Raw genomic sequence first — 56,432 nt, forward strand, 5'->3', positions numbered from 1 at the left:
CTTCGAGAAGCTCCGCGAACCCTTCGAGAAGCTCCGCGAACCCTTCGAGAAGCTCCGCGAACCCTTCGAGAAGCTCCGCGAACCCTTCGAGAAGCTCCGCGAACCTTTCGAGAAGCTCCGCGAACCTTTCGAGAAGCTCCGCGAACCCTTCGAGAAGCTCCGCGAACCCTTTCGATGAGGTCTACGAGGCCATCGCTGGCGTCAACGAAGTCGTCGCAGGTTCGACAGGACGCCCGACGGGCCGATCGGTTACGTCCGGATTGCGGCTATCGCCGCCAGTGACAAGGGGCGGATCTTGATCCGCCATGTCCCGGTGATTGCGGGCCAAGTCCTGCCCTACCGGTTAACTCCGCCCGGCATCCGGAGCGGCTCAACCCGCCCGGAACACCTTGCCGCGGTATTCCGCGCCGCCTGCCGACAGCAGGGTCACGCAGGCCTGGGCGTAGTCCGCCGGATCGGTGGCGGCGTGGTCGCCGTCTTCGACGTAGGCCTTGGCGCGCAACGGCGTGCGCATCGGGCCGGGCTGCAGGCCGGACACGCGGATCTTCGAGTTGGCCAGCTCCGCCTGGAGCATCCCTACCATCGCCGCCAGTCCGTGCTGGGCCAGGCCGTAGCCACCCCAGTACGGGCCGCCGACGCGGTCCAGGTCGTCCAGCGCGAACACCAGCGCCGCATCCTCCGCCTTCGACAGCAGCGGCAGGCAGGCCTGCGACAGCCACCAGCGCGCGGTGAGGTTGACGTGGATGGCGCGGGCAAAGGCCGCCGGGTCGGTCTGGGGCAGCGGGGTCAGGCCGGGGAAATCGGCGGCGCAATGCAACACGCCGTCCAGTCGTCCCAGTTGTTCCTCGATCCGCTGCGCCATCTCGGCGTAGTCGTCGGCGGAAGCGCCTTCCAGGTCCAACGGATACAGCAGCGGTTCGGCGCCCGCAGCGGCCACGGCGTCGTAAACGCGATTGAGCCGAGGCAGCTTGCGCCCCAGCAGCACCACGGTCGCGCCGGCGCGTGCACAGGCAACGCTGGCGGCAGCGCCCAGCCCACCGGCCGCGCCTGATACCAATACCACCCGGCTTTTCAGCGCCAGGACCGGCAGCGCTGCAAAGGTCAGGCTCACTGCTGCTGGGCTTCGCTGATCATGCGGGCGAGTTCGCCCGATTCGAACAGTTCCAGCGTGATGTCGCAGCCACCGATCAGTTCGCCGTTGATGAACAACTGCGGGAAGGTCGGCCAGTTGGAAAAGCGCGGCAGGTTGGCGCGCACTTCCGGATCTTCAAGCACGTTGATGGTGTACAGCTGGCTGGCACCGGCGGACTTCAACGCCTGCACGGTGCGGCTGGAGAACCCGCACATCGGGAACTGCGCGGTGCCCTTCATGAAGAGGACGATCGGATGGCCTTCGACTTCGGCCTGGATCCGTTCCATGACGCTCATTCGACTACGACTCCTGCAATGACGTGTTGCAAAGATGCGTTGCCGGCCGGGAGGGCCGCGCAACGGGACGTGGGGATACAATGGCCATTGTACCGCCGCGGCGTTCGCGACCGGCATCTGCCCGGGTCCGCCCCCGCGATCCCCTGACACCAAGCCAAGGAGCCAGCCACATGGCCATCGAACTGCCCGCCCTGCCCTACGACCGCACCGGCCTGGAGCCGCATATCTCCGCCGAAACGATCGACTTCCACTACGGCAAGCACCACCAGGCGTACGTGACCAACCTCAACAACATGATCGCGGGCACCGAGTTCGCCGACATGTCGTTGGAGGACATCATCCGCAAGTCGCAGGGCGGCATGTTCAACAACGCCGCGCAGATCTGGAACCACACGTTCTACTGGAACTGCCTGAAGCCGGCTGGCGGCGGCGAACCCACCGGCAAGTTAGCCGATGCGATCAACAAGGCCTTCGGCGACTTCGCCAAGTTCAAGGAAGAGTTCACCAAGGTCACCGTCGGCACCTTCGGTTCGGGCTGGGGCTGGCTGGTGCAGCGCCCGGATGGTTCGCTGGCCCTGGCCAGCACGTCGAATGCCGCCACTCCGCTCACCGGCGATGACAAGCCGCTGCTGACTTGCGACGTGTGGGAACACGCCTACTACATCGACTACCGCAACGCCCGCCCGAAGTACGTCGAGTCGTTCTGGAACCTGGTGAACTGGGACTTCGTCGCATCGAACATGCGCTGAGCCTGGACCTGTAAAACTGAAAACGGCCGGGGCGACCCGGCCGTTTTTATTTGCAGGCATTTGCAGGTTCTGCACGACAGCGCAATCAGAACTCGTAGCGGCAGCTCACGTTGGGGTTCCAGTCGGCAAACAGCCCCGACGGGTTGTGGCGCCATGCCCATACATGCAGGGCCCATACATCGAACCGCTTGTTGTAGTGGAACGACTGCCCGAACAACGAAGGTGGCGGCGGACTGTCCGGCTGATCCGCATGGGCGCCACCGTCCGGAACGATGAACTCCACCGCTACCAGCCGCATCGACCCGTCCTTTTCGGGCTCATAGATCAAGGCTTGCGGCCGGGTGGGATCGAGTACGCCGAAATTGTTGGGATTGACGAAGTGGTAGCCCATCCCGCCGGTGGGATCGTCGAGGCATTCAAGGACACCCGGCACCGGCACATCCCATAGGCCGGCCTGCGTGGCGGCATCGAAGTCGTGGTACGCCGCGGTCGCCGCCCGGAGTGCGGCCAACTGGTGGCGGTGTGGTCAGGTCGTTTTCCTGGTACGGCTCGCCGGAGTCATGGGCGAAGGCCAGGAACGGCATCCACGTCAGGCACAACGACGTCAAGACAACAATTCGACGAACTGCCGCAAGTCGATGAATACGCATGGCAATCTCCTGATTCGAGGGTCAGCGAGGTGAACCAGCCGGGGACCTGACCCGCATGCCCGGTGGGCCGTATGCAGCGGCCGCTACCCTCGGGCAACGCGTGGGAGACAGGAAAGGGATTCCCCGGGGTTCACCGTGAACTCTTGGATGTCACTCCGGTGCGACTGGGGGCCGGCGCTATAGTCGCCGCGACTTCAACCAGGACCCAGTCCAACAGGAGGCGACATGCCGCAGTTCGTCATCGAGCGAGAGATCCCGGGCGCAGGACGCATGACCCAGGACGAACTTCGCGACGTTTCCGAGAAGTCGCTGGCGGTGCTCGGCGAGCTCGGGCCGGACATCCAGTGGATGCACAGCTATGTCACCGACGACAAGATCTACTGCATCTACTTCGCGCCCGACGAGAGCCTGATCCGCGACCACGCGCGCATGCTGGGCGTGCCGGCGGATCGTGTTTCGGCGGTGCGTGGAATGCTTGACCCTGCCAATGATTCGTACGGTTGATTCAAGTACCACTCACGCTGCGTCATTCCCGCGAAGGCGGGAATGACGGCTGAACTTTTTTTTGCGGCACCTTCAAGTGCAAGATTCAACACAGCCGAATCAGACGCGCGGATTCGACTACCGATGATTCAGCCGTTCGATCCGACCGCCGACAGCGCGTAGCCGATCGCCGCCGCCAGCGGCATCGCTGCGCCCTGCGCCCAATGGGCCGCGGCGGTTTCCGCGTTTGTATCGCGCCAGATCGGCGCAAGCGCCTGCTCCAGGCGCGCCTGCTGCAGGGAACGCCCTGGAACCGAGATGGTGTCGCGCAACTGTTTCGCTGCGCCGGCCATCACCAGCGCCTGTTCCGCGCGCCCCTGCAATGCCATGAGCTGCGCGCAGCCTTCCAGCAGGATGGCGATGCCGCGCCGGTGCCGCAGTTGACGGAACAGGCCCAGCGCCTCGACGAAGCGCGACCCGGCGTCTTCCAGGTCGCCCCGCACGATGGCCAGGTGCCCGCGGTCGGTGCATGAACGCGCAACGCCCCAGCCATCGCCTGCGTTGCGGAACATGGCTTCGGCTTCGCAATAGAGACGTTCGGCCTCTTCGCCATCGGTGGCCGCGGCCACGTCGCCCAAGTGGTTCAGGCACCACGCAACCAGTACCGGATCGCCCTCGGCCTTGAACAACTGCAGGGCCTCCTGCAGCCGGATGCGCGCGGCGACGTGGTCGCCCTGCAACAGGTCGTTGTTGGCAAGGTTGCTGAGCGCCCCGGCGATTTCCCTGCCCTCGCCGATCTGCCGGCAGGTTTCCAGCGACTGCTCGAAATAGTCGCGCGCCCCGGCCAGGTCCCCCGCGAACTGCCGGTGCACGCCGAGCGAATTCAGGCTGGCGGCGGCACCGCGCGCATCGTTCGCTTCACGACTGAGCGCCAGCGCCTGCTCGGTCAGCCGCCAGGACTCCCCGGCCTGTTCGCGTATGCCTGCGATGGCACCGGCGCAGTTGGTCAGGTTCACGCGCAGCGAGTGGTCCATGCCCGCATCGCACTTGGCGAGGATCGCGCGCAGTTGCCGTTCGGCTTCAACCACGTGTTCGCGACGTTCCCAGTACGGGAACAAGGCGACGCCCAGGCGCGCGGCCCACTCCATTCCCCCGCGTGCCCTTTCCCCGCACCGCACCAGCCAGCTGATCGCAGCGAGGAAGTTGCCATGCTCCAGGTCGCAACGCGCGAGCCACTGTTCCCGCTGCGACTGCGACAGGGCTGCGTTGCCCTCCTCCGCCAGGACCAGGCAATACGCGGCATGCGCCCTGCGTACACGCACTTCCTCGCTGCTGGCCGCCAGTCGCTCCCGCCCGTATTCACGAATCGCCTCGAGCATTGCGTAACGCGGCTCTTCATCGCCACGCAGCGGGAAGACCAGGCTTTTCGCCACCAGCTCCTGCAGTACCGGATCGGCACCGCCTTCGATGTCGCCTGAGGTATTTCCAACGGCTTCCGCGGCCTCCGCGGTGAAGCTGCCAACGAATGCCGACAGTCTGCGGAATAGCACGCGCTCGGATTCGTCGAGCAGCTCGTGGCTCCAGTCCATCGTGCGGCGCAGGGTGCGCTGGCGTTCCGGGATGTCGCGCGCCACGTGCACAGGCAGGTCCAGGTGCCCACTGAAGCGCGCAAGCATGGCGGCCGGCGTGAGGTTTCCGGCCTGCGCCGACACCAGTTCGATGGACAACGGCAATCCGTCGAGCCGACGGCACAGCTCCGCGATGGCCCGGGCGTTGTCGGGTGTCAGCTGGCTGTTGCGCGATGCTGCCGCGGCGCGCTGCAGGAACAACGCAACCGCCGGGTTCTCTGCGAGTTCCTCCAGTGGCGGCAAGGGATCGCATTCCGGTACCGGCAACGGTGCGAGCGGGTATTCGTGCTCGCCGTAGATGCGCAGCGCGGCCCGGCTGGTCGCCAGGACCCTGAGCATCGCGCTGGCATCGAGCCAGTCACCGATGAGTGAAACGGCGGCGGAAACCCGCTCGCAGTTGTCCAGGACCAGCAGCGTCGGCTTCGTCGTTTCACGGCGCAGGTGCTCGCTGATGGCAACGTCCAGTGCGCGCCCGCCGCCCTGGCTCACTTCGAGCGCAGAGGCAATCGTGGTGGTCATGGTTGCCACGTCGGACGCTGCAGCCAACGACACGAATACGACGCCGCCTTCGAACTCGTCCGCGCTGTCCCACGCCGCCTGCAACGCCAGTCGCGTCTTGCCGCTGCCACCTGCACCAGTGACGGTGAGCAGGCGGATGTCATCGCGCAGCAGGAGCCCGCACAGCTCGTCCAGTTCGGCGACGCGCCCGACCAGCGAGGCGCGCGGCGCAGGCAGGCGCAGGCCGGGTTGGCGTCGGTTCAGACGTTCCGTGCGTTCCGCGTGCGAAGGTCCACTGTCCGCTTCCTGCACCAGCCGCATCGCGGGAACGTAATGTCCCTTGGGCACTTCTATGAAGACCGGGTCGCTGCTGCCGGCGCCGCGGTAGTACTCCTCGAGCTTCGCGCGCAGGCGGCGCGCATGCGTGCGCACGATGGTGTCGATGCGTGGGTCAAAATCCGTGCCGCGCCCGAATACCTCGATACCCAGCGTGTACTCCTTGAGCGCCCGGTCATCGCCCGCGAGCGAGTGCTCCACGACATAGCGCAGGAAGCGACTGAGGATGGGCGAATTGGCGAACTCGGCGCTGCCGAGCACGCGTTGCAGCTGTGCGGTCACATCCGGCGCGGATGGCACCTGGCCTTCGCAAACTGGACCGTTCATGCGCCTCCCGGAGGAACGCCGTCCGTGACATGGCAACCAACGTCGTATCGATGCTCCTCGCGCGGTGCACAGCTGTCCAGCGCCGCGCAATCGCAGGTCTCGCCAGCGTTAACGGCAAGCCCCTACCCAGCCGGCCACGCGCGGCTGTCCGGTTTCCGCGAGGGCGGAAACCGATGGCAATTAAGGCGTGTGTCTTCAGCGTGTGCGCAGTACAGCGATTACCGGCGCGACCTGCGCCTCGCGGCCCAACGCCGTACCGACGCGTTGCAGCGTCGCCGCAAGATCCTCGCCGGATTCCGCGCGCAGCGTCGCGTGGCCAACCTTGCGGCCCGCACGCGACTCCTTGCCGTAGTCATGCCAATGCCCGCCGGCTTCGCGCAGCACGACACTCGCGTCGGGCATCTCGCCGATCCAGTTGAGCATGCACGCCGTACCGACCATTCGCGTGTCACCGAGCGGTAATCCCAATACCGCCCGCAGGTGGTTCTGGAACTGGCTGGTTTCGCTGCCTTCGATGGTCCAGTGCCCGGAGTTGTGAACGCGTGGGGCAAGTTCGTTCGCCAGCAGTTCGCCATTGCGGCAGAACAGTTCCAGCGCGAACACGCCGACGTAGTCGAGCGCCTCCGCGAGTTTCTTCGCGTGGGTGAATGCGGTCTGCGCCATCGCGGCATCGACCTTCGCCGGCGCCAGGCTGGCGGAGAGCACGCCGTCGACGTGCCAGTTTTCGGTGAGTGGCCACGTGCGGAATTCGCCATCGCGGCCACGCACGGCCACCACGCTGAGCTCGCGTTCGAAGGCGACGAAGCCTTCCAGGATCAGGCCGACCGTCTGCGCCTGTGCGCCGAGTGCGTCCCACGCGGCATCGGCATCGGCCGGAGCCTTGATGCGGAACTGGCCCTTGCCGTCGTAACCCAGACGTCGGGTCTTGAGGATGCACGGCGTGCCCAGCTGCGCGACGGCCGCATCCAGTGTTTCGCGCGAAGTGATGTCGACGAAGTCCGGCACCGGGATGCCGAGCTCACGGAACAGCGTTTTTTCGGCAAGTCGATCCTGCGCGACGCCCAGCGCGCGCGGGTTCGGGAACACGGTGACGTGTTCGGTGAGCCAGTGCGCGGATTCGGCTGGGACGTTCTCGAAGTCGAACGTGGCGACATCCACCTTCGAGGCGAATTCGCCCAGCGCTTTTTCATCGCGCCAGTCGCCCACGATCAGCGGCGCGAACTGGCCGGCGCAGGCGTCGGCGACGGTGTCCATCACCAGGAAACGCAGGCCCAGCGGTGCACCGGAAAGCGCCATCATGCGGGCCAGCTGCCCGCCACCGAGGATTCCGACGGTCGTCATTGCGTGCGGCTCACTTGCGCGGATCGTCGTTGGCCATGACGTCGTCGGTCTGCTTGGCGCGGAACGCGTGCAGGGCCTGCGCAATCGCGGGGAAGTCATTGGCAAGCAACGCGGCTGCGAACAGGCCCGCGTTCGCCGCACCGGCGTTGCCAATGGCGAACGTGGCAACCGGAATCCCGGCCGGCATCTGCACGATCGACAGCAGCGAATCCATGCCGTTGAGCGCCTTGCTCTGCACCGGCACGCCCAGCACTGGCACGGCGGTCTTGGCCGCGATCATGCCCGGCAGGTGCGCGGCGCCACCGGCGCCGGCGATGATCGCGCGCAGGCCGCGACCGGCCGCCTGTTCGGCATACGAGAACAGGACATCGGGTGTGCGGTGTGCGGAAACGACGCGTACTTCGTGCGGCACGCCCAGCGCTTCGAGGCGGGCGGCGGCGTGCTGCATCGTTTCCCAGTCCGAGCGCGAGCCCATGACGATGCCGACCAGCGGATTTTCGGCGGCGGGCGTGGTGTCCCCGGAAGCTGCCATGACGGATTCCAGCGTCAAAACGGTATTCTACCGGTGGAAGTCGCCTGCCGCGACGTGGGCTGGCCGCCGGGAGCGGGCGCCATCATGGCGCGGTGTTGTTCCAGTTCCGGCCCGAGGCGGCGAACCGACGACTCCCTTCACCGCGCTCCGGCGCGACTGTCCCACTACCGCCCGCGTCACGGGCGAACCGGCCAATCCATGGATCGCAAGCTGCTCGACCTGCTCGTCTGCCCCATCACCCGCCAGCCACTCGTGCTGCTCGACAGCCGCGGCCTGCAGGCGCTGAACGCTGCCATTGCTGCGGGCGGCGTCGTCCGTGGCGACAGCGCCACGCAATCCGACGCGGTGCGCGAAGCCCTCGTCACCCGCGACCGCAAGACGCTTTACCGCGTCGACGACGGCATCCCGGTGCTGCTGGCGGAAGAAGCGATCGCCACGGCCCAGGTCGACGGCTTCCCCAGCGCATGAGTGCGCCTGCCGGGACCGCCGCCGCAAGCGAGTTCGCACCGCCGCCGGCGGACGTGATCGAAGCCGATGTCGCCCGCGCCCTGTCGGAAGACCTCGGCAGCGGCGATGTCACCGCGGCGCTGCTGCCCGACATCGCCGACAGCGCCTACGTGCTGTGCAAGGAAGACGCCGTGGTGTGCGGACGTCCGTGGTTCGACGCCTGTCACCGCGCGCTGGATCCGGATGTGCGCATCGACTGGCGCGTCGCGGAAGGCGAGCGCGTGAAAAAGGGCACGGTGCTGGCCACGCTGCAGGGCCGCGCGCGTTCACTGGTCAGTGCCGAGCGCGCTTCGCTGAACTTCCTGCAGACCTTGTCGGGCACCGCGACAACCACCGCCAGTTATGTCGACGCCGTCGCCGGCACCGACGCGAAGATCCTCGATACACGCAAGACGATTCCCGGATTGCGCCTGGCGCAGAAGTACGCCGTGCGCGTGGGCGGCGGCGTGAACCATCGCATCGGGCTGTTCGATGCGGTGATGTTGAAGGAAAACCACGTGCGTGCCGCCGGCTCGATCACCGCGGCGATCCGCGCGGCGCGCGCGATGCACCCGGAGTTGCCGCTGATCGTTGAAGTCGAATCGATCGAGCAGTTGCTGGAGGCCCTGCACGAAGGATGCGACCGTATCCTGATCGACGATTTCGACCCGGCCATGCGCCGCGAGGCCGTCCGCATCGCGTCCGGCCCGGAATTCAACCGGCGCATCCCGCTGGAGGTCTCCGGCAGCGTCGACATGACCACGCTGCGTGCGATCGCCCAGGATGGCGTGGACTGCATTTCGATCGGCGGGCTCACCAAGCACGTGCGCGCGATCGACCTGTCGCTCAAGCTCGGACCGCCACCGATGGGCTGAGGCGCGGCCTCGATGCAGGCAAAAAAAGGGCACCGGTCGGTGCCCTTTTTCATTGCGTAACTGTCGCCGCGAATTGCCACACTTATTCAGTGCGCCACACCCCACTAAACGACCGTCACTGCAGCGAGATGGTCGCCACTGCAGCCACCACGGACACCACGACCAGGCCGATCAGCCACAAATGACTGTTGCTGCGCACCTGGGTGGTCGCCGGGCGGATGGCCTCGACCTGTTGCGGCTCCGGGCTGCCCGCGCCGACGAGACGGAAGCGCAGCTTGTCGAAGCCGATTTCGTCGCCCAGGCGGCACTTCTCGCGCACTACCCGGCGATCGTTGATGAAGGTGCCGTTGGCGGAACCCAGGTCTTCGATGATCACGCCGTCCTCGCCCGGGACCAGGCGCGCGTGCACGCGCGAGAGGCTCGGATCGTTGATGTGGATGGCGCATTCGGGCGAACGGCCGAGGGTACTTGCCCCCTCCAGCGGATAGCTGCGACCGAAGGCTCCGCCCGTGACGCCGCGAAGCACATACCTCGGCAGTACAGCACGCACGGCGGTGACGCCGGGGTCATCGTTGGCCGCGTTCGGCAGGCCCGAGGCTCCCCCCTCGGACTTGCGCGATCCCATCGCGGCGTCCATCGACGCCAGTCGCGCCAGCACATGGTCGAACTTCACGTTGTCCCCTGGACGCAACGCGATCAGGCCGTCGACCCGGCGCCCATTGACGCTGACCGTGGTGCCGTTGGGCACTTCCAGCATCACCCCCGTGGCACTCACGTGCAGCTGGCAGTGCTGCGGCAATACGCCGGGCCTGTCCAGGACGATGTTCGACTGCGGATCGGAACCGACGCGATTGACGCCCGGCCCCAGCAGGACTTGCGGGTGCTCCCCACCCGGAAAGACCAATTTCATAGTACGTAGCCCCCTCCCGGCGAACGTAGACTTGTGATGCCTATTGTGGGCCACCACTCAAGATCGATGCCAACTCTAATCCTCCTGATGATTGCGTCTGCGATGGCGTTCGCGTTCTGGAACTCCAGCCGCGCCGCCGCCGAACGCGCCGAAACCCTGGGCCGTGATGCCTGTCACATCGCCGGCGTGCAGTGGCTGGACCACAGCGTGCATGCCATCGGCCTGCGCATCTGCCGGCATGAGAACGGCCGCCTGGGTTTCGAACGCACCTTCCGCTTCGACTACTCACACGACGGCGAAGACCGCCATATCGGCCGCATGGTGTTGCGGGGCGAGAAGCTGGTGTCCTTCAGCGGACCGGTGATGCCGTCGGTGGCGCAGCTGCACTGACGGCTGCGGATCCCCAGGAAGCTCGCGACTGCGAAGTCGCCAGCCGGGGATACTAAATTGCGACTTGTCAGCGCTGCGCGCGACGCGCGCAGGCCCGGCGTCACTTCACGATGCGCAGGTGACCGCTGCGGCGCGGGGAAGGCGTCGGCGGCTCGCCACCGTCATCCGGTGCGGGATCGTCCGGGACGGCACTCAGCGGTCCGGCGACCTGTTGTTCCTCGACGGCGTCGTCGGATTGGTCGGCGCCGGCAGGCAGGGAGTCCTCCGGCAGCGCCATGCCCTGTCCGGTTTCCCGCGCGTAGATCGCCAGCACCGCTGAAACCGGCACGGATACCGAGTGGCTCACGCCGCCGAAGCGCGCGCTGAAGCGGATCACGTCGTTGGTCATCTGCAGTCCGGCGACGGCGCGTTCGGCGACGTTGAGCACGATGCGGCCGTCCTTCACCGCATGGGTCGGCACCTGGACCATGGGGCGGGTGGCATCGACCAGCAGGTGGGGCGTCATGCCGTTGTCGGCTATCCACTCGTACAGCGCCCGTAGCAGGTACGGACGGTGGCTGGTCATCGTGTTGCTGTCTTCACTCATGCCGGAAGTGTAGCGCCCTGCTGCAGCCATGAAACGCGAAAAGGCCCGGAATTCCGGGCCTCTTCGGTTGTGGGACGACGGCGGGCCATCTCAGCTACAGGGGGCGTCCCTGTCCGCCTCAGGCTGGCACGTCGCGCAGCTTGCGCTCGGCGTCGGTCAGGCTGCGGGTGAAGCCCGGGTTGCGGAAGATGCGATTGCCGTAGTCCTCGATCACCTTGCCATCCTTCGGCAGCGGCACACCCAGCGCCGGCAGGCGCCAGATGATCGGGGCCATGGCGCAATCGGCCAGGCTCATTTCCGGGTTGAGGAAGAACTTGCTCGCCTTGAACAGCGGCACCGAGGCGGTGAGCAGTTCCTTGAGTCGCTTGCGGCCGGCCTCGGCCTGGACCTTGTTGCCCAGCTGGATGGCCTGCACCTGCGGGACCCAGTCGTGCTCAAGGCGCAGCATCGCCAGGCGCAGGCGCGCGCGCGACAGCGGATCGACCGGCATCAGCGGCGGATGCGGATAACGCTCGTCCAGGTATTCGCTGACGACGCTGGCGGCGTAGAGCACCAGATCGCGTTCGACCAGCGTCGGCACCGAGTGGTAGGGGTTGAGATCGACCAGGTCTTCCGGCGGATTCTGCGGATCAACCGGAATCAGGTCGTAAGTGACACCCTTCGCCGCCAGGACCAACCGCACGCGATGACACAGCACGCAGTCGGTGGAGGAAAACAGGGTCAGGGCATTACGCATACGTGGACTAGCCGCCATCATCGATCGCTCCCGCTACACCGATCACAACTGGCGATCCTGTCCCGTTCAGGGCGGTCGCCACCATCCTTGAGACTAGCGTCACCGCCCGAAAAAGTCGCTACCCCAATGATTCGGCGGCCGGACGTCGGATACGGAACGCCCGGCACGGGGCCGGGCGTTTCGGGCAAGTCTCAGTGCACGTCCTTCCAGTATTCGGTCTTCAGCATCCAGGCAAGGAAGGTGAAGAACACGAGGAACAGGACGACCCATACCCCCATCCCTTCGCGCTTGAGGGCGGCCGGCTCACCGGCGTACTCAAGGAAGGTGGTGATGTCGCGCACGGTCTGGTCGTACTTCTCCGGCGAAACCGAACCGGGCTGGGTGATCTTCAGGCCATGGACCGGACGGTCGCCCGTCTTGGGATCCGCTTCGCCGTATTCGGCGTGCTGCAGGCCCTGCATCTGCCACAACGGGTTCGGCATCGAGGCGTTCGGGAACAGCTTGTTGTTCCAGCCCAGCGGCCGCGACTCGTCCAGGTAGAAGGACTTGAGGTACGTGTAGATCCAGTTGCTGCCGCGAACCCGCGCGATCAGGCTGAGATCCGGCGGCATCTTGCCGAACCACTTGGCCGCGTCGGCTTCCTTGAGGCTGACACCGATCTGCTCGCCGTACTTGGCGCCGGTGAAGTTGAGGTTCTGCATCACCTCTTCTTCGGTCAGGCCCAAGTCTTCGGCCATGCGCGAATAGCGCAGGTACTTGAGCGAGTGGCAGCCCGAGCAGTAGTTCATGTACAGCGCGGCGCCGCGCTGCAGCGACTGGCGGTCGCCCAGGTCGGTGCCCGACTGCATCAGGTTGCCGCCTTCGTTGGCCAGCGCCGCGGCGCTGACCAGCAGCCCCGCCACCAGGCCGGTCAGGGCACGGACGAAATTCTTCTTAGTCATGCGTCGTCACCCGTTCCGGCACCGGCTTGGTCTTGTCGATGGCCGACCACAGCGGCATCGTGATGAAGAAGGTGAAATACAGGAAGGTCAGCACGCGGCCGATGATCGTCTCGACCGGATCGGTACCCGGACCGGCGCCGATCTTGCCCAGCCACACGAAGCAGACCGCCAGCAGCGCGAGCATGCCCTTGGTCCACAGGCCGCGGTAACGCACCGACTTCACCTTGGAGCGGTCCAGCCACGGCACCAGGAACAGCACCGCGATCGCCGCGAACATCACGACAACGCCCGAGAGCTTGTGCGGGATGACGCGGAGCATCGCGTAGTACGGGGTGTAGTACCACACCGGCTTGATGTGCTCCGGGGTCACCAGGCGGTTGGCCTCGGTGAAGTTGTCGTGCTCGAGGAACCAGCCACCGAACGCAGGCGCGAAGAAGATGATGAACGCCGCGATCACCAGGAAGCCGCCCACGTAGAAGGTGTCCTTCACCGTGTAGTACGGGTGGAACGGAATGCCGTCGGCGGGCTTGTTGGCGTCCCAGCGGTTGCCCTTCGGGCCCTTCTTGATCTCGACGCCGTCGGGGTTGTTCGACCCGACTTCATGCAGCGCGCCGATATGCAGGACGACCAGCAGCAGCAGTACCAGCGGCAGCGCGATCACGTGCAGGGCGAAGAAGCGGTTCAGCGTCGCGTCGCCGGGCAGGTAGTCGCCCATGATCCATTCGGTCAGGCCGTTGCCGATGACCGGGATCGCGCCGAACAGCGAGATGATCACCTTGGCGCCCCAGAACGACATCTGGCCCCACGGCAGCACGTAGCCCATGAAGGCTTCGGCCATCAGCACGAGGTAGATGAGCATGCCCAGGATCCACACCAGTTCGCGCGGCTTCTTGTACGAGCCGTACATCAGGCCGCGGAACATGTGGATGTACACGACGATGAAGAACATCGACGCGCCAGTGGAGTGCATGTAGCGGATCAGCCAGCCCCATTCGACGTCGCGCATGATGTATTCGACCGAAGCGAAGGCTTCGGTTGCGCTGGGCTTGAAGTGCATCGTCAGGAAGATGCCGGTCAGGATCTGGTTGGCCAGGACCACGATCGACAGCACACCGAAGATGTACCAGAAGTTGAAATTCTTCGGCGCGTAGTACTCGGTCATGTGCTTGCGATAGACCGGCATCATTGCCGGCGCACGCTCGTTGACCCAGTCCATCACGCCACAGGCGGCACGAGTGATGATGTTCGCCATGGCTTACGCAGCTCCCTTCGGGTCGACACCGATGACGATCGTGGTGTCGTTTTCGTAGTAGTGCGGCGGGACCTTGAGATTGGTCGGCGCAGGCACGCCCTGGAACACGCGACCGGCCATGTCGAAGCGCGACTTGTGGCAGGGGCAGAAGTAGCCACCCTTCCATTCCGGATCGAACGGCTCGGGGCGGATCTCAGCCTTCAGTTCCGGCGAGCAGCCCAGATGGGTGCACAGGCCGACCAGCACGGAGATTTCCGGCTTGATCGAGCGCAGTTCCGGGCTGGCCTTCTTGATGTAGGCCGGCTGCTGGTCCGCGTTGTCCGACTTGGGATCGCGCAGGCGATTGTCCAGCGTCGGCAGCGCATCGAGGATCGCCTTGGAGCGCTTCACGATCCAGATCGGCTGACCGCGCCATTCCTGGATCATGCGCTGGCCTTCCACCAGGCCAGTGATGTCGACCGTGATCGGAGCACCGGCCAGCTTGGCCCGGGCACTCGGATTCCACGATTTGATGAACGGTACCGCCGCAAAACCCGCCCCGACTGCACCGACCACAGCTGTGGTCGCGGTCAGGAAACGGCGGCGGCCCTGATTGGCAGGGCTGTCCCCTTGGTTGGCCATCCGGCACTCCGTGAAGCTTGAAAAACGAAGTTCACCGCATAGCCATGCGCCCTGGGGCGACGACTAGCGGCTCAAAAAGACGGCGAAGTGTAACGGAACGGTGAATGACCCGACAATCCGGCCAGGTCGGGGAATCGGGACATCGGCCATGGTTTGGCACGGATCTGACGCCGGATCAGGCGTTCGTGTCGGGATTGAACAGGTCAGGACGGGTTCCGCGGCCTTCGACAGACCGGAAAATCGCAGCGGAGTCAGCGCGAACCCGAAGCCCCACCCGCGCTGGCCACCGAAGTGGCGCCGCGATAACGCTCGGCCAGCACGGCCACACGCTGTACGTAGCGCTGGGTCTCGGAGTACGGGGGAACGCCCTTGTACTTGTCGACCGCGCCTTCACCGGCGTTGTAGCCGGCGGCAGCCAGTTTCAGGTCGCCGTTGAAGCGCTTGAGCAACCAGCTCAGGTACTGCACGCCGCCGCGGATGTTCTGGGCGGGGTCAAAGGCATTGGCGACGCCGAATCGCCGCGCCGTGGCCGGCATCAGCTGCATGAGGCCCTGGGCACCCACGCGCGACAGCGCGCCGGGGTTGTAGGACGACTCGGCATGGATGATGGCGCGCACGATCGCTTCCTCGACCCCGAACTGGGCCGCGGCAGCAGCGATTTCGGAACTGTAGGCGGCCGTATTCAGCTTGAGCTTGCCGAAGTTGACTCCCGGCAACGCACCGCATGCGTAACAGTTCTCGATCTGGAAGATCGGGAAATCGACCCGCGTCACCTTGACGTTGGCCACGCCCTTGGGCCGGATGTTGCTGTAATTCCGCACACCCCTGGCATCGATGTACGAATAGGTCAGCGTCGACCCCATGCGGACGAACTTTGCCTTCATGGGGGCGTTGCCAGCCGGCGCCACCTGGGCCGGGGAACCAGCAACCGTCATGGCAGGCGTCGCGTTACCGACAGCCGGACGTGCCGGTGCCGGCGCGGCCTTCGCGGCCTGATAATTGATGACCGAGCACTTGGCGTGCGGAACCGGCTTGCTCGAATACGCCCGACTCCCGTCGGCGCTCTCGCAGCGGTAAAGAGAACCCGCCCACGCTGGCGTCGATGCCAGCGCGCAAAGCGTGATCAGAATTCCCCTGGTCCCCTTCATGGGCGCGACTATCCCCCCATTCGAAATGCTTTACAAGCCATTGATTTGTATGAACGCGACCGGCGTCAACTTTGTGCCGGGGCCAAAAAATCCGGCCATCCACACCTGGCGGGAACGGGCTCGACGGACCACAACGGCCAGCGGCCGCCCTTACAATTGCGCCCCCGGCGCGGAGTAACCGCCGCCCTCCCGGAACACGACCGATGACCGACACCCTCGCCGCCCCTGCGGCCCTCCCCGTTGCCCAGCCCGCCGAGGGCAAGCCCGCCGACGCCCTGGCTTCGGCGAAGAAACCTGCTTCCGGCAAGCTCTTCATCGAGACCCACGGTTGCCAGATGAACGAGTACGACTCGGCCAAGATGGCCGACGTGCTCGCCGCCAGCGACGGGCTCGAACTGACCACGAACGTCGAGGAAGCCGACGTCATCCTGATCAACACCTGCTCGATCCGCGAGAAGGCGCAGGAGAAGGTGTTCAGCCGGCTCGGCCGCTGGAGATTGCTCAAGGAGAGCGGGCTCAAGCAGGGTGGCAAACCAGTCGTTATCGGCGTCGGCGGCTGCGTGGCCTCGCAGGAAGGCGAGGCGATCATCAAGCGCGCGCCGTACGTCGACCTGGTCTTCGGTCCGCAGACCCTGCACAGGCTCCCCGAGCTGATCCAGGCCAAGCGCGACACCGGCAAGCCGCAGGTCGACATCAGCTTCCCCGAGATCGAGAAGTTCGACCGCCTGCCCGAGCCGCGCGCCGAAGGCCCCAGCGCCTTCGTTTCCATCATGGAAGGCTGCAGCAAGTACTGCTCGTTCTGCGTGGTGCCCTACACCCGCGGCGAGGAGATCAGCCGTCCGTTCGAGGACGTGCTGGTCGAAGTCGCCGATCTTGCCGCGCAGGGCGTGCGCGAGATCAACCTGCTCGGCCAGAACGTCAATGCCTACCGCGGCCGTATTGCGCCTGCTGGGAACACCGCTCCTGCGGAAAACGGTGGCAACGGCGAAGTCGCGGACCTCGGCCTGCTGATCCGCGCCATCGCCGAAATCGAAGGCATCGGCCGCATCCGCTTCACCACCTCGCATCCGCTCGAGTTTTCCGACTCGCTGGTCGAGGCCTATCGCGACGTACCCAAGCTCGCCAACTTCCTGCACCTGCCCGTGCAGGCCGGCAGCGACCGCGTGCTCGCCGCGATGAAGCGCGGCTACACCGCGCTGGAGTTCAAGCAGAAGATCCGCAAGCTGCGCGCGGTGCGTCCGGACATTTCGATTTCCTCGGACTTCATCGTCGGCTTCCCGGGCGAAAGCGATGCCGATTTCGAGAAGACGATGAAGCTGATCGAGGACGTGGGCTTCGACCAGTCGTTCTCCTTTATCTACTCGCGCCGGCCCGGCACGCCGGCCGCGGACCTCGAGGACACCGTCAGCAGCGAGGAAAAGCACGCGCGACTTTCTCGCCTGCAGGCCGCGATCAACACCAAGGCGCGCGCAATCAGCGACGCCATGGTCGGCAGCGTGCAGCGCGTACTGGTCGAGGGCCCGTCGAAGAAGGACCCGAACGAGCTCACCGGCAAGACCGAGAACATGCGTTCGGTGAATTTCACCGGCCATCCGCGCCTGGTGGGCCAGTTCGTTGATATCGTCATCACGCAGGCCATGAGCAATTCGCTGCGTGGCCGCGTGGCGACGACCAACGAGGAGATGCCTGCATGAGCAATCCGTTTATCGCGCGAGGCCACCCGAGGCGCTTCCTCGCCGCGGCAATCTGGGACTTCGTGATCGCCGCCGCCACCGGCGCGATGTGGCTCAAGCTGATTCCGTTCGACCACCCGTGGCTGCACCAGATTCCGGAATGGGTGTGGCCCGCCGCGACGGCATTCTTCGTCGCCTATGGGCTGTGGGCGTTGTGGTTGCACATGCGCGAGAAGAACAAGCGCTAGCGCCGGCAAAGCGCCCCGACACACCTGTCATGCGCGACCTTGATATCCGCCAGATAGGCGCCGACGAGTTCCCGCGCGCGTGGCCAATCTTCCGGGACGTCATCGCCGGCGCAGACACCTACAGCTACCCGCCCGACCTGGACATGGAAGCGGCGTGCGCGATGTGGACCACGCCACCCAGCCGCTGCTTTGTCGCCGAATGCGACGGCGAGGCCGTCGGGCTGTACATGCTGCGCCCTAACCAGCCCGGCCTGGGCAACCACGTGGCCAACGCCGGTTACATGGTGTCGCCGCGCGCCCGCGGCCTGGGCGTGGCATCGGCGATGTGTGCGCACTCACTGGATGAGGCGCGGCGTTGTGGCTTCACCGCGATGCAGTTCAACTTCGTCGTCAGCAGCAACCAGGGCGCCATTCGCCTGTGGCAGAAGCATGGCTTCGCCATCGTGGGGACGATTCCGGATGCATTCCGGCACGCAACGCTGGGACCGACGGACGTGCATGTGATGCACCGCACATTGTGACTGCCCTGCGCCCGCGACCTTGCCGGCTCGTCAATCCAGCCGCTTGCGGAACCGGCTGATCGCCAGCGTCATCATCACTGTCGTGAAAACCAGCAGCGCCAGAACGTCCGGCCACAGCTCGGGCAGGCTGGCGCCGCGCAGCATGATCCCGCGGATCAGGCGCAGGAAATGCGTGAGCGGCAACAGCTCGGCGATCCACTGGATGACGCGCGGCATCCCCGCGAACGGGAACATGAAGCCCGACAGCAGGATCGACGGCAGGAACACGAAGAAGGTCATCTGCATCGCCTGGAACTGCGACTTCGCCTTGGTCGAGATCAGCAGGCCGAGCGTGAGGTTGGCCAGGATCAGCAGCACCGCGGCGAGGTAGACATCCAGCGCGCTGCCGCGGATCGGTACTTTGAACAGGGTAAGCCCCAGCGCCAGCACGACCGTGGTCTGGACCAGGCCGATCGCCGCGTACGGCAGCACCTTGCCGATCATCAACTCGCTGCGACTCAACGGCGTGGCAATGAGCAGTTCCATGTTGCCGCGTTCGCGCTCGCGGACGATGGCAACGCCAGTGAACAGCACCATCGTCATCGTCAGGATCACGCCGATCAGGCCGGGGACGATGTTCACCGCCGAGCGTCGTTCGGGGTTGTAGAAGCTGACGACACTGATCGGTTGACGTGTGGTGTCGCGCGCACCGGTTTGTTGCGCGACATAGCCCGCACTGTCCAGCGGCATCTGCGCCAGCTGGATCGCCGCGCTCTGCACGACGGTGTCGCTGCCGTCGACCAGCACCTGCACGGCTTCCCGGCCTTCGGCGCGGCGACGCTCGAAGTCCGGCGGTACCACCACCCCGACACTGATCTCGCCGCGCCGCAGGAGCTCCATCAGTTCCTGCGGCGTGTTCGCGTCGACTGTCGGGCGGATCACGCCGGTGGCAAGCATGTCCATCACCAGCGCACGCGAGGCCGTGGTGCCCGCCTGGTCGGCGATTCCGGCAGACAGCCCGCGCAGGTTGAGGTTGATCGCGTAGCCGAACAGCACCAGCTGCATCACCGGAATGCCGACGATCATCGCCAGCGTGATGCGGTCGCGGCGCATCTGCCGAAGCTCCTTGACGATGATGGCGCCGAGGCGACGGAAGTTCATGCAGCGCGCTCCCGATCGAGCGCCGGGTCGCGGCCGCGCGTGGCGGCGACGAAGACGTCCTCGAGGTTCGGCGCAACGGTTTCGACATCGGCCTGCAGGCTCGCGGCCGCCAGCGCCGAACGCAGCCGCGATGCGGCTTCACCGTTGGCCTGCGTCAGGACGCGCAGTGTGTTGCCGATCTGCGCGACGCTCAGCACGCCGGGTTGCGCCATCAGCACTGCGTGGGCGCGACGCGGTTGCGCGGCATGCACGGCCAGCGTGCGGCCGGCCAGCGCAGCCGCCAGCTCACCCGGCGCGCCGTCGGCCACCAGGACGCCGCGGTCGAGGATCGCCAGGCGATGGCAGCGTTCGGCTTCGTCCATGTAGTGGGTGGACACCAGGATGGTCGTGCCGGCGTCGGCGAGTTCGAAGAGTTTTTCCCAGAAGTCGCGTCGCGATTCCGGATCGACCGCGCTGGTGGGCTCGTCCAGGAACAGCAGTTCCGGCTGGTGGATCACCGCACCGGCCAATGCAAGTCGCTGCTTCTGGCCGCCGCTCATGGTGCCGGCGAGCTGCTTCTGGCGATCCTCGAAGTGATAGTGCGCCACCAGCTCGTCGATGCGACGCGCAGCCTGCGCTTTCGGGATGTCCTGCACGGCCGCAAGGAACTCGAGGTTCTCGCGCACGGACAGGTCCTCGAACAGCGAGAACCGTTGCGTCATGTAACCGATGCGGCGACGCAGTTCCTCGGACTGCTCGGGAATGCGCAGGCCCAGCACTTCGATGTCGCCCGCGGTCGGCGCCAGCAGGCCGCAGAGCATGCGGATGGTGGTGGTCTTGCCCGAACCGTTGGGGCCAAGGAACCCGTAGACGTGCGCGCGGCTGACGCTGAGATCGACATGGTCGACCGCGGCCAGGTCGCCGAAGCGCTTGGTCAGCCCGCGCGCCCGGATGGCGAGCGGCGTTGACGATGCCGGTGCGGCATCCGGTGCAGTTTCATGCGCACTCACCGCTCGAACTCCACGCGCACCGGCAATCCCGCGGGGAGATCACGCGCGCCTTCGCCGTAAAGTGCTACTTCCGCCAGGTAGCTCAGCCGCGCCGCGTCCTTGCCGATCAATGCGTAGTACGGCGTGAACGAGGGCTCGCTGCGGATCATCCGCACCTTGCCGGCGATGCTGCCTTCGTGGCCGTCGATGAAGATCCGCGCACCCTGCCCCACTTTCACGTTGGTGCGGAGGGTTTCGGGCACGTAGATGCGCGCGTACGGCGCGTCGCCAACAAGCAGCACCGCGAGTGGCGCGCCAAGCGGTGCCTGGTCGCCGAGACGATAGGGCAACGCGTCCACGCGTCCGGCGCGCGGTGCGACGACGTCGAGCTTTTCCAGATTCACTTGCTGCGCGGCAGCCTGCGCCTGCGCGGCGCGCGCGGCGGCTTCGCCCTGCGCGATGCGTTCGCTGCGGGTGCCGTGTTCGAGTTCGAGCAATGCCGCCTGCGCGGCACGCGCCTGCGCGTCCGCACTGCCGGCTGCGGCGCGAGCGCGATCGACATCGGCTGCAGCCACCAGCTTGCGTGCGCCCAATGGCTGCAGGCGTGCGTAGTAGGCGCGAGCGTCGCGTGCCTGCGCCTGCGCGGCGGCGAGTTGCGCACGCGCCTGCGCGATGGCTTCGCGACGTGGGCCGGCTTCGAGTTCGCTGAGGGCGTCGCGCTGGCGTTGCGCCTCGGCCTGCGCAGCCTGAGTAACCGCCTGCGTGCGCGTGGCTTCGAGCCTGAGCAGTCGCTGCCCAGCGGCGACCGACTCGCCTTCATGCACGCTGATTTCCACGATGCGTTCGGCGGCGGGCGCAGGCAGCGTGATGCGGTCGTATTCCAGCGTGCCCAGCGCCTGCGGCGTGTCCTTGCCGCACGCAGCGAGCGCCAGGGTCGCCATGAGGGTCGCTGCCAATACCGGGAATGCGGGGCGCGTGCGCTTCATGCGGGGTCCTTCGTCGGGTTGGGCGACAACGCCAGTCCGCGATCCAGCAACGCGATGGTGTGGTCGCACAGCGTGGTGGCGTCGATATCGCGGGCATCGAAGATCCGTCGCCACACCGGCGCGCCAGCGGCGGGGAACAGCGTCAGTCCGATCAGCGAGATGACCAGCAGGCGCGGGTCGAGGTCCGGGTTGAGCTGCCCGCCCGCCTGCGCCTTCGCGAAGCGTTCGGCCAGCACCAGCGGCATCTGCGGAGCGAGACGGCTAAGCACCAGTTCGCGCAGCGCACCGCCTTCGCACAGCACTTCGCGCACCCACAGCGCAGGCAGCCACGGGTGCGACGCGATGGTTTCGCCCATGCCGCGAACGAAGCCGCCCACCAGCCCGGCGACATCCTCGCCACTGCCGAGGACCGAATCGCGCACCAGCGCGAAGGCCGGCATCAGCCGCTCCTCCACCAGCGCGGCGACCAACTGCTCCTTGTCGCCGAAGTAGTAGTGGAGCAATGCGGGCGTGACGTGCGCCTCGGCGGCGATGGCGCGGAGCGAAGTCGCCGCGACGCCCTGCCGGACCGCGCAGGCGATGGTGGCGTCCAGCACCCGCGAACGCAGGTCGGGGCCGTCGCCGGTGGGGCGGCCGGGCGTGCGGCCTGCGGGGCGGGCGCGGCGGGTGCCGGTGGACGCCGCGACAATTTTCTTCCGGGGCTTGGGGGTACGGGCGGGAGCCATGGCGCATTAATTAATTCAATGATCAATTATTTGCAAGCGCGAGGCGACGAATGGAAGACCACAACTGCCCGAGGCGCGGCAACCGGAATCAGACAGCCCGCAAATGTCGACCCCGCGTCCCGACGCGATGCGGTCGCGCCCCGGGCCCCGACCGAACCCGAACCCGAACCCGATTCACAGCCACCCGCCCCAACCCTCTGGCGCGGCCGCTCCACTTCGCCGATCCTCGCGCGCCACCTCCCACGGCACGCGAGCCACCCCATGCGCTACCCGGCCACCCCGCCTCCCAACGACGCACCGCTGCCCTTCGGCAAGCGGATGGGGTGGGTGCTGGCCTTCCTCACCGCCGTCACCGCGCTGTACCTGGGCAGCAACTTCCATCCGTTGCGAGCGCCGCAGCCATTGCCGCTGACCATTGTCGACACCGCGATCGGTTGGCACGCCTGGACCATCTGGCCGTACTGGCTGTTGCTGGTGATCGCTCCGGGCTTCCTGCTTTCGATCAGCAACCGTCGCCTGCTGCTTGCAACGATGGGCACCTACTCGCTGGCGCTAGGTTGCGATGCACTGGTGTGGCTGGCGTGGCCGACGGTGCTGCCACGGCATGTCCTTCCCGTCGATCTGGACGCCGCCACCGCAGGCGCCTGGCAGTTGCTCTATTTCCTCGACGGCTCCAACAACTGCTTCCCTTCGGCGCACATCACCGCACCCATCGTCACGCTCGCCGGCTGTGCCATGCAGCGTCCCGCGGCGGGCCGTTGGGGATGGCCGCTGATCGCCGTGCTGGCGCCAAGCGTGGTGAGTACCGGGCAGCACTACGCATGGGATGTACTGGGTGGCGCAGCGACCGCGGCGATGGCGTTGTGGCTGATGCGGGATCGGATGCGTCGCGCCGCCTCACATTGAGTTCGTTCGCGCTGAGCGCGCACCGCGCCAGCGGACGCCACGACTTCGGCAGCCGCATCGCGAGCAGGTTTCGAGCGTTTTTCAGGCCACGCTTGTGATTGCTCCGAGGATGGGCGTTGCGAGACTTCGCGACCGCCTTCGCGAGCACTCTTTGCGAAATCCGGCGCACAGGCGCAAGCTTTCTCCCCCTCATCACTGATGCCGCGAAGACAGCCCCCGATGGCTTCACGCACCGTTTCCGAATTCGCCCTGGATCCGCCGCAGGCCGAACGCCTGGCCAACCTCAGCGGTCCGTTCGACAGCCACCTGCGCATGATCGAACTGCGGCTGGGCGTGGAGATCGCCAACCGCGGCAACATCTTCCGGATCGACGGCCCGCTCGCTGCGGTTGGCAAGGCGGAAAAGCTGCTGCGCGAGCTCTGGAACGACGCCAGCGAAACCACGCTGAGCGAGCCCGACATCCACCTCAAGCTCACCGAATTCGACGCCGACGCGATCGTTGCCAACGACATCGACCCGCAGGAAGTCGCCATCCGGGTCAAGCGCGGCACGCTGCGCGCACGCGGCGCCAACCAGGCGAAGTACCTGCACGCGATCGCCACCAGCGACATCAATTTCGGCATCGGCCCGGCCGGCACCGGCAAGACCTTCCTGGCCGTGGCGATGGCGGTCGAGGCACTGAACGAAGGTCGCGTGCAGCGGCTGATCCTGGTACGGCCGGCGGTGGAAGCCGGCGAGAAGCTCGGCTTCCTGCCCGGCGACCTCTCGCAGAAGGTCGACCCCTACCTGCGCCCGCTCTACGACGCGTTGTACGAAATGCTGGGCGTCGAGAAGGTGGTAAAGCTGCTGGAAAAGAACGTCATCGAGATCGCGCCGCTGGCCTACATGCGCGGACGCACGCTTAACGATGCCTATGTGATCCTTGATGAAGCACAGAACACCACCATCGAGCAGATGAAGATGTTCCTCACCCGCATTGGTTTTGGCAGCACCGCGGTGGTGACCGGCGACATGACCCAGGTCGATCTGCCCAAGCACCAGAAGTCCGGCCTGAAGGACGCGCTGGAAGTGCTCCACAACGTCAACGGCATCAGCTTCACGTTCTTCGAGTCGCGAGACGTGGTGCGCCACCCGCTGGTCGCACGCATCGTCAATGCCTACGACGCACGTGACGCTGGCGACGCGCAATCGGGGCCTTCGGCCTGAGCTTCACGGACCTCGGCACCACGACACAGCCGCACGAAACGAACCCACGAAACAGCCCTCACGGCACGACCCATGACACGGAGCGACAAATGACTGTTGGCCCGGTACGCCTTGATGTAAGTGTCAGCTATGCGGTTGCGCGCACCGGCGTGCCCTCGGCGGTGAGCTTCCGCAAATGGGTGGCCGCCGCGCTGAACAGCCGCATCCGCGAGGCGGACCTCGCGATCCGCATCGTCGGCAGCAAGGAAGGCCGCTCGCTCAACCGCCACTATCGCGGCAAGGACTATGCGACCAACGTGCTCAGCTTCCCCGCGGAATTGCCCGAAGGCCTGCCGAAGGGCGTGACGCTGCCGCTGCTCGGCGACCTGGTCATCTGCGCACCGGTCGTCGCCCGCGAGGCGAAGGAGCAGAAGAAGCAGCTGCTCGCCCACTACGCGCACCTGACCGTGCACGGCGCCCTGCACCTGCTGGGCTGGGACCACGAGAACGAAGTCGACGCCATCTGCATGGAGCAGCTGGAGCGCGAGATCCTGGCCGGGCTGGGGATCGAGGACCCTTACCTGATCGCCTGACAGGCGACAGCAACCGCCTGCGGACCGCCCGCTTCGGGCGGCCTCCCGCCTGCCCAGCCGTTCACGCCGTCATCGCCTCCGCGCTAGACTGCCGCCCATCCGCCCTTCCCCCCGGGCGTTGCCGAAACACCCATGTCCGAGGACGACAGTAGTACCCCGCAGGAACCCCACGAAAAGCGGCGCGGCTGGCTGGAACGCATCAGCACGATGCTCTCCGGCGAGCCCAGCACCCGCGAAGACCTGGTAGAGCTGCTGCGCGATGCCCAGGCCGACGGCCTGATCGCCGCAGACACGCTGCGGATGATGGAAGGCGCGATCGCCGTATCCGACCTCACCGTCGGCGACGTCATGATCCCGCGCGGCCAGATGGTCGCGCTCCCCGCCGATGGCAAGTTCCTGGACCTGATGAAGGCCGTGGTCGAATCCGGCCACTCGCGCTTCCCGGTGCATGGCGAGGACCGGGACGAAATCCTCGGCATCCTGCTAGCCAAGGATCTGCTGCGCGGCGTGGTCGCCGACGACGGTCCGGGCAGCATCCACGCATTGCTGCGCCCGGCAGTACTGATTCCCGAATCCAAGCGCCTCAACGTGCTGCTGCGCGAGTTCCGCCAGTCGCGCAACCACATGGCGATCGTGATCGACGAACACGGCGGCGTCGCCGGCCTGGTCACGATCGAGGACGTGCTCGAACAGATCGTCGGCGAGATCGACGATGAGCACGACGAAGCCGAGGACACCCAGGCGTTGATCGCCGCGCAGGCCGACGGCCTGTTCGTGGTTGATGCACTCACGCCGATCGCCGACTTCAACGACCGTTTCGACGCCGAGTTCAACGACGACGAATACGACACCATCGGCGGGCTGGTCACCGCGGCCATCGGCCACCTGCCGGAAGCCGGCGAGGAACTCACCCTGGGCCGCTTCGTCTTCCGCGTCTCCACCGCCGATGCACGGCGCGTGCACGCGTTCCACGTCGACGTGATGGGCGATGCGTAACGCCCGCGCTGCCACGCGCAGCGATGACGTACGCAACACCTTCTCCCCCGCCAGGCTGGGGCGAAGGCTGTCGACGACAGTGCCCGTGCTGCTCACCTGCATGCTGTGGCTGGCACCCCTGTGCGCTTTCGCGCGGGTTGGGGTCGGTGCCGTCAGCGCGACGCCCCCTTCCCCGACCACGGATGCCTCTGCCCCGCGCATCGGCATCGCGGTGATGCAGCCGGGCGAGATCTTCTGGGAACGTTTTGGCCACGACGCCATCCTGGTCGTCGACCCGGCGACCGGCGCGGCCACGTCGTACAACTTCGGTTTCTTCGATCCATCCGATCCGGATTTCGTGTCGCGCTTCGTGCGCGGCGACATGCGCTACCGACTTGCCGCACTGCCGTTCGACGACGACCTCTACCAGTACCGCGAGGAAGGCCGCGGCGTCGTGGTCAACTGGCTGGACCTGGATCCGTCGCAATCGCGCGAGCTCGCTGCCGCGCTCGCCACCAACGCGCTGCCGCAGAACGCGTTCTATCGCTACGACTACTTCAAGGACAACTGCTCCACCCGGGTGCGCGATGCGATCGACCGCGTGCTGCAGGGCGGATTGCGCAAGCAGGTCGAAGGCCGCTCGCAGGGACTGACCTGGCGCAGCGAGGCCGTGCGCCTGGCATCGCCCGCGCCGTGGATGTGGCTGGCCTTTGACATCGGGCTGGGCCCGCAGGCGGACGCGCCGATGACGCTGTGGGAAGAAGCCTACGTGCCGCGCCGGCTATCCGACAGCATGCGCGAAGCGAAGAACAGCCATGGCCGTCCGCTGGTGATGTCGCAAGAGGACGTGCTGCCGCATCGCATCGCGCCGGAACCGCAGGAGCAACCTCTGCGCTGGTGGCTGTGGGGGCTGTGGGGAATAGCGCTGGCGATCGGTGGCGCGTGGCAGGGGTCGCGCCGCCCGCGCGCGCTGGCGCTGGTCGCATCGGGATTCTGGCTGCTGTCCGGCGTGCTGGGCGCGGTCATGCTGTTCCTGTGGTTCGGCACCGCCCACACGATGGGCTGGGGCAACCACAACCTGTTCCTGCTCAACCCGCTGGCATGGGCGGCGTTGCCGGGCGCGTGGCAGGTGCTGCGCGGACGCGCGGGCGGCCCGTGGTTCGGGCGCATCGTGCTGGCGATCGCGCTGGTCGCGGCGGCCGGCCTGTTCACGCACTGGATCGCGGCGGCGCCGCAGCGCAACGTACACTGGATCGTGCTGCTGTTGCCGGTGCATGTGGCGCTGGCCTGGACCTTCCGCGGCCAGACCCTTCGAGCGGGGGCCCTCCGCGGCACGACGCGGTAGGCCCGGCACGGAAAAGCCTTGGTGGTCGCGGCGACTTGCCGCGGTCGCACGCGACGGGCACGATCGCGGCATGAAAGATGCTGCCCTGCCCCAATGCGTCGTCAACTGCTGCGCCTACGACCGCGATGGCAGGCGCATCGACGTCAGCCTCGACGCGATCAGCGACGTGCTCGCCGTCGATGACGGCAGCTTCGTCTGGGTCGGATTGTACGAACCGGACGAATCCATCCTCGACAAGCTGCAGGAAGAGTTCAACCTGCACGACCTCGCCGTGGAGGATGCACACAACGCGCACCAACGCCCCAAGGTCGAGGCCTACGGCAATTCGCTGTTCGTCGCCCTGCACACCGCTCAGAGCGTGGACAGCCGCATCCGCTTCGGCGAGACGCATGTCTTCATCGGCCCGCGTTACCTGGTAACGGTGCGCCACGGCGCATCGAGCAGCTACGCCCCCGCCCGTGCGCGCATGGAGCGCGAACCCGACCTGCTGCGCCATGGCCCCAGCGCCGGCCTGTACGCCGTGCTGGACATGGTCGTCGACAACTACACGCCGATCGTCGACGAGTTCAGCCATGAACTGAACGAACTCGAGCACGACGTGTTCGCCGAGGACTTCCGCAAGGGCACGGTGCAGAAGCTCTACGACCTCAAGCGCGAACTCACCCGCCTGCGCATCGCGGTGTCGCCGCTGCAGGACATCCTCGGCCAGCTGGCGCGCACGCGCACCGGGCTGATCGACGAGGAAATGCAGCTGTACATGCGCGACGTGCTCGACCATGCCGTACGCATCAACGAGACCACCGACACGCTGCGCGAGATGCTGACTGCGGCGATGACGGTGAACCTGTCGCTGGTGACGGTGCAGCAGGGCGAGACGGTGAAGCGCCTGGGCGCCTGGGCGGCACTGCTCGCCGCACCGACCCTGCTGACCAGCTGGTACGGCATGAACTTCACCCACATGCCGGAGTTGGACGGGCGCTACAGCTACTGGATCCTGATCGGTACGACGGCGGCGGTCTGCGTGGTGCTGTACGCGATGTTCAAGCGGGCGAAGTGGCTCTAGCAACACGCGGCATCCAGCTCGTATCGCGACCGGACCAGTGAAATTTCCCTGGTCATCACCATCGGGGTGAGTGACCAGGAGCCCACCCACGGTCGCCCGATCGCTCCGAAGCTGCTCCAAACCCTGACGAAATCGCCCTGAAGCTGCATCCCGTCCAGATCGGATAGGAATACCGCATCGCGGCCACAGGCAGCATTGACCTGCGCCCTCCCCCGGGCGACGCTTCGCGCTTCCTCCGGAGGGACGTCATGCAGCGGATTTCCTCGAACGCGACCTGGGCCAACAAGGTCATCTGGGCCCTGCTCACCGTACTGGCCACCGTTTCGCTGGGCACGCTCGCCCTGCAGCGCGGTGAGTCGGTCAGCGCGATGTGGCTGGTCGCCGCGGCGGTGTCGGTGTTCGCCATCGCTTACCGCTTCTACGGACGCTACATCGCGACGAAGGCGCTCGGCGTGGACGCCACGCGCGCAACGCCCGCGTGGCGCCGCAACGACGGGCTGGACTACGTCCCCACCGAACGCAGCGTGCTCTTCGGACACCATTTCGCCGCGATCGCGGGCGCAGGCCCACTGGTGGGCCCGGTGCTGGCGGCGCAGATGGGCTACCTGCCCGGCACATTGTGGATCCTTGCCGGCGTGGTGCTGGCCGGTGCGGTGCAGGACACGCTGGTGCTGTTCTTCTCCACGCGCCGCGACGGCCGTTCGTTGGGCGAAATGATCCGCGCCGAAATGGGCGACGCCGCAGGCGTCACCGCGATGGTGGGCATCCTCGCGATCATGGTGATCCTGCTCGCGGTGCTGGCGCTGGTGGTGGTCAAGGCACTGGCGCAGAGTCCGTGGGGCACGTTCACCGTGGCGATGACGGTACCCATCGCGCTGGTGATGGGGTTGTACCTGCGTTTCTTCCGCCCGGGCCGGATCCTCGAGGTCTCGCTGATCGGACTGACGCTGCTATTGGTGTCTATCTGGCTCGGTGGCCAGGTCGCGGCCAGTGCGTCGTGGTCGGATGTATTTCACCTTGAAGCAACCACGCTGGCCTGGGCGTTGATCGGCTATGGCTTCATCGCCGCGGTACTGCCGGTGTGGCTGCTGCTGGCACCGCGCGATTACCTGTCCACCTTCCTGAAGATCGGCACGGTGGCGCTGCTGGCCGTCGCGATCGTGTTCGCGATGCCGCACCTGCAGATGCCCGCTATCACGCGGTTCGTCGACGGCACCGGACCGGTGTTCAGCGGAAAACTCTTCCCGTTCCTGTTCATCACCATCGCCTGCGGTGCGGTGTCCGGTTTCCATGCGCTGGTGAGTTCGGGCACCACGCCGAAGATGGTCGCGAACGAATCACACATCCAGCTGCTTGGCTACGGCGGCATGCTGATGGAAGCCTTCGTCGCGGTGATGGCGCTGGTCGCCGCCTGCGTGCTGCATCCGGGCGTGTACTTCGCGATGAACGCGCCGGCCGCGCTGATCGGCACCACTGCCGAATCCGCCGCCGTCGCCATCTCGAACTGGGGCTTCGTCATCACTCCCGACGTGCTGGCCCTGACGGCGAAGGAAATCGGCGAGGAAACCATCCTTTCGCGCAGCGGTGGCGCACCGACGCTGGCGGTGGGCATGGCGCAGATCCTGCACGGACTGGTCGGCGGCAGCGGCATGAAGGCGTTCTGGTACCACTACGCGATCCTGTTCGAAGCGCTGTTCATCCTCACCACGCTCGACGCCGGCACGCGCGTGGCGCGCTTCATGATCCAGGACCTGCTGGGCATGGCGCACGCGCCACTGGCGCGCACCGAGAACTGGGTGGCGAACCTGCTGTGCACCGGGCTGGCCGTGGCTGGCTGGGGCTGGTTCCTCTACCAGGGCGTGGTGGACCCGCTGGGCGGCGTCAACACGCTGTGGCCGTTGTTCGGCATCGCCAACCAGATGCTCGCCGGCATGGCGCTGGTGTTCTGCTGCGTGGTCATGGTGAAGATGAAGCGGGAGAAGTACCTGTGGATTCCCGCGCTGCCCACCGCGTGGCTGCTGCTGTGCACGCTCACCGCGGGCTGGCAGAAGATCTTCCATGCCGACCCGAAGATCGGCCTTCTGGCCAACGCGAGGAAGTTCGCTGACGCCGCAGCGCGCGGCGAGGTGCTGGCGCCGGCGAAATCGCTGGAGGAGATGCAGCGCGTCGCCTTCAACAGCACGATCGACGCGGTCCTTTGCGGCGTATTCATGGCGGTGATGCTGGCGATGGTGTTCTTCGGCCTGCGCGCCGCGTTGAAGGCGCGGCGGGCGAACGCGCCGTCGACGCGCGAGAGCGATTACGTTGCGCTGGACAGCATCGCGCTCGAAAGTGTGGCGAAGGCGGCGCCGTGATCGCCCATCTGCGCGAAACGCTCGCGGACGCCTGGCGCCAGGCCGTGCTGACTGCACGGCTGGCGGTGGGCGTGTCGGACTACGACACCTACGTCGCACACGTGCGCCAGCACCACCCGCAACGCGAGCCCATGGATCGCGCGACGTTCTTCAACGAACGGATGTCCGCGCGGTATGGCAAGGGGCGCTCGCGCTGCTGCTGAGCGGGTGGTTTGGCCTTGGTCGTCTCCCACGAAGGCGGGAGGCGCTAAGACTGGTCATCCTGAGACGCTTCTTGTTCATGGCACCGGCGGCACTGGATGACCAACCTTCGGCTGCTGTGATGCGCCTCCCGCCTTCACTGGGATGACCGGCGGAGGGGGCGGCGGCTTCCTGCTCCTGCGATGGACGACCCGCCGGAAGCGCAATCGCGGCGATGGTCAGCGAATCGAATCCCAACCGGAATGATGGCGACGATCTCTGCCGCTGCGACGGTCTTCCTTGGCGGGCTCGAAGCGGATTTCCTCGCGGCGGTCCCGCTGTTTGCGGCGGTCACCACCCTTGCGGCGCTCCGGCCCCGTGTAGGGTGCCCTCGGCTTGTCCAGATCGAAGACCATCGGTTCCCCCTGCCGGCAGTCGGGCGACACTTGCCCTTCTCGGTTAGAACGGCAGGCGCAGCGGGAACCGGGCAGATCGGAGGTACGCGCGCAGCGGCCCGGCGCGTTTTTTGCCCCGGCGGCAGACCTTCAACCTCCACCCGCGCGACTTTTCGCCCCGGCGACGGACCTCCACACCTCCGCTCGCGAGACTTTTTGCCCCGGCGACGGACCTCCGCACCTCCGTTCGCGAGACTTTTTGCCCCGGCGACGGACCTCCACACCTCCGTTCGCGAGACTTTTTGCCCCGACGACGGACCTCCTCACCTCCGTTCGCGAGACTTTTTGCCCCTGCGACGGACCTCCACACCTCCGTTCGCGAGACTTTTTGCCCCGACGACGGACCTCCTCACCTCCGTTCGCGAGACTTTTTGCCCCGACGACGGACCTCCGCACTCCGTTCGCGAGACTTTTTGCCCCGACGACGTACGAGCAGCCCGGCGCGCGGTTATCCCCGCCCCTGCGCGAAGCCCGCCAGCGCTCGCACCAAAAAAGAAGGGCGGAGCCAAAGCCCCGCCCCTTCCTTCATCCATTTACCGCAACCCTTACTGCCCGATGTGCTGCTTCAGCCAGCCATTCACGGTGTCATGCCACTGCACCGAGTTCTGCGGCTTGAGCACCCAGTGGTTCTCGTCCGGGAAGTACAGGAACTTCGATTCCACGCCCTTGCGCTGCAGCGCGCTGAACAGCGCGATGCCCTGCTCGGCCGGAATGCGGAAATCCTGCTGGCCGTGGATCACCAGCATCGGCACCTTGAAGTTGGCGACGTGGTTGGCCGGGTTGAACTTCTGGTAGCCCTGCGGATTCTCGTACGGCGTGCCGCCGTTCTCCCATTCGCTGAACCACAGTTCCTCGGTCGCGTAACCCATGGCGTTGTTCTCGAACACGCCGTCGTGGCTCACCAGGCACTTCCACGGCGACTTGCCGTCTTTGTCGTACCAGTTGCCTTCGATCCAGTTGACCATGAAGCCGCCGTAGCTGGCGCCCAGCGCGCAGGCCTTGCCGCCATCGAGGAAGTCGTACTTCGCCTGCGCCGCGGCCCAGCCCTTCTGCAGGTCTTCCAGCGGGCGGTCGCCCCAATGCTGGCTGATCGCGTCGGTGAAGGCCTGGCCGTAACCGGTCGAGCCGTGGAAGTCGATCATGACCACCGCGTAGCCTTGGCCAGCATAGGTCTGCGGGTTCCAGCGGTAGCTCCAGCCGTTGCCGAAGCTGCCCTGCGGGCCACCGTGGATCAGGAAGGCAACCGGGTACTTCTTCCCGGGCTGGTAGTTCCACGGCTTGACCACGTAGCCGTGCACCGTCTCGTTGTTCCAGCCGACGAACGTGAACTGTTCGTAGTCGCCGAACTTCACGTCCGGCAGCATCTCGCCCGCGCTCTGCGTGATCGCGCGCTCATGCTCGCCATCGGCCGAGGCCACGAACAGCTGGTCGCCGCTGCGGATGGACGAACGCGCGAACGCCAGCGTGTTACCCGCCAGTACGAAGGCACCGATCGAGCCGTCGCCTTCGATCACGCGCTCGACTTCGCCGGTTGCGATCGACACCGAGAACAGCGGGTGCTGGCCCAGCTCCTGTGCGCGCGTGTAGATGCGCGTGCCATCGGCGGACAGCACGATTTCATCGGCGGACGCATCCCACTTGCCGTCGATCTCGTGGGTCTTGCCGGTGTCCAGCGCCATTTCCATCAGCGCGAAGCGGTCGGCCTCGAAACCGGGACGACGCATCGCGCGGTAGTACAGCGTCTTGCCGTCCTTGCTGAAGACCGGACTGGTGTCCCATGCCGGGTTGGCGGCGGTGAGGTTCTTCGCAGCGCCGCTGCCGTCGGCGTTGACCAGGTACAGGTCGAAGTTGGTCGACCACGGCTCTTCGCGGCCAGCCTTGCGTGCGCTGAGCACCAGCTGCCTGCCATCGGGGGACCACTCGAATTCACCGGCATCGCCGAAGGGTTTCGACGGCACGTCGCCGATCACGTCGGCGCCGACCAGAGTGCCGGTGGTGAGCTTGGCCTTGCCGTCGCCCAGCGCGGTGACGAACACGCGGTTGAGGCGGCCATCGTTCCACGCATCCCAGTGGCGGATGAACAGGCGGTCGAACACCTTGCCGGTGGTCTTGGCCTTGCCCTGCTCTTCCATGCGCTTGGGGCTGCAAGCCAGGTCGCTGCCGCAATCGACGAAGGCTTCGACGCTGAAGGCCAGCTGCTTGCCATCGGGCGAGAACTTGTAGCTGCCGATGTCGGTGGGGAAGTCGGTCAGCTGCTTCGGCGTGCCGCCGGTCGCTTCGATTGCGTAGAGCTGCATCGAACCGGACTTCGCGCTGAGGAAGTAGACGGTGGCGCCGTCGTTGGAGAACGCCGGCGAATTGACGTTCCAGCCTTCCGGGGTCAGGCGCACCGGCGGCGCCGCATCACGCGCGAACAGGTCCTCGACCCACAACGCGGTGCTGGACTTGTTGGCGGCGAAATCCACGACGCGTTTTGCGAACACCAGCTTGCGGCCGTTCGCCGAAAGCGTCGGCGAGGACACGCGGTCGAGCGTGGCGAGGTCGCGGACGTCGAAACCGCGCGCGGCGCTGGCATCGGGCGAAGGCAGGGCCGCAGCGATCAGCAGCGGCAGGACGGCGTGGCGCAGGTTCATCGGAACTCCGGGAGCGGAAAAACGAAGGGGCCGATGTTAGGCGGCCCCACCCCCGTGTCGCAAAGGCCGGCGGTCACGGTCCGGACCACCCGCCAGATGCGGCCAGCCTCGGGCCGGGTCCGGTTGAATCAGACCGCCTTGAACCGGGGCCCGCCGTGAACCGGCCCCGGTCCAGCAGCCGGCGGCTCAGGCCAGGCTGCGGCGACCCAGTCTCTCCACCCACAGGTACATGCCCAGCACCACCGCCACGAACGCGGCGCCACCGATCCAGAAGGCCATGTCGGCAAATTCGTCGCCGACCAGCGCCAGCGGGAACAGGTTGAAGGCGACGATGCCGGCGATCACCACGCCGACCAGGCCCTCGCCCACGATCATGCCGGAAGCCAGCAGCACGCCGAGCTGCTTGGTCGACTCGGGATTCTTCGCACGTTCCGCGCGCTTGTCGTAGATCGCGCCGACGATCGCGCCCACCACCACCATCAGCGTCGCCGAGGTGGGCAGGTAGATGCCCAGCCCCACCGCGAGCGGCGACAGGTGTGCCGACTTGGTGGTGCGGCGCAGTACTTCGTCAATGACGATCAGCACGACGCCGATGCCGGCCCCGATCTGGATCAGGCTCCAGTCGATGTTGTTCTGGATGACGCCCTGCGCGAGCGCGGAGATCAGGCCCGCCTGCGGCGCGGCGAGCGCCACCTTCGGGTCGACGCCCGGTGCACCGGCGAAGCCGTACGCCTTGTTCACCAGGTCGAGGATCAGCGGGATGACGGCCGCGCCGGCGATCACGCCGACGACCAGCGCCCACTGCTGCTTGGACGGCGTGGCATCGACCAACTGGCCCGTCTTGAGGTCCTGCAGGTTGTTGTTGGCGATCGCCGCAACGGTGAACACCACCGCGGTCACCAGCAGCGCGAACGCGACCAGGCCCTTCTCGTTGCCCGGCGCCATCAGCGGCTTGATGCCGAACACCAGCAGCAGCGCCGCACCGATCACCACCAGGATGCCGATGCCCGACAGCGGGCTGTTGGACGAGCCGATCAGGCCGGCCATGTAACCGCACACGGTCGACACCAGGAAGCCCATGACCACGATGTAGATCAGGCCGCCGATGACCAGCGACGCGGTGTGCGCGCCCAGGCCGGTCTGCGTGGCGAACTGCACCAGCAGGAATGCGAGCGGCACGAAGCACGCCACCATCACCATGCCGACCACGCCGATCGGGATGTCGTGTTCGGTGCGCGGCAGCGAGGCGAGATTGCCCGCCGCGCGGACCTTGGCCGCCGCCATCGCGGAAGTCAGGCCGGTCACCACCGGCTTGACCAGCTTGCCCAGCGTCCAGATCGCGGCCACGCCAATCGTGCCGGCGCCGACGAAGCGCACCTTCGTGCTCCAGATGGCACCCGCGATGTCCTCTGCACTGCCCGTCGCCGCGTGCGCGAGCGCCGAGAAATGCGGTACGCCCCAGGCCCAGCCGATCACCGCGCCGAGCAACATCGCGATGCCAACCCACAGGCCGACGAGGTGACCGACCGCGAACAGCGCCATCGACAGCGCGAAGTCGAAGCCGCTGACACCATCGCCCACCTTGAAATACGCCTTCACGTCGCTGGCGAACACGCGCGTCGCCACCACTATCGAAAAAGCTGCCGCGACGACCGCACCCCAGATCACCGCGAGCAGACCGGCGCGGCTTTCTTCGGCGCCGTGCACGGTGCCTTCCGCACCGGGGCTGCCAACCTTCAGCACTTCGGCGCAGGCCACGCCTTCGGGGTATGGCAGCTCGGAGTTGGTCACCAGCGCGCGGCGCAGCGGGATGGAATACATCACGCCGAGGATGCCGCCCAGCGCGCAGATCGCGAACGACACCCAGTACGGGAACCCGGTCCACCAGCCGATGATGATCAGGCCCGGCAGCACGAAGATGATCGAGGACAACGTGCCCGCCGCCGAAGCGACGGTCTGCACGATGTTGTTCTCCTGGATCGTCGAATCGCGGAAGTTGCGCATCAGCGCCATCGAGATGACCGCCGCCGGGATCGAGGTGGCGAAGGTCAGGCCGGCCTTGAGGCCGAAGAACACGTTGGCCGCGGTGAACGCGACGGTGATGACGATGCCGAGGACGAGACCGCGAATGGTCAGTTCGGTTCGCGGCTCGGCAGGGTTGGGGATCGGGGTGGACATGGGCGGGGTTCCCTCGAAGGACGCCGCAGTATCGCAGACGACCCGCGGGCCGGGTGGTTGTAAGCCCTTGCTGCTGGCCCAAGCGCCAAACAGGACCAGATTTCGCCAGCCGGAGTCGAACGTTTACCATCCTGCCGCCGCAGGACGCGGCGTCAAACGAGACACATGCTCATGGAGATGCGTTTTCATCATGCAAATGGCCCTGGCAATATTGATGGCCACTTCTTTGCCGGCAAACGCCGAAGACACAGTGAACGTGAATGGCACGGAATATCACTGTGAAAACACGTGCGTGGTTACCACAACTTCCTCGGGACGAACTTCTATTTCAGACTCTCTGGGCGGCTGGATCCACAGGCATCTGATCGGTCGTCAGTAACTCAACGGGGCACATGCAATGGACGCAAAGCACACATCGAAAGCCCTTTGGTTTTTGCTAGGGATTGGTTTTACTGCCGCCGCAGGCACTGTTGTAGTCAATGGCACTACTTGGGAGTGCCAACATTCCTGCACCGTCACCACGTATCCCAACGGTGGCGCGATGGTGATGGATTCGGCAGGCGGCTGGATCCGGCGCCAGCCGGCACGGGAGTGACGAGATGAACGCCAAGAACACTATCCTTCTAGCTCTTACGGCCCTGTTGGGCCTTGCCGCGTGGAAGCTGCTACCTCTCACATCCAGGAGCGAATCCGAGCCCGCGCAAACACAATCGCTGGCAGCCGAACGCGACACGACGGCTCTGGACATGCAGGCTCCCGACGGATCCGACACCCCGAACGCCAGCGTCGCGCCAGTCGTTCGATCGCCCGCTTCGACCGCCGGCGGCGCCGGCGATGCCAAGGCGCGGCTCTTCGGCTCCCCGTTCGAAGCAAGCCTGTTGACTGATGGGCTGGTCAATGACCGTGCCATCCAGCTGCTGGAAGCAAAGGATTTCGACCAGGTAGTGGACCAACTGGACGCGCAGAACAGCGGACAACGCAACACCATCGGTGACAAGTACCGCGCACAGATCGAGAACACCCTGGCATCGTTCAGGAAACAGGCGCAGCTGGATCGCCTTGCCTGTGGCGTGAACGTATGCGTTGCGTCGATCACGGACAGGGAACCTGGCACCTGGTTCAACGACTGGTACGACAACATCCAGTCGGCGGCCACCTTGCCCATAGGCGCACTCTCCATGTTCGATGTCGATCTTCCCGGTGGAACGTCAGAGCACCGGATACTGTTCACGACTCGACCCGAATCCGCCGGCTTCATCGTAAAACCCGTTCCCAGGCACTAGCAGCGAATGGCCCGCCGATTGGCGGGCCATTTGTTTTTGCGGGGCTTCAACCGCCTATCCCTGGCGCGCCATGTGCCGGCGTGGAGCAGGCCGCTGCCCCAGCAGTTCCCGCCGCTATACTCGCCCGCACTCAAGCGCCACGTCGGCGCGCTGGTATCAGGAGCGCCGGATGGCCGTGACAACGCAGGACCCGATCTCCGGCCGGGTGGCCGCGCATCCGGTGACGAACGACGACTTCCTCGGCCATCCCAAGGGCGTCTACGTCTGCTTCTTCACCGAGATGTGGGAGCGCTTCTCCTTCTACGGAATGAAGGCGCTGCTGCTGCTGTACCTGCTGGAACACCACAAGTTCGGCGACCGCATGGGCCTGGACGTCCTGGGCGCCTACGGCGGACTGGTCTACTGCGTGCCGGTGATCGGCGGCCTGCTGGCCGACCGCTACCTGGGCATGCGCAAGGCGGTGGTGTTCGGCGGCCTGCTATTGGTCGCGGGCCACGCGGGCATGGCCATCGAAGGCCACGCGGCCACGATCGTGAATGGTGTGGTGACGCGCGACGAAGGTGCGCTGCGCGCGTTCTACCTGTCGCTGGCATTGATCATCATGGGCGTGGGCTTCCTCAAGCCGAACGTCTCGACGATTGTCGGACGCCTGTACGCCGAAGGCGATCCGCGTCGCGACTCGGGCTTCTCGCTGTTCGTCGCCGGCATCAACCTGGGTGGCCTGTTCGCCTCCATCGTCTGCGGCTACCTCGGCAAGGCTTACGGCTGGAAGTACGGCTTCGGCGCGGCCGGCATCGGCATGCTGCTGGGGCTGGCGCAATTCCTGTGGGGCCGCAAATACCTGCGCGACATTGGCGACCCGCCCAAGCCGCTGGCGCGCGGTCGCGAGTGGTCGATCTATGCGTTGGGCGTCGCCGGGCTGTTCCCGGTGGCGTGGCTGATGCGGGCAGTGACACAGATCAAGCTCGACGCGAACACCATCGAGTGGACCTACTACATCGTGGTGATGGCGCTGGCCGGCATCGTGTGGACGATGTGGCACGGACTGCGTCGCGATGATGCGCAACCGCGCCCGCTCGTTGCGTACGCGCCGTCGCTGCTCGCCTTCGCGCTGGGCGGTGTCGCGGTGATCTGGCTGTCCAGGCAATCGGGCGTGCTGCAGTTCTTCGTGGAGGAAGCCACCATCGCACTGGTGCTGATGTCGGCCGTGTTCCTGTTGGTTGGCTTCTGGTACGTGGGCTTCGTCACCCGCGGCTGCACGAAGGTCGAAGCCCAGCGCATGGGCGCGATGATGGTGCTGATCTTCGCCGCGCTGGTGTTCTACACCCTGTACGAACAGACCTACGGCTCATGGGTGACCTTCACCGACCGCCTGCTGACCAAGGACCTGGTGCCATCGCTGGTCGTGCGCGACGGCACGCCGTGGCCGTGGTCGATCGCCGCGCTGCTGCTTGCACCGATCGCATTCATGGTGGCGTCCACGATGTCGGATCGGAACCCCGCCTCCTCGGCACCGAAGCTGCTGTTCTGGGTGTCGGTGATCGCGATGATGGTGGGCCTGATGCGCGATGCGCTGGTGCTACCGCAGAACGCGGGCTCGCTGAATTACCTGGGCTCGCTGTTCATCGTACTGTTCGCGCCACTCTTCGCCGTGGTGTGGACGTGGCTCGACAAGCGTGGCCTGGACCCGTCGAAGCCGACCAAGTCCGCACTGGGCCTGTTGCTGGCGGGCCTGAGCTTCCTGCCGCTGATGTGGGCCGCGCAGCACGTCGGCGCCACCGGCACCATGGCCAGTGTGTGGTGGCTGGTCGCCGCCTTCGCCGTGCTGGAACTGGGCGAGATGTGCCTGTATCCCGTCGGCCTGTCGGCGGTGACGCAGCTGTCGGTGCCGCGCGTGGTGAGCCTGATGATGGGCACGTGGTTCCTCGCCACTGCGTTCTCCGAGACGCTGGCGGCGCTGTTCGGCAAGCTCGCCGCGATCGAGGTACCGGAAGGTGAAACCCTGAACGTCGTCGAGGCCGCGGCGAAATACGCCGACCTTTTCACACTGCTGATGTGGATTGGTATCGGCTGCGCAGTGATCGCGCTGCTCGCGGTGCCGCTGCTGCGGCGGATGATGCACGGGGTGAAGTAGCCGCACTGCACTGGTGCCACCTGGCCTCCAGTGCAGCGAGTGCGGAGCGATCATCGTCTGCGCTGCAACGAAGGGAGGCGGCAACCGCCTCCCTTCGCAATCGACTTATTTCGCCGCGTTGGCGCCGCCGTCCGCGGCCTTCGCCATCGCACCGCCCAGGTACTTCGACAGGAATGCCAGCAGGTGCGTGTAGTACTCGCGCTGGTGTTCCGGCGTATAGAAGCCGTGGCCCTCGTTTGGGAAATACAGTGTCTCCACCGAGCCACCGGCCTCCTTCAGCGCGGTTTCCATCAGTTTTGAATGCTTGATCGGGGCGCGCTGGTCGTCGCCGCCGGCCGCCAAGAACACGGGGGCCTTGATGCGTCCAGCCAATCGATTGGGAGAAGCATCGGCCACGTCCTTGGCATCGCCCAGCCACTCCTTGAGGAAGGTCTCCCCGGACCTGCGACTCTGCACGTCGCCCTTTTCGTACATCATCGGCAAGTCATACACGCCGACATAGCCGACTGCGCACTTGTACAGATCGGGCTCCTTGGCCACGCCCATCAGCGACGCATAGCCGCCATAGCTGGCGCCATAGATACAGATACGCGAGGCATCGGCGATGCCCTGCTGGATCGCCCAACGGGTCGCATCGGTCAGGTCATCCTGCATGGTCTTGCCCCATTGGAGCGCGCCAGCGTGTTGGAACGCGCGGCCGTAACCGCCTGAACCGCGGAAGTTCACCTGCAGTACCGCGTAACCGGCATCGGCCAGCATCTGCGATTCGATGTCGAAGGCCCAGATATCCTGGATGCCGAAGGGGCCGCCGTGCGGGTTGACGACCATCGGCAGGTTCTTGCCTTCGGAACCGCTCGGCACGGTCAGGTAACCGTGAATGGTCAAGCCGTCGCGCGTGGTGACGCTGACCGGGCGTCGCGTCGCCAGCTTCTTCGGGTCGAACCAACTGCCGCGGCTCGATACGAACTCGGCCTTGTTGGACTGCGTGTCGAAGACATAGAACGTGCCGGGGGCACGATCGCTCGACACCTGCAGCAGCAACAGCTTGCCGTCTGTCGTCTGCGACGTGATCACGACATGACTGTTGGGGAAGGCCGCTTCCAGGCTGCGCTGGAATTTCGCTTCGCGCCCATCGTTGTCGAAGAAGGCGGTACGCGTCGTTCCGTCCATGAACAATGCGCCGACGGGAACGCTGGAACCAGGACGACGGATCAGCGCGTACGGATCGGTGTCGTCATCGCGCAGCACTTCCTTGCGCGTGCCGGTGTCCGGGTCGAACGCCACGATGGCATCGGGCCCCTTTTGCTGCTCTACCTGCAGGAACGCCGTCTTTCCGTCCGCGGAAAAGCCGATAGGCCTTTCCTCGTGACCGGACGTGCTCTGGTCGTTGATCTGTTGCCACGGAGCGTCCGCGCCAGCGCGGTAATAGACATGCTGGTTGTTGTCGGCCCCCGAACCGGAGGCGAAGCGCACGACCCCGCTATCGTCCGTAACGAACGAACCATGCGGCGCGGGTGAACGCACGAGCGTAGTGCGGCGACCGGAGTAGACGTCCATCAGCTCGGCAATGGGATTCGGGTCGGAAAACGAGTGCGCCGAGATCACCACGTGCTGGTCGTCGTCCGGCAACGTATCCACCAGTTCGGCCGCGACCATCTGGTTCTTTCGTGTCTGCCTCGAATCGGCGCGCACGCCTACGAGGGTGTCGGCGTGGGTGCCGTCGGCATTGATGGCGTAGAGCTCGCCCATGCTCTGCGGCTGATCCAGCGAGCCGAGCTGCTCGGCGATGCTCACCAGCACGCGGGTCGGATTGACCCACCAGAACCCGATGACGTGGGTGTTCTTGCCGTAACCGACTTTCGCGGTCACTGAATTGTCGCTGCGCCGAAGGATGACCAGTGACGTACGGTCTTCCTGCGGCACCGTGGCGGCGTAGTACTCGCCGGTGGGCGAGATCTTGATGCTGTTGAAGATGTCCTTGTGGATGTACGCGGCGACGTCCACCGTCGCCGCCGGCTCCGCCATTGCCGGCGAAGCGGCCAACAGCAAGCCAATTGCGCCATACCCCAGTGCCTTGATCATGTGTTCTCCCTGACGAGCAAGTTGCGCCGGACCCGCGCGGTCGCGAAGTCCGTGGTGAACCTGCGATGCGATACCACCATGCATCGAAGGGTTGGTACGTATTGCATCACTTTCCGCCGGCACCTGCAGTCGCCGTCTCCCCACCCAGGTGTCGCGACAGGAACGCCAGCAGGCGCGTGTAGTACTCGCGCTGGTGTTCCGGCGTGTAGAAGCCGTGACCTTCGGTGGGGTAGTACAGCGTTTCCACCGGAACGCCCGCCTTGTTCAAGGCGGCCTCCATCAACTTGCTGTGCTGGAGCGGGGCGCGTTCGTCCTCGCCGCCGGCGGCAAGGAACACCGGAACCTTGATCCGATCCGCGATGCGGTTGGGAGAGACGGCTGCAATCGCATCCTCTTCTCCGATCCAATCCTTCAGGAACGTCTTGCCCGAGCCCCACTCCTGCGTAAGGCCCTTGGTGTAGCGCAACGGCAGGTCGTAGATGCCGACGTATCCCACGGCACACCGGTACAGGTCCGGCTCCTTCGCCACTCCCATCAGGGCGGCATAGCCACCGTAGCTGGCGCCATAGATGCAGATGCGCCTCGGATCGGCGACGCCCTGCTGGGTTGCCCACCGCGTTGCATCGGTCAGGTCGTCCTGCATCGCGCCGCCCCACTGCCTGGCGCCGGCCTGCGAGAACGCATGGCCATAGCCGCTGGATCCACGGAAGTTGACCTGCAGCACGGCATAGCCCGCGGCGGCCAGCAACTGTGTCTCCTGGTTGAATTCCCAGTAGTCGCGTGCACCGAACGGACCGCCATGCGGCAGCACAACCATCGGCAGCCCCTTCCCCGACGAACCAACCGGCACAGTCAGGTAGCCGCTCAGCTGCAGTCCGTCCCGCGCGGTCAATGAGATCGGCTGCATGGGCGCGAGACTGTCAGGCGCGAGCCAGGTCCGGCTGCTCATCAGCAGGTCCGCTTTCTTCGCCTCGCGATCAAAGACGTAGTAATCGCCGGGATTGCGATCGCTGGACGCACGCACCAGCGCCAACTTCCCGTCGGCCGTGCTCGATGAGATTTCCGGGATGTTCCCGGCAAACGCGGCACCCAGGCTCTTGTACAGGCGGGACTCGGGCAGCGAGTCGTCAAAGAAGGCCAGGCGGGGCTTGCCATTCATGAACTTGGCGCCGATGGGCTCCACGCCGCCGTTGCGGTAGAAGATTTCGACCGGATCGGATACCGCATCACGCAGGATTTCCTTGCGTTCGCCGGTAGCGACATCGAAGGCCACGATTGCGTCGGGACCCTTGTCGTGTTCGACCTGCAGGTATGCGATCCGGCCGTCAGCGGAAAGCCCCAGTGCATGTTCGGCATGACCGCTCACGGCCTCGTCGTTGATGAGCTTCCAAGGGGCATCCTGGTTGTCCCGATAGAACAGCTTGTTTACGAGGTCCTCACCGTAACCCTGGGCGAAACGGACCACGCCCTGCGCATCGGTGATGAAGTCGGCATTGCGCACCGGCGACTTACCCAGCATGGCGCGCTGGCCGGTGTAAACGTTGAGTTTTTCGATACTCGGCAGCGGGTCATCGCTGAAATCGAACGTCTGCACCAGGATGAAGCGATCGTCGGCCGCAAGCGGATCGATCATGAGGGCGGCGACCCTCTCCACTTTCTTGTACTGGATGCGCGTATCGCCGCCACGCGCTGCCACGCGTTGGCCGATCAGGTTCTCGACCTTGCCGCCATCCGCGTCGATGGCATACAGCTCGCCCGTGGGGATTGGCTGCTCCAGTCGTCCCTGCCTGTAGGCCATGCTCATCACCAAGCGCCCGGGATTGACCCAATCCACGCGGTTGATGTGCTGGTCCTTGCCGAACTCAACCGAGGCCGTCACCTTCCAATCGCTGCGCCGACGGATGATCAACGCCGTCGCGTCATCCAGCTCCATCGTAGCGGCCAGGTACTCACCCGTCGGCGATATCCGGACGCGTTCAACCTGGTCCTCCTTGAGGAACGCATCGATATCCACGCCTTTGGCGCCCTCGGCTGCATGTGCGCAACCCATGGCAACGATCAACGCCAGTGCGCAGATTCGAACAATCGTGCTGTCACGATCCATGTACCCATTCCCCCCAAACAAGCAAGTGTGAAAGTTGCGCTGCCGACCCGCGGCCAGCACTCAGGCGTCGCGATCCAGCGTAGCGGTCAAGGCTGCGCGCCAGCCAGGCAGCGACAACCCGTACTCAGCGCTCAGCTGCGTGGAATCCAACACCGAGTACGCGGGTCGCCGCGCACGCGTGGGATAGTCAGCCGTCGTGATCGGCACCACGCGCGGACGACGGGTCATGAGCCCGCGCTGCACGGCTTCATCGAAGATCGCTTCGGCAAATCCGTGCCAGCTGGTCTCTCCGCTCGCCACGAGATGCCGGATGCCGGATTCGACAATTCCCTGCTTCAGGACGTGTGCGGTGACATCGGAGATCAGCCACGCAGGCGTGGGGCTGCCACGCTGGTCGGCCACCACGCGCAGCTCTTCGCGTTCCGCGCCGACGCGCAGCATCGTGCGCAGGAAATTGCTGCCGCGGGTCGCGTACACCCAAGCCGTGCGCAGGATCAGGTGCTTCGCGCCGCTCGCCTGGATGCCCTGTTCACCCGCGAGCTTGCTGGCACCGTACACGCCGAGCGGGGCGGTCGGCTCGTCTTCGCGATACGGCCGTGTGCCACTGCCGTCGAAAACGTAATCCGTCGAGTAGTGCACCAGCGTGGCGTGGCGTTGTGCGCACAGGCGGGCGAGCTCGGCAGGGGCGTGTGCGTTGGCCTTGAACGCGAGGTCCGGCTCGTCTTCCGCGCGGTCCACGGCGGTGTGCGCTGTGGCGTTCACCACGACGTCAGGAGCGGTGCGATCCATCAGCGCGGCAAAGGTTTCCGGCGCGTACAGGTCGAGCGCCTCGCAGGCGGCACCGCTGGCCAGACGGCCATCGCGCGTCGTCACAACGACCTCGCCCAGCGAAGCCAGGCTGCGCTGCAGCTCGTGACCCACCTGGCCGTTGCCTCCCAGCAGCAGGATCTTCATGGCGCTCAACCCTGGTAGATGGGCAACCGGCCTTCGGCGACGTCCGCGAGCATCGGGGCACGCGTGTCCTTTTCCGACAACTGTGGCGCACCCACCGGCCAGTCGATGGCCAGCGAGGGATCATCCCAGCGGATGCCGGCATCGGCCTTCGCATCGTAGGTGGCGGTGCACAGGTAGGTGAAGATCGCGCGTTCGCTGAGAGTAACGAAACCATGCGCAAAGCCTTCCGGGATCCAGAAGTGGCGCTTGTTCTCCGCACTGAGCACCACGGCGGTCCACTTCCCGAACGTCGGTGAGCCGCGTCGGATGTCGACTGCGACATCCCAGACTTCGCCCTCGATCACCGAGATGTACTTGCCCTGCGGATTGGGCCACTGGTAGTGCAGTCCGCGCAGCACGCCCTTGCCGGAAGACGACACATTGCCCTGCGCGAACGCCGGCTTCAGGCCATGCGCCGCCATCTTGTCGATGTTGAACGATTCGTAGAAGAACCCGCGCGAGTCGCCGAACACCTGCGGCTCGATCACGACACAACCAGGCAGGTCAGTTTCGATGATCTTCATGGCGATGCCTTCAACCCACGCGTCCATGTTCGAGCAAGCTCAACAGGTACTGGCCGTAACCGTTCTTGGCGAGCGGCCTGGCGAGGTCGCGCAACTGCGTGGCATCGATCCAGTTATTGAAGTAGGCGATCTCTTCGGGGCAGCACACGCGCAAGCCCTGGCGCTTCTCGATCGTCTCGATGTAGGTCGACGCCTCCACCAGCGATTCGTGCGTGCCGGTATCCAGCCACGCGAAACCACGGCCCATCTTCTCCAGCTGCAGCGAACCGTCGTCCAGATAGCAGCGGTTGAGATCGGTGATCTCCAGCTCGCCGCGCGAAGAAGGCTTGAGCGCGGCGGCGTAGTCGCTGGCGCGGCCGTCGTAGAAATACAGGCCGGTGACCGCATAGCTGGATTTGGGTTGCGCCGGCTTTTCTTCCAGTCCGACGACCTTGCCGGTCGCATCGAACTCGGCGACGCCGTAGCGCTCCGGATCCTTCACCCAGTAGCCGAATACCGTCGCACCGTCGTCGCGGCCGGCGGCACGCTGCAGCAGTTCGGTCAGTCCGTGGCCGTAGAAGATGTTGTCGCCGAGCACCAGGCAGCTGGGCTGGCCCGCGACGAATTCGCGACCGATCAGATACGCCTGCGCCAGCCCGTCCGGACTGGGCTGCACGGCGTATTCGATCTTCATGCCCCACTGCGAGCCATCGCCCAGCAGGTTCTTGAACAGCGCCTGCTCGTGCGGGGTGTTGATGATGAGGACTTCACGGATGCCCGCCAGCATCAGCACGCTGAGCGGGTAATAGATCATCGGCTTGTCGAATACCGGCAACAGCTGCTTGCTGATGGCCTGGGTGATCGGATACAGGCGCGTGCCGGAACCGCCGGCGAGGATGATGCCTTTACGCTGGGTCATGAAATCCACATTTCACACGTTCAGATGGGGAACCGCGTCGATGTCCGAAAAACCACAGACGCGGCACTTCAGGCCGCGGCGCCGATCCGCTCCAGGCGGTAGCTGCCGTCCAGCACGCGCTGCACCCACGGCTGGTTACCCAGGTACCAGTCGACGGTGCGGGCCATGCCCTGCTCGAAGGTGACGGTCGGCGCCCAGCCGAGCTCGCCCTGCAGCTTGGACGCGTCGATCGCATAGCGGCGGTCGTGGCCGGGGCGATCCTTGACATAGGTGATCAGCGATTCCCGCGCGCGACCGTCGGCCAGCGGCTGGCGCTGGTCGAGCAGCGCGCAGATGGTCTTCACCACGACGATGTTCTGGCGTTCGGCGTCGCCGCCGACGTTGTAGGTCTCGCCGATGCGACCGGCTTCCAGCACGCGGCGGATCGCGGCGCAGTGGTCGCCGACGTACAGCCAGTCGCGCACGTTCAGGCCGTCGCCGTAGACCGGCAGCGGCTCGCCCGCCAGCGCCTTGGCGATGACCAGCGGAATGAGCTTTTCCGGGAACTGATACGGGCCGTAGTTGTTGGAGCAGTTGGTCGTGAGGACCGGCAACCCGTAAGTATGGTGGAACGCGCGGACCAGATGGTCGGACGCGGCCTTGGACGCGGAGTACGGCGAATTCGGCGCGTACGGGGTCTCTTCGGTGAACTTGCCGGTGTCGCCCAGCGTGCCGTAGACCTCGTCGGTGGACACATGGAGGAAACGGAAAGCATCGCGCGCGGGGGCGTCGAGCGCCTTCCAGTAGTCGCGGGTCTTTTCCAGCAGGGTCAGCGTACCAACCACGTTGGTCTGCACGAATGCAGCCGGGCCGTCGATGGAGCGGTCGACGTGGCTTTCGGCGGCGAAGTTGATCACCGCGTCGGGGCGGTGTTCGCGCAGCAGCCCCTCGATCAGGGCGGCATCGCCGATGTCACCCTGCACGAAGACGTGGTCCGGATTGCCATCGAGGGAGGACAGCGTGTCGCGGTTGCCAGCGTAGGTCAGGACATCGAGATTGATCACACGTACGCCGCTGCGCACGGCTTCAAGGACGAAATTGCCGCCGATAAAGCCGGCGCCGCCGGTCACAAGCCAGGTTGACACGCTAAAGCTCCTAAACGCTGGACAGGAAAGTCCGGGCGTCGCTTCCAGCGGCGCCCGATTGCAAAAGGTGTACGGGGATCAGAACGGAATGTCGTCGTCGGCAAAGTCGGAGCCGAAGTCGTTGGACTTGGCGGCCGGGGCCTCGCGACGCGGTGCGGCCGATGCGGCCGGACGCGACTGGCGCTCGCCGCCGCTGAACTCGCGACGCGGCGCGCCGCCTTCACCGCCCGAGCGGCCGCCGAGCATCTGCATCTCGTCGGCGATGATCTCGGTGACGTACTTCTCCACGCCATCCTGGCCGGTGAACTTGTCGTAGTTGATGGAGCCTTCGATGTAGCACTGGGAGCCCTTCTTCAGGTACTCGCCGGCGATCTCGCCGAGCTTCCCGAAGAACTTCACCCGGTGCCACTGGGCCTTTTCGATCTGGTTGCCTTCCTTGTCCTTGCGCACGCTGGTGGTGGCCAGGCTGATCGTAGTGACGGCCATGCCACCTTGGGTGTACTTGGTTTCGGGATCGTTGCCGAGGTTGCCTACCAGGATGACCTTGTTGATGCCACGTGCCATGAATTGCGAGTCCTGTGCTGTCGCCGGGGAGTTGGCGACTGACATTGGAGTATACCCGCAGGCCCGCGACAGTCAGGCGGGGCCGCCCCGCCGTGTCGGGATAATCCGAAACGGGTCGGGACGCCGCCGATCCCCTGGTAATCAGTACCCGACAGAGGCGGCGAACCAGCCCTCCGGCACCGATGCCCCCGCAATCGGGGGTCAGCCGACCGCTGCCACCCGCGACAGGCCGGCACGCCAGGCCGAGGCCGTCTGCCCGTGCCAGGCCTTGAACTGGCGGGCGAAGCTGCACGGATCGTGGAAGCCACAGGCTTCGGCCAGTTCGCCGATCGAAAGCTGGCTGTTCTGCAGCAGGTCGCGGGCGCGCTGCATGCGCAGGCGCATGGAGGCGTGCTGCAGCGTCTCCTGGTAGACCGCATGGAAGGTCTTGGACAGCCACCAGCTGGAAAAGCGGGTGAGTTCCATCAGGTCCTCGATCCGCAGCATCCGCTGCGGATTGCCCTCCAGGAACATCCGCGCCTTCTGGATGCGGGCGAAGATCCGCGCCTTGCGGTGGAACGAGCGGCCCGGGCAGCGTTCGACCATCGGGGCGAAGCCATCCTGCGCCGCCTGCAGTTGCTGCAGCAGCGGACGCAGTACCCGCGCCAGGGTGGCCGGATCGGTATCGGTTCCAAGGGCCATGCCCTGACGCCACAGCCGCAGGACCAGCCGACGGTCTGCGATGGACAGGGTCCCACGGCCGGGAAGCAGGCCACGGTCGGCGGCACCCAGGCCACTACCCAGCAATTCCGGCGGCAGCACCAGGCCGATAGCCAGCCCATGCCGGCTGGCCTGGATTTCCGGGGCGGAGCCGCGCTCGAACGCGATCCACTCGCCCGCACCCAGCGCGAAGCTGCCCTCCACCGCCGTCACCTGGGCAGTGCCACGCAACTGCAGCCAGAAGGAAAACATCGGTGCCGGTGCGCGCGCGGTGCCCGAGCGCGCTACTGCGGCAAACCGGAACGACGGACCCGCGCTGGCAGCGGCCGGCATGCGGATTTCACGGGTGGTGATCTGATGGGCGCTGACCTGATGGGCGCTGACCTGATGGGCGCCGACCTGATGGGCGCCGACCTGATGAGCCGTGATCTGATGGGCGGTGACGAAGGTGTCGGGCATGGCACGCGTCCTGATGTTCGCTGGCGATCCGCGTGTACGGATCTGGCGACCTTCGTTGTATTCCTGCCCCGGCCGTCATGCAGCGGGAATTCGCCCAGCCATCCATCGCTCGCGGCCGGCGCGATGAAAATCGACGAAACAACCTTTTACGTCGATCAAATGCCCCGGAACCGCTGCATCGCGCAATCGATGCGCCGATACCCGCCCCGCCCCCGCGCCCCATCGGCGGCGGACAGCCAGCCGCCGGCGGTCCGCGCGTCGCGTCCCGGCCTCGCCGGTGCTTGCATCGCGTGTGAGACAACGGTATTCACACCGCCTCGACCGTCGTCGCGGTCCGCGCAGCTCCAGGCAAGGCAATGACTTCACCACCCAGCGGTTTCATGGACACCATCCCCGGCCTGCGCAGGATGGATTCCTTCGACCGCAGCGTCCTCGTCCTCACCGTTGGCGTGTGGGCGATGCACTTCCTGATGCGCACCACGGTCTCGTTCTACTCGATGCACTACGAGGCCGACCTGGGCACGCTCAGCGCGCGCGCGGTGGCGACCACGCTGGGCATCCTGCTGAGCCTGGGCATCCACCTGCTGCTGCGCCGCCGCTATGGCGGCCAACCCTGGCGCCTGTTGCTGATGTCGGTGCTGCTGACGCTGCCGGCGACTATCGCGCTGACCTACATCGGCGAACACATCTTCTATCACCTCAGCCCCTACTACCGCATGTATCCGGAACGCTGGATGCACCGCGAGGAACTGGGCGAAACCTACAAGGCCTACCAGTGGAATTTCTTCGCCTGGGCGGCGTTGTACGCCGCAGCCGCGGGCATGGTGGAAGTGCGTCGTCGCGAACAGCAACTGGCCGACGCCAACAGCGCCGCGCAGCAGGCGCAACTGCTGGCGCTGCGCCTGCAGATCAACCCTCACTTCCTGTTCAACACGCTCAATACGCTGGCCGGTCTGATCGTCCTGGGTCGCAATGGCGAATCGGAAAAAATGGTCCTCAGCCTGTCGCGCTTCCTGCGCTACACGCTGGCCACCACACCGTCGCAACTGACGACGCTTGCCGACGAGACCGGCATGTTGCGGCAATACCTTGAAATCGAATCGGCGCGCTTCTCCGACCGCCTCACCGTCACCTGGAACATTCCCGACGAGTGCGAGACCGCGCTGGTACCCAGCCTGATCCTGCTGCCGCTGGTGGAAAACGCGCTCAAGTACGGACTGGGCGCGTCCGAACGACCGGTCGTGATCGCGATCAGCGCCAGGCGCGCCGTCGACGTCCTGGTACTGCAGGTCGAGGACGACGGCGGCACCGTGCACGAAGGCCAGGTCGGCATGGGCATCGGCCTGTCGAACGTGCGCCAGCGCCTGGACACGCTGTATGGCGAAGACGCATCGCTGCGCAGCGGGCCCCTGGACACCGGCTGGCAGAGCGCGATCCGCGTGCCCTTCCAGAAGTACCCGACGGCGGAGCGCACGGCGTGATTCGCATCCTGCTGGCCGACGACGAGCCCATCGCACTTGACCGCCTGGAGCTTGCCGTCGCCGGCATTCCCGACGCGCAGCTGGTGGCGAAGGCCCGCAACGGCAAGGAGGCGCTGGCACTCATCCGCGAGCTGAAGCCCGACATCGCCGTGCTGGACATCCAGATGCCGGTGAAGGACGGGTTCGCGGCGATCGCCGAACTCAAGCCGGGTGAGCACCTCCCGGAAATCATCTTCGTCACCGCCTACCAGGAACACGCCGTGCGCGCGTTCGAAGTCCACGCGGTGGACTACCTGCTGAAACCGGTGTCGTTCGAACGTTTCCGCGAAGCCGTCCGCATGGCCCGCGCGCGCATGGAAGCCCGCGCTGCCGAAGTACGTTTCGCCGAACTGCAGCAGCTCATCGCCAGCCTGCGCGACAGCGGCAACCCGGAATCCGCTGCGGGCTTCGAGCGCGAGTTCTGGGTGCGCACGCGCGAAGGCATCGTGCGGATCGCCGCGGACAGCATCGACGCGATCACCGCCGAAGGCGACTACGTGCTGCTGCACGTCGCCGGCAAGGCACACCTGATGAAGGACACGATCACCTCGCTGGCGTCGCGTCTGGATCCGACGACCCACGTGCGGATCCATCGTTCGACCATCGTCAACCTGCGCCAGGTCAATACCCTCCGGCGGCGCGGCCCGAAGGCGATGACGCTGACCCTGGAATCCGGCGGCGACTATGCGATCGGCCCGAACTACGTCGACGCCGTGCTCAAACTGGTGAATGCGCGGCGCTGGCGCTGACATTCCGCCCACTCGACGCCCGAAGCGGCACCCGATGCCGTCATAGGCGCCGCCGCGCGCGGTCCTGCATGGCATCGCCGCAGGAGCCCACCCGTATAATCACAGGCTATGTCTGCCGAAGCCCTGCACTCCCCCGTGACCCAGCCCATCCCCGACCTGGCCAGCATCCAGGCCCTCGCCCGCGATGACATGGCCGCGGTCGACGCGCTGATCCGTCGTCGCCTCGCTTCCGACGTGGTGCTGATCAACCAGGTGGCCGAGTACATCGTCGGGGCGGGTGGCAAGCGCCTGCGGCCGATGCTGCTGTTGCTGGCCGCCGGCGCGCTGGGACATCGCGGACCCGACGCGCACCAGCTGGCCGCCGTGATCGAGTTCATCCACACGGCCACGCTGTTGCACGACGATGTCGTCGACGAATCCGACCTGCGCCGCGGACGCAAGACCGCCAACGCAGTGTGGGGCAATGCCGCCAGCGTGCTGGTCGGCGACTTCCTGTACTCGCGCAGTTTCCAGCTGATGGTCGAGCTGGACCGGGTGGAAGTCATGCGCATCCTCGCCGACACCACCAACCGCATCGCCGAAGGCGAAGTGCTGCAGCTGCTGCACGTGCGCAACCCGGACACGGACGAGGCGGCGTACCTGCGCGTGATCGAACGCAAGACCGCGGTGCTGTTCGCTGCCGCCACGCGCCTGGGCGCATTGCTGTCCGGCGCCGACGCCGCTACCTGCGACGCGCTGCACGACTACGGCATGAACCTCGGCTACGCCTTCCAGATCGCCGACGACGTGCTCGACTACGCCTCCGACGCGGAAACGCTGGGCAAGAACCTCGGCGACGACCTCGCCGAAGGCAAGGCGACCTTGCCGCTGATCCACGCGATGCTGCACAGCGACGCCGCCACGCGCGATCGCCTGCGCCATGCGGTGGAACACGGCGACGCGGATGCGTTGCCGGACGTGCAGGCGGCGATCCATGCCACTGGCGGACTCGACTACAGCCGCAATCGCGCCGTGGAGTACGCCGATGCCGCCGAGCGTTCGCTTGCGGGGCTGGACGAGAACGCCTACACCGCTTCCCTGCGCGGCCTGGCGCGTTACGCGGTCAGCCGCGACCACTGATTCGAAATCTCCGTCGTTGCCGCTCTCCCGTTGCGCGGAAGCGGTCGTAGAGGTTGTCATCATTGCGGGACGGCGGGTCGAGACCCGCCCTACTCTCGCTCGGCGGCAACGCCTGCACCGCAGCGCTGCGTGGATTGGCGTGTTACGCGGTGAGCCGCGACTACTGACGAACCGTAGCGCCGGGTTCGCTCGGCGCCTGGACCGCAACGAGCGTGCCGAAGCAAGTTCGGCCGTGCCCAGACTGCCTCGTAGAGCGGAGCTCTGCTCCGCTGCCTTTGCTGTTGCCGATTCAAGCCCTGAAATAGAAGAGCAGCCGAGCAAGCTCGGCTCTACAAAGCGGGGCTTATTTCGCTGTGAACCGCTCGGCGAAGAAATCATCCATCATCCGGAACGCGCGCTTCGCCGAGGTCGCGTTGTAGCGACAGTTGCCCGAGCCGTTCTCTTCAGGCTCGGTGTAGCAGTGGACCGTGCGGCTGAAATCGACGAACTGCCAGTCCGCTTTCGCCGCGTTCATTTCCTGCACGAAGGCACTGCGCATTGTCTCGGGCACGTTGGCGTCATCGGCGCCGTTGAGCACCAGCACACCGGCCTTCATGCCACCGGGCTTCGCCTGCGCCGAGGGCTTGAGGTTGCCGTGGAAACTCACCACGCCGCTCACGTCCGCGCCGGTGCGTGCGAGGTCGAGCACCGCCCCGCCGCCGAAACAGAAACCGATCGCGCCGATATGGCCAACATCCAGCGGCGCCTGCCGCTGCTGCTTCAGGACGTCCACCGCCTTGGCCACGCGCGCAGCCAGCCCTTCGGGTGCGGCGTAGGCAGACTGCAATGCCTTCTTCGCCTCGTCGTGGTCCTTGGGATTGACGCCCTTGCCGTACACGTCGGCCAGCAGGATCACGTATTTGCCGGCAGCGATCCGCTTGGCCTTTTCGACGGCGCCCGCGTTGACGCCCATCCAGTTGGGGACCATGACCAGGCCGGGGAGCTTGGCCTTGGCGGCATCGTCATAGACGACATAACCCGCGAATGCCTGGTCGCCGATCTTCCACTCCACCGGCGTTGCCCGCATCGCGGCGGTCGCCGGAGCTGCGAAGAACGCGAGAGACAACACGGCGAACTGGAACATCGCGACGTGGAACCCTGGGATATGGAGTGCGGCAACGAGTCGGCGCATGGCGATTTCTCCGGAATCTGGCGAAAGGGTAGTCAACGCAGGTTGCCCTGGCGTGAATCCTGCGGCCTGCGCGTGCCCGGCAACCTGCTTCGCTTGGCGGAACGTCATCGCTGTCGATGACGTTCGCGTTCGGCTGCGATCAGGCGATGCCCAGTCCCGGAATCGCGCTGATGCTGTCCGGATCGAACCCCGCCAGTTCGGCGAAATGCCGCCCCCGCGCAACGTAGTCGCGGTACGGGCCGAAACTGGGTGCCCCCGGCGACAGCAGGACGACGCCGTCGCCTGCAAGCACGTCGCTCGCCTGCCGCATCGCATCCATCAGGTCGGCCGCGGAAGCCAGCACGAACCCGCCCCGCGCCGCGACTGGCGCCAGCAGGTCGAAGATGCGCGGGCCGTTCTGGCCCATGGTGATGATCGCGAGCGGCGCGCCGGTACGCATCGCGTCGGCGAATTCCTCCCACGGCAACCCGCGGTCGTGCCCACCCACAAGAAGTGCGACGCGCCTGCCGCGAAAAACATCCAGCGCCGCCAGGCTGGCATGCGGAGTGGTGCTGATCGAGTCGTTGACGTAGGTGATGCCGTCGCGCGTACCGATGGTCTGCAGTCGGTTGGGCAACGGCCGGAAGCTCGCGGCATGCGGGGCCAGCGTGACCGCGTCCAACCCCAATGCCTCGATCGCGGTGAGCACGGCGCACAGGTTGCCGCGGTTATGGCGGCCCGGCAGCGGCAGGGTCGTCGTGTCCATCACGAAAGTGTCCGCGCGGTATAGCGCGTCGCCACGAAGATGCCAGCCATCGGCGCCACCGAACCAGCGGACGGCGCTGTCGGGAAGCTGCAACGCCGACAGGATCGGATCGTTGGCGTTGAGCACGGCGATGCGCGGCTTCGCTTCGGTCAGCAGGCGCAGTTTGTCGGCGATGTAGCGCTCGTGCGAACCGTGCCAGTCGAGGTGTTCAGGAAAAATGTTCAGCGCAACCGCGACATGCGGACGCGCTCCGCTGGCTGCAACGTCGCCGGTCTGGTAGCTCGACAGCTCGATCGCCCAATACTCGGGCTGCAGATCGAGCGGCGCCCGATGCAGGTCAGACAACTCCAGCATCGGCAACCCGATATTGCCCGCCAGCGCGGTCACGTGACCGCCGGCCCGTAGCAGGTGCGCGAGCAGCGACGTCGTGGTGCTCTTGCCCTTGGTGCCCGTGACGCATACCGCGTTGTCGACGAAGCCCGCCTCGTTGGCATGCTCGCCGAACCACAACGCCGTACCGCCGATGAAGCGCGTGCCCTGCCCGGCCGCCGCAATCGCTTCGGGCTTGTACGGGCTGATGCCGGGCGACTTGATCACGATGTCGAACGCTGCCAGTCGGCCCGCGTCCGCTTCGGTTTCGACCGACAGCAGCGGGTCGTTCAAGGCCCGCGCGTCAGCCACTTCATCGGCAGCACAGAAAAGCGTCAGTGCCAGCTGCGGAAGCCGCGCGCGTATCGCTCGATAGGCGGCGCGCCCCTCGCGACCCCAACCCCACAACGCGACTTTGCGGCCTTCAAGCTGCCGGATGCTAAGCGGCGAGGTGCGCACGCAGGCGTTCCCACAGCGCGGCGGGGATGCGGTGTTCCTCGTCGATCACCAGCAGGGGCTCCACGTGCAATTCGGTATCGTCGAGCTGCGGCCGGATCTCGCGCGCAAAGCGCTCGACCAGCGCATCCTCGCGCCACTCCGGACGCGCACCCAGCGCGGCCATCGCGGCGCGCGACTCGCGGCCTTCGCCGACGCATTCGAACGGCTTGTGGTCCTGGAATTCGAGCAGCGCGTCGTAGCCCGCGGTTTGCGCGGGATCGTCGAGCAGGTTGCGCCCGAAGATGCCGACCAATCGCGGCTTGGGCATGAACGGCGCCAGCGCCAGGAACACGAAATGACACTTCGGGCACACGCCGCACCAGCGATTGGCCGGGCGCTCGCCGAGGATGTGGAAATTGCGATTGCAGCTGCTGAAATGCGCGTCGTAGCGATCGGATTTCGCGAACTGCCGCGCGACGGCGAGTTCGCTGAGCGGACGCAGCAGCGAGTAGTAGTACAGGTCGGCGGCGACATGACGCTGGAGATGATCGCCGAACGCCTTCTCGCAGGCCCAGCCCTTGGACCATTGATGGTTCACCTCGCCGGTGCCTTCGATGAGGCTGCCGTAACTGGCCGAGCGTTCGTTGGAGAACACGACCTGGTTGGCATCGTGCAGCAACGCGGCCAAGGCCATGATCGCCGAATTCAGAACGGTCACCGGAATGTGGCCATTCCAGGCACCTTCGCGGTTGAACTCGAACAGCTGCGGGGCCAGTGCACGACCGAGGTTGAGCGTCGGCAGGCCGGTGCGCGCAGCGCACGCGGCGATCAGTTGCGAGCCGCCGACCCAGGTTACGGTCTGCCCCACGCCGAGCGCGCGCAACGCCTCGATGCTGACCAGCGAGTCCTTGCCGCCGCCGATCGCGACCAGCGCCTGTTCGCGCAGGCCAAGCGCCGGCGCCGCGTCCGCGGATTCGCGCGCGTCGACCGGGAAACGGATCCTGCCGTGCAGGTTCAGGCCGTTGCGATACGCGAACTCGCCCAGGCCGTTGACGTAGATCAGCTCCAGCAGTGCGGCGGTGTCGGCATCGATCGCGTAGGAGTCGATGCGGATTTCCTCCGGCACCGCAGCCTTGTAGTAGCTCACGCCGGCAATGAGATGCAGCAGGCGCAACGCGCGTTCGACGGCCTGGGTGCGGGCAGCATTCAACTGGAATGGCGCACCCGGCACGGTGACCGTTTCGATCAGCTCCGGGCCGTCATCGAATGCATAGACCAGCTGGGCGACACCCGTCGCCGCATCGAACGTGCAGCGCACGAAGCGGAACGTCTGGATCGTGTCGCGTTGGAATTTCCAGTTACTCATCTTTGAACCTTGCGTAGGGCGGGTTTCAACCCGCCATTACCAAATT

53 protein-coding genes are annotated in these 56,432 nt (G+C 66.0%); 22 read left to right on the top strand and 31 right to left on the bottom strand.

Annotated elements, in window-relative coordinates; all coding sequences use genetic code 11:
* Nucleotides 1-370: 370 nt before the first annotated feature.
* Complete coding sequence (locus ACYVD7_RS00005; protein ID WP_460757862.1) at nt 371-1,111, bottom strand: SDR family NAD(P)-dependent oxidoreductase; 741 nt, start codon at nt 1,109-1,111, stop codon at nt 371-373.
* Complete coding sequence (gene grxD, locus ACYVD7_RS00010; RefSeq protein WP_460757864.1) at nt 1,108-1,428, bottom strand: Grx4 family monothiol glutaredoxin; 321 nt, start codon at nt 1,426-1,428, stop codon at nt 1,108-1,110. Before grxD ends, ACYVD7_RS00005 begins: the two co-directional genes overlap by 4 nt.
* A gap of 170 nt (nt 1,429-1,598) precedes the next feature.
* Here grxD and ACYVD7_RS00015 point away from each other — a divergent pair, with 170 nt between their 5' ends.
* Nucleotides 1,599-2,177 carry a superoxide dismutase gene (locus tag ACYVD7_RS00015; protein ID WP_460757865.1) on the top strand — a complete coding sequence of 193 codons (579 nt, stop codon included), beginning with the start codon at nt 1,599-1,601 and terminating at the stop codon, nt 2,175-2,177.
* 85 nt (nt 2,178-2,262) lie between these two features.
* Here ACYVD7_RS00015 and ACYVD7_RS00020 read toward each other — a convergent pair whose 3' ends face one another.
* On the bottom strand, nt 2,263-2,688 hold the full coding sequence (locus ACYVD7_RS00020) for a hypothetical protein (protein WP_460757867.1): 426 nt from the start codon (nt 2,686-2,688) through the stop codon (nt 2,263-2,265).
* A gap of 364 nt (nt 2,689-3,052) precedes the next feature.
* Between ACYVD7_RS00020 and ACYVD7_RS00025 the strand changes: the two genes are divergently transcribed.
* A complete protein-coding gene (locus ACYVD7_RS00025) occupies nt 3,053-3,331 on the top strand; it encodes a DUF4242 domain-containing protein (RefSeq protein ID WP_460757869.1) in 279 nt (92 codons plus the stop codon).
* Nucleotides 3,332-3,459: 128 nt separating this feature from the next.
* Here the strand turns inward: ACYVD7_RS00025 and ACYVD7_RS00030 are convergent, their stop codons facing one another.
* The 3 genes from ACYVD7_RS00030 to purE all read right to left on the bottom strand — a co-directional run bounded on the left by ACYVD7_RS00030 (nt 3,460) and on the right by purE (nt 7,972).
* Complete coding sequence (locus ACYVD7_RS00030) at nt 3,460-6,099, bottom strand: ATP-binding protein (protein ID WP_460757870.1); 2,640 nt, start codon at nt 6,097-6,099, stop codon at nt 3,460-3,462.
* A gap of 195 nt (nt 6,100-6,294) precedes the next feature.
* Nucleotides 6,295-7,440 carry a 5-(carboxyamino)imidazole ribonucleotide synthase gene (locus ACYVD7_RS00035; protein ID WP_460757873.1) on the bottom strand — a complete coding sequence of 382 codons (1,146 nt, stop codon included), beginning with the start codon at nt 7,438-7,440 and terminating at the stop codon, nt 6,295-6,297.
* Nucleotides 7,441-7,450: 10 nt separating this feature from the next.
* Nucleotides 7,451-7,972, bottom strand: coding sequence for a 5-(carboxyamino)imidazole ribonucleotide mutase (purE, locus tag ACYVD7_RS00040; protein ID WP_460757874.1), 522 nt, complete (start codon nt 7,970-7,972; stop codon nt 7,451-7,453).
* Nucleotides 7,973-8,170: 198 nt separating this feature from the next.
* Between purE and ACYVD7_RS00045 the strand changes: the two genes are divergently transcribed.
* Nucleotides 8,171-8,440 carry a Trm112 family protein gene (locus tag ACYVD7_RS00045; protein WP_460757876.1) on the top strand — a complete coding sequence of 90 codons (270 nt, stop codon included), beginning with the start codon at nt 8,171-8,173 and terminating at the stop codon, nt 8,438-8,440.
* Nucleotides 8,437-9,333 (top strand): carboxylating nicotinate-nucleotide diphosphorylase, encoded by an 897-nt coding sequence (gene nadC, locus ACYVD7_RS00050; RefSeq protein ID WP_460757878.1) that lies wholly within the window; start codon nt 8,437-8,439, stop codon nt 9,331-9,333. Before ACYVD7_RS00045 ends, nadC begins: the two co-directional genes overlap by 4 nt.
* 115 nt (nt 9,334-9,448) lie before the next feature.
* On the opposite strand, the gene ACYVD7_RS00055 is transcribed toward nadC, so the two are convergent.
* A complete protein-coding gene (locus tag ACYVD7_RS00055) occupies nt 9,449-10,243 on the bottom strand; it encodes an FHA domain-containing protein (RefSeq protein WP_460757879.1) in 795 nt (264 codons plus the stop codon).
* 66 nt (nt 10,244-10,309) lie between these two features.
* Here ACYVD7_RS00055 and ACYVD7_RS00060 point away from each other — a divergent pair, with 66 nt between their 5' ends.
* The gene (locus ACYVD7_RS00060; protein ID WP_460757881.1) at nt 10,310-10,633 is read left to right on the top strand and encodes a DUF3301 domain-containing protein; all 324 of its coding nucleotides are present in this window, start codon (nt 10,310-10,312) and stop codon (nt 10,631-10,633) included.
* Nucleotides 10,634-10,733: 100 nt separating this feature from the next.
* Here ACYVD7_RS00060 and ACYVD7_RS00065 read toward each other — a convergent pair whose 3' ends face one another.
* The 6 genes from ACYVD7_RS00065 to ACYVD7_RS00090 form a co-directional block, all read right to left on the bottom strand.
* Nucleotides 10,734-11,219: a ClpXP protease specificity-enhancing factor gene (locus ACYVD7_RS00065; RefSeq protein ID WP_460757883.1), complete on the bottom strand. Its 486-nt coding sequence runs from the start codon at nt 11,217-11,219 to the stop codon at nt 10,734-10,736.
* Between the two features lie 118 nt (nt 11,220-11,337).
* A complete protein-coding gene (locus tag ACYVD7_RS00070) occupies nt 11,338-11,973 on the bottom strand; it encodes a glutathione S-transferase N-terminal domain-containing protein (RefSeq protein ID WP_460757886.1) in 636 nt (211 codons plus the stop codon).
* Nucleotides 11,974-12,146: 173 nt separating this feature from the next.
* Nucleotides 12,147-12,896 (bottom strand): cytochrome c1, encoded by a 750-nt coding sequence (locus ACYVD7_RS00075; protein ID WP_460757888.1) that lies wholly within the window; start codon nt 12,894-12,896, stop codon nt 12,147-12,149.
* Nucleotides 12,889-14,148: a cytochrome b gene (locus ACYVD7_RS00080; RefSeq protein ID WP_460757890.1), complete on the bottom strand. Its 1,260-nt coding sequence runs from the start codon at nt 14,146-14,148 to the stop codon at nt 12,889-12,891. The genes ACYVD7_RS00075 and ACYVD7_RS00080 overlap by 8 nt, the downstream gene beginning before the upstream one ends.
* Nucleotides 14,149-14,151: 3 nt before the next feature.
* A complete protein-coding gene (gene petA / locus ACYVD7_RS00085; RefSeq protein ID WP_460757892.1) occupies nt 14,152-14,769 on the bottom strand; it encodes a ubiquinol-cytochrome c reductase iron-sulfur subunit in 618 nt (205 codons plus the stop codon).
* Between the two features lie 251 nt (nt 14,770-15,020).
* Nucleotides 15,021-15,917, bottom strand: a complete 897-nt coding sequence (locus ACYVD7_RS00090; protein WP_460757893.1) for a lytic transglycosylase domain-containing protein — start codon at nt 15,915-15,917, stop codon at nt 15,021-15,023.
* Nucleotides 15,918-16,120: 203 nt separating this feature from the next.
* On the opposite strand from ACYVD7_RS00090, the gene miaB reads away from it, so the two are divergent.
* From miaB to ACYVD7_RS00105, 3 genes are read left to right on the top strand one after another with little or no spacing between them, the layout of a single operon-like run.
* On the top strand, nt 16,121-17,611 hold the full coding sequence (gene miaB / locus ACYVD7_RS00095; RefSeq protein WP_460757895.1) for a tRNA (N6-isopentenyl adenosine(37)-C2)-methylthiotransferase MiaB: 1,491 nt from the start codon (nt 16,121-16,123) through the stop codon (nt 17,609-17,611).
* Entirely contained in the window at nt 17,608-17,838 is a 231-nt protein-coding gene (locus ACYVD7_RS00100) for a hypothetical protein (protein WP_460757898.1), read from the top strand. Before miaB ends, ACYVD7_RS00100 begins: the two co-directional genes overlap by 4 nt.
* A 29-nt stretch (nt 17,839-17,867) precedes the next feature.
* The gene (locus tag ACYVD7_RS00105; protein WP_460757900.1) at nt 17,868-18,359 is read left to right on the top strand and encodes a GNAT family N-acetyltransferase; all 492 of its coding nucleotides are present in this window, start codon (nt 17,868-17,870) and stop codon (nt 18,357-18,359) included.
* Nucleotides 18,360-18,389: 30 nt separating this feature from the next.
* Here the strand turns inward: ACYVD7_RS00105 and ACYVD7_RS00110 are convergent, their stop codons facing one another.
* From ACYVD7_RS00110 to ACYVD7_RS00125, 4 genes are read right to left on the bottom strand one after another with little or no spacing between them, the layout of a single operon-like run.
* Complete coding sequence (locus ACYVD7_RS00110; protein ID WP_460757902.1) at nt 18,390-19,499, bottom strand: ABC transporter permease; 1,110 nt, start codon at nt 19,497-19,499, stop codon at nt 18,390-18,392.
* Nucleotides 19,496-20,431: an ABC transporter ATP-binding protein gene (locus ACYVD7_RS00115; RefSeq protein ID WP_460758708.1), complete on the bottom strand. Its 936-nt coding sequence runs from the start codon at nt 20,429-20,431 to the stop codon at nt 19,496-19,498. Before ACYVD7_RS00115 ends, ACYVD7_RS00110 begins: the two co-directional genes overlap by 4 nt.
* Nucleotides 20,432-20,484: 53 nt before the next feature.
* Nucleotides 20,485-21,453 (bottom strand): HlyD family secretion protein, encoded by a 969-nt coding sequence (locus ACYVD7_RS00120; protein WP_460757904.1) that lies wholly within the window; start codon nt 21,451-21,453, stop codon nt 20,485-20,487.
* Entirely contained in the window at nt 21,450-22,178 is a 729-nt protein-coding gene (locus tag ACYVD7_RS00125; protein WP_460757906.1) for a TetR/AcrR family transcriptional regulator, read from the bottom strand. Before ACYVD7_RS00125 ends, ACYVD7_RS00120 begins: the two co-directional genes overlap by 4 nt.
* Nucleotides 22,179-22,439: 261 nt before the next feature.
* On the opposite strand from ACYVD7_RS00125, the gene ACYVD7_RS00130 reads away from it, so the two are divergent.
* The 8 genes from ACYVD7_RS00130 to ACYVD7_RS00165 all read left to right on the top strand — a co-directional run bounded on the left by ACYVD7_RS00130 (nt 22,440) and on the right by ACYVD7_RS00165 (nt 30,802).
* Nucleotides 22,440-23,084, top strand: a complete 645-nt coding sequence (locus ACYVD7_RS00130; protein ID WP_460757907.1) for a phosphatase PAP2 family protein — start codon at nt 22,440-22,442, stop codon at nt 23,082-23,084.
* Nucleotides 23,085-23,303: 219 nt separating this feature from the next.
* Complete coding sequence (locus tag ACYVD7_RS00135) at nt 23,304-24,290, top strand: PhoH family protein (RefSeq protein ID WP_460757909.1); 987 nt, start codon at nt 23,304-23,306, stop codon at nt 24,288-24,290.
* Nucleotides 24,291-24,379: 89 nt separating this feature from the next.
* Nucleotides 24,380-24,862, top strand: a complete 483-nt coding sequence (ybeY, locus tag ACYVD7_RS00140; protein ID WP_460757912.1) for an rRNA maturation RNase YbeY — start codon at nt 24,380-24,382, stop codon at nt 24,860-24,862.
* A gap of 132 nt (nt 24,863-24,994) precedes the next feature.
* The gene (locus ACYVD7_RS00145; RefSeq protein ID WP_460757914.1) at nt 24,995-25,858 is read left to right on the top strand and encodes an HlyC/CorC family transporter; all 864 of its coding nucleotides are present in this window, start codon (nt 24,995-24,997) and stop codon (nt 25,856-25,858) included.
* A gap of 100 nt (nt 25,859-25,958) precedes the next feature.
* Nucleotides 25,959-27,182, top strand: coding sequence for a lipoprotein N-acyltransferase Lnb domain-containing protein (locus ACYVD7_RS00150; RefSeq protein ID WP_460758710.1), 1,224 nt, complete (start codon nt 25,959-25,961; stop codon nt 27,180-27,182).
* A gap of 70 nt (nt 27,183-27,252) precedes the next feature.
* Complete coding sequence (locus ACYVD7_RS00155) at nt 27,253-28,245, top strand: magnesium and cobalt transport protein CorA (RefSeq protein ID WP_460757916.1); 993 nt, start codon at nt 27,253-27,255, stop codon at nt 28,243-28,245.
* 248 nt (nt 28,246-28,493) lie between these two features.
* The gene (locus ACYVD7_RS00160; protein ID WP_460757917.1) at nt 28,494-30,599 is read left to right on the top strand and encodes a carbon starvation CstA family protein; all 2,106 of its coding nucleotides are present in this window, start codon (nt 28,494-28,496) and stop codon (nt 30,597-30,599) included.
* Entirely contained in the window at nt 30,596-30,802 is a 207-nt protein-coding gene (locus tag ACYVD7_RS00165) for a YbdD/YjiX family protein (protein ID WP_460757919.1), read from the top strand. The genes ACYVD7_RS00160 and ACYVD7_RS00165 overlap by 4 nt, the downstream gene beginning before the upstream one ends.
* A gap of 216 nt (nt 30,803-31,018) precedes the next feature.
* On the opposite strand, the gene ACYVD7_RS00170 is transcribed toward ACYVD7_RS00165, so the two are convergent.
* The 3 genes from ACYVD7_RS00170 to ACYVD7_RS00180 form a co-directional block, all read right to left on the bottom strand.
* Nucleotides 31,019-31,195, bottom strand: a complete 177-nt coding sequence (locus ACYVD7_RS00170) for a hypothetical protein (RefSeq protein WP_460757920.1) — start codon at nt 31,193-31,195, stop codon at nt 31,019-31,021.
* Between the two features lie 584 nt (nt 31,196-31,779).
* Entirely contained in the window at nt 31,780-33,867 is a 2,088-nt protein-coding gene (locus ACYVD7_RS00175) for a S9 family peptidase (RefSeq protein ID WP_460757922.1), read from the bottom strand.
* Between the two features lie 186 nt (nt 33,868-34,053).
* The gene (locus ACYVD7_RS00180; RefSeq protein ID WP_460757924.1) at nt 34,054-36,045 is read right to left on the bottom strand and encodes an OPT family oligopeptide transporter; all 1,992 of its coding nucleotides are present in this window, start codon (nt 36,043-36,045) and stop codon (nt 34,054-34,056) included.
* 599 nt (nt 36,046-36,644) lie between these two features.
* Between ACYVD7_RS00180 and ACYVD7_RS00185 the strand changes: the two genes are divergently transcribed.
* Together ACYVD7_RS00185 and ACYVD7_RS00190 are read left to right on the top strand one after the other, a co-directional pair.
* The gene (locus ACYVD7_RS00185) at nt 36,645-37,328 is read left to right on the top strand and encodes a hypothetical protein (RefSeq protein WP_460757925.1); all 684 of its coding nucleotides are present in this window, start codon (nt 36,645-36,647) and stop codon (nt 37,326-37,328) included.
* A gap of 205 nt (nt 37,329-37,533) precedes the next feature.
* Nucleotides 37,534-39,462 (top strand): peptide MFS transporter, encoded by a 1,929-nt coding sequence (locus tag ACYVD7_RS00190; protein ID WP_460758711.1) that lies wholly within the window; start codon nt 37,534-37,536, stop codon nt 39,460-39,462.
* Between the two features lie 105 nt (nt 39,463-39,567).
* Here ACYVD7_RS00190 and ACYVD7_RS00195 read toward each other — a convergent pair whose 3' ends face one another.
* The 8 genes from ACYVD7_RS00195 to ACYVD7_RS00230 form a co-directional block, all read right to left on the bottom strand.
* The gene (locus tag ACYVD7_RS00195; RefSeq protein WP_460758713.1) at nt 39,568-41,487 is read right to left on the bottom strand and encodes an alpha/beta hydrolase family protein; all 1,920 of its coding nucleotides are present in this window, start codon (nt 41,485-41,487) and stop codon (nt 39,568-39,570) included.
* A gap of 163 nt (nt 41,488-41,650) precedes the next feature.
* Nucleotides 41,651-43,648 carry an alpha/beta hydrolase family protein gene (locus tag ACYVD7_RS00200; protein ID WP_460757927.1) on the bottom strand — a complete coding sequence of 666 codons (1,998 nt, stop codon included), beginning with the start codon at nt 43,646-43,648 and terminating at the stop codon, nt 41,651-41,653.
* Between the two features lie 60 nt (nt 43,649-43,708).
* Nucleotides 43,709-44,602 (bottom strand): dTDP-4-dehydrorhamnose reductase, encoded by an 894-nt coding sequence (gene rfbD / locus ACYVD7_RS00205; protein ID WP_460757928.1) that lies wholly within the window; start codon nt 44,600-44,602, stop codon nt 43,709-43,711.
* Between the two features lie 5 nt (nt 44,603-44,607).
* A complete protein-coding gene (gene rfbC / locus ACYVD7_RS00210; RefSeq protein WP_460757930.1) occupies nt 44,608-45,165 on the bottom strand; it encodes a dTDP-4-dehydrorhamnose 3,5-epimerase in 558 nt (185 codons plus the stop codon).
* Between the two features lie 10 nt (nt 45,166-45,175).
* Nucleotides 45,176-46,063, bottom strand: coding sequence for a glucose-1-phosphate thymidylyltransferase RfbA (gene rfbA, locus ACYVD7_RS00215; RefSeq protein ID WP_460757931.1), 888 nt, complete (start codon nt 46,061-46,063; stop codon nt 45,176-45,178).
* A 68-nt stretch (nt 46,064-46,131) separates the two neighbouring features.
* Complete coding sequence (gene rfbB, locus ACYVD7_RS00220; protein ID WP_460757933.1) at nt 46,132-47,187, bottom strand: dTDP-glucose 4,6-dehydratase; 1,056 nt, start codon at nt 47,185-47,187, stop codon at nt 46,132-46,134.
* Between the two features lie 78 nt (nt 47,188-47,265).
* The gene (gene ssb, locus ACYVD7_RS00225) at nt 47,266-47,751 is read right to left on the bottom strand and encodes a single-stranded DNA-binding protein (RefSeq protein ID WP_460757935.1); all 486 of its coding nucleotides are present in this window, start codon (nt 47,749-47,751) and stop codon (nt 47,266-47,268) included.
* Between the two features lie 201 nt (nt 47,752-47,952).
* Nucleotides 47,953-48,909, bottom strand: a complete 957-nt coding sequence (locus ACYVD7_RS00230; protein WP_460757938.1) for a helix-turn-helix transcriptional regulator — start codon at nt 48,907-48,909, stop codon at nt 47,953-47,955.
* Here ACYVD7_RS00230 and ACYVD7_RS00235 point away from each other — a divergent pair.
* The 4 genes from ACYVD7_RS00235 (at nt 48,808) to ACYVD7_RS00250 (ending at nt 52,297) form a co-directional block, all read left to right on the top strand.
* The gene (locus tag ACYVD7_RS00235; protein WP_460757940.1) at nt 48,808-49,269 is read left to right on the top strand and encodes a hypothetical protein; all 462 of its coding nucleotides are present in this window, start codon (nt 48,808-48,810) and stop codon (nt 49,267-49,269) included. The genes ACYVD7_RS00230 and ACYVD7_RS00235 overlap by 102 nt on opposite strands.
* Nucleotides 49,266-50,390, top strand: a complete 1,125-nt coding sequence (locus ACYVD7_RS00240) for a sensor histidine kinase (protein WP_460757942.1) — start codon at nt 49,266-49,268, stop codon at nt 50,388-50,390. The genes ACYVD7_RS00235 and ACYVD7_RS00240 overlap by 4 nt, the downstream gene beginning before the upstream one ends.
* Nucleotides 50,387-51,178, top strand: a complete 792-nt coding sequence (locus tag ACYVD7_RS00245; protein ID WP_460757944.1) for a LytR/AlgR family response regulator transcription factor — start codon at nt 50,387-50,389, stop codon at nt 51,176-51,178. Before ACYVD7_RS00240 ends, ACYVD7_RS00245 begins: the two co-directional genes overlap by 4 nt.
* Before the next feature lie 108 nt (nt 51,179-51,286).
* Nucleotides 51,287-52,297, top strand: coding sequence for a polyprenyl synthetase family protein (locus tag ACYVD7_RS00250; protein WP_460757946.1), 1,011 nt, complete (start codon nt 51,287-51,289; stop codon nt 52,295-52,297).
* Nucleotides 52,298-52,640: 343 nt separating this feature from the next.
* Here the strand turns inward: ACYVD7_RS00250 and ACYVD7_RS00255 are convergent, their stop codons facing one another.
* The 3 genes from ACYVD7_RS00255 to murL form a co-directional block, all read right to left on the bottom strand.
* Nucleotides 52,641-53,420, bottom strand: a complete 780-nt coding sequence (locus ACYVD7_RS00255; RefSeq protein WP_460758715.1) for a dienelactone hydrolase family protein — start codon at nt 53,418-53,420, stop codon at nt 52,641-52,643.
* Nucleotides 53,421-53,607: 187 nt separating this feature from the next.
* Nucleotides 53,608-55,041, bottom strand: coding sequence for a UDP-N-acetylmuramoyl-L-alanine--D-glutamate ligase (gene murD, locus ACYVD7_RS00260; protein WP_460757947.1), 1,434 nt, complete (start codon nt 55,039-55,041; stop codon nt 53,608-53,610).
* Entirely contained in the window at nt 55,022-56,386 is a 1,365-nt protein-coding gene (gene murL / locus ACYVD7_RS00265) for a UDP-N-acetyl-alpha-D-muramoyl-L-alanyl-L-glutamate epimerase (RefSeq protein ID WP_460757949.1), read from the bottom strand. Before murL ends, murD begins: the two co-directional genes overlap by 20 nt.
* Nucleotides 56,387-56,432: the final 46 nt, after the last annotated feature.

This window comes from Lysobacter fragariae, assembly GCF_054779775.1.

Bases quoted from the DNA above. Each gene is read 5' to 3' on its own strand.
- grxD (WP_460757864.1), bottom strand. From the start codon at position 1,428: ATGAGCGTCATGGAACGGATCCAGGCCGAAGTCGAAGGCCATCCGATC.
- ACYVD7_RS00015 (WP_460757865.1), top strand. From the start codon at position 1,599: ATGGCCATCGAACTGCCCGCCCTGCCCTACGACCGCACCGGCCTGGAG.
- ACYVD7_RS00025 (WP_460757869.1), top strand. From the start codon at position 3,053: ATGCCGCAGTTCGTCATCGAGCGAGAGATCCCGGGCGCAGGACGCATG.
- ACYVD7_RS00030 (WP_460757870.1), bottom strand. From the start codon at position 6,099: ATGAACGGTCCAGTTTGCGAAGGCCAGGTGCCATCCGCGCCGGATGTG.
- ACYVD7_RS00035 (WP_460757873.1), bottom strand. From the start codon at position 7,440: ATGACGACCGTCGGAATCCTCGGTGGCGGGCAGCTGGCCCGCATGATG.
- purE (WP_460757874.1), bottom strand. From the start codon at position 7,972: ATGGCAGCTTCCGGGGACACCACGCCCGCCGCCGAAAATCCGCTGGTC.
- ACYVD7_RS00045 (WP_460757876.1), top strand. From the start codon at position 8,171: ATGGATCGCAAGCTGCTCGACCTGCTCGTCTGCCCCATCACCCGCCAG.
- nadC (WP_460757878.1), top strand. From the start codon at position 8,437: ATGAGTGCGCCTGCCGGGACCGCCGCCGCAAGCGAGTTCGCACCGCCG.
- ACYVD7_RS00055 (WP_460757879.1), bottom strand. From the start codon at position 10,243: ATGAAATTGGTCTTTCCGGGTGGGGAGCACCCGCAAGTCCTGCTGGGG.
- ACYVD7_RS00060 (WP_460757881.1), top strand. From the start codon at position 10,310: ATGCCAACTCTAATCCTCCTGATGATTGCGTCTGCGATGGCGTTCGCG.
- ACYVD7_RS00065 (WP_460757883.1), bottom strand. From the start codon at position 11,219: ATGAGTGAAGACAGCAACACGATGACCAGCCACCGTCCGTACCTGCTA.
- ACYVD7_RS00070 (WP_460757886.1), bottom strand. From the start codon at position 11,973: ATGGCGGCTAGTCCACGTATGCGTAATGCCCTGACCCTGTTTTCCTCC.
- ACYVD7_RS00075 (WP_460757888.1), bottom strand. From the start codon at position 12,896: ATGACTAAGAAGAATTTCGTCCGTGCCCTGACCGGCCTGGTGGCGGGG.
- ACYVD7_RS00080 (WP_460757890.1), bottom strand. From the start codon at position 14,148: ATGGCGAACATCATCACTCGTGCCGCCTGTGGCGTGATGGACTGGGTC.
- petA (WP_460757892.1), bottom strand. From the start codon at position 14,769: ATGGCCAACCAAGGGGACAGCCCTGCCAATCAGGGCCGCCGCCGTTTC.
- ACYVD7_RS00090 (WP_460757893.1), bottom strand. From the start codon at position 15,917: ATGAAGGGGACCAGGGGAATTCTGATCACGCTTTGCGCGCTGGCATCG.
- miaB (WP_460757895.1), top strand. From the start codon at position 16,121: ATGACCGACACCCTCGCCGCCCCTGCGGCCCTCCCCGTTGCCCAGCCC.
- ACYVD7_RS00100 (WP_460757898.1), top strand. From the start codon at position 17,608: ATGAGCAATCCGTTTATCGCGCGAGGCCACCCGAGGCGCTTCCTCGCC.
- ACYVD7_RS00105 (WP_460757900.1), top strand. From the start codon at position 17,868: ATGCGCGACCTTGATATCCGCCAGATAGGCGCCGACGAGTTCCCGCGC.
- ACYVD7_RS00110 (WP_460757902.1), bottom strand. From the start codon at position 19,499: ATGAACTTCCGTCGCCTCGGCGCCATCATCGTCAAGGAGCTTCGGCAG.
- ACYVD7_RS00120 (WP_460757904.1), bottom strand. From the start codon at position 21,453: ATGAAGCGCACGCGCCCCGCATTCCCGGTATTGGCAGCGACCCTCATG.
- ACYVD7_RS00125 (WP_460757906.1), bottom strand. From the start codon at position 22,178: ATGGCTCCCGCCCGTACCCCCAAGCCCCGGAAGAAAATTGTCGCGGCG.
- ACYVD7_RS00130 (WP_460757907.1), top strand. From the start codon at position 22,440: ATGCGCTACCCGGCCACCCCGCCTCCCAACGACGCACCGCTGCCCTTC.
- ACYVD7_RS00135 (WP_460757909.1), top strand. From the start codon at position 23,304: ATGGCTTCACGCACCGTTTCCGAATTCGCCCTGGATCCGCCGCAGGCC.
- ybeY (WP_460757912.1), top strand. From the start codon at position 24,380: ATGACTGTTGGCCCGGTACGCCTTGATGTAAGTGTCAGCTATGCGGTT.
- ACYVD7_RS00145 (WP_460757914.1), top strand. From the start codon at position 24,995: ATGTCCGAGGACGACAGTAGTACCCCGCAGGAACCCCACGAAAAGCGG.
- ACYVD7_RS00150 (WP_460758710.1), top strand. From the start codon at position 25,959: ATGCTGTGGCTGGCACCCCTGTGCGCTTTCGCGCGGGTTGGGGTCGGT.
- ACYVD7_RS00155 (WP_460757916.1), top strand. From the start codon at position 27,253: ATGAAAGATGCTGCCCTGCCCCAATGCGTCGTCAACTGCTGCGCCTAC.
- ACYVD7_RS00160 (WP_460757917.1), top strand. From the start codon at position 28,494: ATGCAGCGGATTTCCTCGAACGCGACCTGGGCCAACAAGGTCATCTGG.
- ACYVD7_RS00170 (WP_460757920.1), bottom strand. From the start codon at position 31,195: ATGGTCTTCGATCTGGACAAGCCGAGGGCACCCTACACGGGGCCGGAG.
- ACYVD7_RS00175 (WP_460757922.1), bottom strand. From the start codon at position 33,867: ATGAACCTGCGCCACGCCGTCCTGCCGCTGCTGATCGCTGCGGCCCTG.
- ACYVD7_RS00180 (WP_460757924.1), bottom strand. From the start codon at position 36,045: ATGTCCACCCCGATCCCCAACCCTGCCGAGCCGCGAACCGAACTGACC.
- ACYVD7_RS00185 (WP_460757925.1), top strand. From the start codon at position 36,645: ATGAACGCCAAGAACACTATCCTTCTAGCTCTTACGGCCCTGTTGGGC.
- ACYVD7_RS00195 (WP_460758713.1), bottom strand. From the start codon at position 41,487: ATGGCGGAGCCGGCGGCGACGGTGGACGTCGCCGCGTACATCCACAAG.
- ACYVD7_RS00200 (WP_460757927.1), bottom strand. From the start codon at position 43,648: ATGGATCGTGACAGCACGATTGTTCGAATCTGCGCACTGGCGTTGATC.
- rfbD (WP_460757928.1), bottom strand. From the start codon at position 44,602: ATGAAGATCCTGCTGCTGGGAGGCAACGGCCAGGTGGGTCACGAGCTG.
- rfbC (WP_460757930.1), bottom strand. From the start codon at position 45,165: ATGAAGATCATCGAAACTGACCTGCCTGGTTGTGTCGTGATCGAGCCG.
- rfbA (WP_460757931.1), bottom strand. From the start codon at position 46,063: ATGACCCAGCGTAAAGGCATCATCCTCGCCGGCGGTTCCGGCACGCGC.
- ssb (WP_460757935.1), bottom strand. From the start codon at position 47,751: ATGGCACGTGGCATCAACAAGGTCATCCTGGTAGGCAACCTCGGCAAC.
- ACYVD7_RS00235 (WP_460757940.1), top strand. From the start codon at position 48,808: ATGGGCGCTGACCTGATGGGCGCTGACCTGATGGGCGCCGACCTGATG.
- ACYVD7_RS00230 (WP_460757938.1), bottom strand. From the start codon at position 48,909: ATGCCCGACACCTTCGTCACCGCCCATCAGATCACGGCTCATCAGGTC.
- ACYVD7_RS00240 (WP_460757942.1), top strand. From the start codon at position 49,266: ATGACTTCACCACCCAGCGGTTTCATGGACACCATCCCCGGCCTGCGC.
- ACYVD7_RS00250 (WP_460757946.1), top strand. From the start codon at position 51,287: ATGTCTGCCGAAGCCCTGCACTCCCCCGTGACCCAGCCCATCCCCGAC.
- ACYVD7_RS00255 (WP_460758715.1), bottom strand. From the start codon at position 53,420: ATGTTCCAGTTCGCCGTGTTGTCTCTCGCGTTCTTCGCAGCTCCGGCG.
- murL (WP_460757949.1), bottom strand. From the start codon at position 56,386: ATGAGTAACTGGAAATTCCAACGCGACACGATCCAGACGTTCCGCTTC.